Origin of the sequence: Micromonospora radicis (genome assembly GCF_003583405.1) — a bacterium.
GTDB classification, from domain to species: Bacteria; Actinomycetota; Actinomycetes; order Mycobacteriales; family Micromonosporaceae; genus Micromonospora; species Micromonospora radicis.
Genome location: NZ_QXEC01000004.1, coordinates 1 through 57671 on the forward strand (window position 1 = coordinate 1; position 57671 = coordinate 57671).

The 57671-nt window shown below is 72.2% G+C and carries 44 protein-coding genes (1 of these 44 running past the window's edge); 26 read left to right on the plus strand and 18 right to left on the minus strand.

Features of this window, described 5'->3' with window-relative positions; translation table 11 throughout:
* Positions 1–551 precede the first annotated feature (551 nt).
* Positions 552–2225 (plus strand): right-handed parallel beta-helix repeat-containing protein, encoded by a 1674-nt coding sequence (locus D2L64_RS06005; protein WP_119573708.1) that lies wholly within the window; start codon positions 552–554, stop codon positions 2223–2225.
* 1 nt (position 2226) lies between these two features.
* Here D2L64_RS06005 and D2L64_RS06010 read toward each other — a convergent pair whose 3' ends face one another.
* Complete coding sequence (locus tag D2L64_RS06010; RefSeq protein ID WP_119573709.1) at positions 2227–2412, minus strand: hypothetical protein; 186 nt, start codon at positions 2410–2412, stop codon at positions 2227–2229.
* A gap of 18 nt (positions 2413–2430) precedes the next feature.
* On the opposite strand from D2L64_RS06010, the gene D2L64_RS06015 reads away from it, so the two are divergent.
* From D2L64_RS06015 to pulA, 5 genes are all read left to right on the plus strand, one after another.
* Positions 2431–3090: a hypothetical protein gene (locus D2L64_RS06015; protein WP_119573710.1), complete on the plus strand. Its 660-nt coding sequence runs from the start codon at positions 2431–2433 to the stop codon at positions 3088–3090.
* Between the two features lie 37 nt (positions 3091–3127).
* A complete protein-coding gene (locus D2L64_RS06020) occupies positions 3128–3517 on the plus strand; it encodes a hypothetical protein (protein WP_119573711.1) in 390 nt (129 codons plus the stop codon).
* Between the two features lie 265 nt (positions 3518–3782).
* On the plus strand, positions 3783–4556 hold the full coding sequence (locus tag D2L64_RS06025; protein WP_147376196.1) for a cellulose binding domain-containing protein: 774 nt from the start codon (positions 3783–3785) through the stop codon (positions 4554–4556).
* Positions 4557–4647: 91 nt separating this feature from the next.
* On the plus strand, positions 4648–5382 hold the full coding sequence (locus tag D2L64_RS06035) for a cellulose-binding protein (RefSeq protein ID WP_158603462.1): 735 nt from the start codon (positions 4648–4650) through the stop codon (positions 5380–5382).
* 143 nt (positions 5383–5525) lie between these two features.
* Positions 5526–11021, plus strand: coding sequence for a pullulanase-type alpha-1,6-glucosidase (gene pulA, locus D2L64_RS06040; protein ID WP_119573715.1), 5496 nt, complete (start codon positions 5526–5528; stop codon positions 11019–11021).
* A gap of 67 nt (positions 11022–11088) precedes the next feature.
* Here pulA and D2L64_RS06045 read toward each other — a convergent pair whose 3' ends face one another.
* The 4 genes from D2L64_RS06045 to D2L64_RS06060 form a co-directional block, all read right to left on the minus strand.
* Positions 11089–14385 carry a glycosyl hydrolase family 95 catalytic domain-containing protein gene (locus tag D2L64_RS06045; RefSeq protein WP_233558797.1) on the minus strand — a complete coding sequence of 1099 codons (3297 nt, stop codon included), beginning with the start codon at positions 14383–14385 and terminating at the stop codon, positions 11089–11091.
* Positions 14386–14818: 433 nt separating this feature from the next.
* The gene (locus D2L64_RS06050; RefSeq protein ID WP_119573716.1) at positions 14819–16432 is read right to left on the minus strand and encodes a hypothetical protein; all 1614 of its coding nucleotides are present in this window, start codon (positions 16430–16432) and stop codon (positions 14819–14821) included.
* A gap of 420 nt (positions 16433–16852) precedes the next feature.
* Positions 16853–18700, minus strand: coding sequence for a right-handed parallel beta-helix repeat-containing protein (locus tag D2L64_RS06055; protein ID WP_147376198.1), 1848 nt, complete (start codon positions 18698–18700; stop codon positions 16853–16855).
* 332 nt (positions 18701–19032) lie between these two features.
* Positions 19033–20514 (minus strand): aminopeptidase P family protein, encoded by a 1482-nt coding sequence (locus tag D2L64_RS06060; RefSeq protein WP_119573718.1) that lies wholly within the window; start codon positions 20512–20514, stop codon positions 19033–19035.
* A 178-nt stretch (positions 20515–20692) separates the two neighbouring features.
* Here D2L64_RS06060 and asnB point away from each other — a divergent pair, with 178 nt between their 5' ends.
* On the plus strand, positions 20693–22654 hold the full coding sequence (gene asnB / locus D2L64_RS06065; protein ID WP_119573890.1) for an asparagine synthase (glutamine-hydrolyzing): 1962 nt from the start codon (positions 20693–20695) through the stop codon (positions 22652–22654).
* 110 nt (positions 22655–22764) lie between these two features.
* Here asnB and D2L64_RS06070 read toward each other — a convergent pair whose 3' ends face one another.
* Positions 22765–23835 carry a lytic polysaccharide monooxygenase auxiliary activity family 9 protein gene (locus tag D2L64_RS06070; RefSeq protein ID WP_119573719.1) on the minus strand — a complete coding sequence of 357 codons (1071 nt, stop codon included), beginning with the start codon at positions 23833–23835 and terminating at the stop codon, positions 22765–22767.
* 420 nt (positions 23836–24255) lie between these two features.
* Here D2L64_RS06070 and D2L64_RS06075 point away from each other — a divergent pair, with 420 nt between their 5' ends.
* A complete protein-coding gene (locus D2L64_RS06075) occupies positions 24256–25191 on the plus strand; it encodes a PfkB family carbohydrate kinase (protein ID WP_119573720.1) in 936 nt (311 codons plus the stop codon).
* A 13-nt stretch (positions 25192–25204) separates the two neighbouring features.
* On the opposite strand, the gene D2L64_RS06080 is transcribed toward D2L64_RS06075, so the two are convergent.
* Positions 25205–26035 (minus strand): MBL fold metallo-hydrolase, encoded by an 831-nt coding sequence (locus tag D2L64_RS06080; RefSeq protein ID WP_119573721.1) that lies wholly within the window; start codon positions 26033–26035, stop codon positions 25205–25207.
* Positions 26032–26436 (minus strand): thioesterase family protein, encoded by a 405-nt coding sequence (locus D2L64_RS06085; RefSeq protein ID WP_119573891.1) that lies wholly within the window; start codon positions 26434–26436, stop codon positions 26032–26034. Before D2L64_RS06085 ends, D2L64_RS06080 begins: the two co-directional genes overlap by 4 nt.
* 158 nt (positions 26437–26594) lie before the next feature.
* Between D2L64_RS06085 and D2L64_RS06090 the strand changes: the two genes are divergently transcribed.
* Entirely contained in the window at positions 26595–27620 is a 1026-nt protein-coding gene (locus D2L64_RS06090; RefSeq protein ID WP_119573722.1) for a phosphatase PAP2 family protein, read from the plus strand.
* Between the two features lie 993 nt (positions 27621–28613).
* On the opposite strand, the gene D2L64_RS06095 is transcribed toward D2L64_RS06090, so the two are convergent.
* The 3 genes from D2L64_RS06095 to D2L64_RS06105 form a co-directional block, all read right to left on the minus strand.
* Positions 28614–29954 (minus strand): PH domain-containing protein, encoded by a 1341-nt coding sequence (locus D2L64_RS06095; RefSeq protein WP_233558816.1) that lies wholly within the window; start codon positions 29952–29954, stop codon positions 28614–28616.
* Positions 29955–30223: 269 nt separating this feature from the next.
* Positions 30224–30763: a PH domain-containing protein gene (locus D2L64_RS06100; RefSeq protein ID WP_119573892.1), complete on the minus strand. Its 540-nt coding sequence runs from the start codon at positions 30761–30763 to the stop codon at positions 30224–30226.
* A complete protein-coding gene (locus tag D2L64_RS06105; RefSeq protein ID WP_119573724.1) occupies positions 30760–31002 on the minus strand; it encodes a hypothetical protein in 243 nt (80 codons plus the stop codon). The genes D2L64_RS06100 and D2L64_RS06105 overlap by 4 nt, the downstream gene beginning before the upstream one ends.
* Positions 31003–31240: 238 nt before the next feature.
* On the opposite strand from D2L64_RS06105, the gene D2L64_RS06110 reads away from it, so the two are divergent.
* From D2L64_RS06110 to D2L64_RS06120, 3 genes are read left to right on the plus strand one after another with little or no spacing between them, the layout of a single operon-like run.
* The gene (locus tag D2L64_RS06110) at positions 31241–32350 is read left to right on the plus strand and encodes an AAA family ATPase (protein ID WP_119573725.1); all 1110 of its coding nucleotides are present in this window, start codon (positions 31241–31243) and stop codon (positions 32348–32350) included.
* Positions 32329–33351: a DUF58 domain-containing protein gene (locus tag D2L64_RS06115; RefSeq protein ID WP_119573726.1), complete on the plus strand. Its 1023-nt coding sequence runs from the start codon at positions 32329–32331 to the stop codon at positions 33349–33351. Before D2L64_RS06110 ends, D2L64_RS06115 begins: the two co-directional genes overlap by 22 nt.
* Entirely contained in the window at positions 33348–34298 is a 951-nt protein-coding gene (locus D2L64_RS06120) for a VWA domain-containing protein (RefSeq protein WP_119573727.1), read from the plus strand. The genes D2L64_RS06115 and D2L64_RS06120 overlap by 4 nt, the downstream gene beginning before the upstream one ends.
* Positions 34299–34387: 89 nt before the next feature.
* On the opposite strand, the gene D2L64_RS27525 is transcribed toward D2L64_RS06120, so the two are convergent.
* Positions 34388–34546, minus strand: a complete 159-nt coding sequence (locus D2L64_RS27525) for a hypothetical protein (protein WP_199714438.1) — start codon at positions 34544–34546, stop codon at positions 34388–34390.
* Between the two features lie 420 nt (positions 34547–34966).
* Here D2L64_RS27525 and fabG point away from each other — a divergent pair, with 420 nt between their 5' ends.
* The 4 genes from fabG to D2L64_RS06140 all read left to right on the plus strand — a co-directional run bounded on the left by fabG (position 34967) and on the right by D2L64_RS06140 (position 38483).
* The gene (fabG, locus tag D2L64_RS06125; protein ID WP_119573728.1) at positions 34967–35671 is read left to right on the plus strand and encodes a 3-oxoacyl-ACP reductase FabG; all 705 of its coding nucleotides are present in this window, start codon (positions 34967–34969) and stop codon (positions 35669–35671) included.
* An 85-nt stretch (positions 35672–35756) separates the two neighbouring features.
* The gene (gene fabI, locus D2L64_RS06130; RefSeq protein WP_119573729.1) at positions 35757–36524 is read left to right on the plus strand and encodes an enoyl-ACP reductase FabI; all 768 of its coding nucleotides are present in this window, start codon (positions 35757–35759) and stop codon (positions 36522–36524) included.
* Positions 36525–36635: 111 nt separating this feature from the next.
* On the plus strand, positions 36636–37667 hold the full coding sequence (locus D2L64_RS06135) for a ferrochelatase (protein WP_119573730.1): 1032 nt from the start codon (positions 36636–36638) through the stop codon (positions 37665–37667).
* 36 nt (positions 37668–37703) lie between these two features.
* Positions 37704–38483: an HAD-IIA family hydrolase gene (locus D2L64_RS06140; protein WP_119573731.1), complete on the plus strand. Its 780-nt coding sequence runs from the start codon at positions 37704–37706 to the stop codon at positions 38481–38483.
* A 159-nt stretch (positions 38484–38642) separates the two neighbouring features.
* Here D2L64_RS06140 and D2L64_RS06145 read toward each other — a convergent pair whose 3' ends face one another.
* On the minus strand, positions 38643–39437 hold the full coding sequence (locus D2L64_RS06145) for a hypothetical protein (RefSeq protein WP_119573732.1): 795 nt from the start codon (positions 39435–39437) through the stop codon (positions 38643–38645).
* A 150-nt stretch (positions 39438–39587) separates the two neighbouring features.
* On the opposite strand from D2L64_RS06145, the gene D2L64_RS06150 reads away from it, so the two are divergent.
* A complete protein-coding gene (locus tag D2L64_RS06150; protein ID WP_119573733.1) occupies positions 39588–40400 on the plus strand; it encodes a DUF3097 domain-containing protein in 813 nt (270 codons plus the stop codon).
* A gap of 87 nt (positions 40401–40487) precedes the next feature.
* Positions 40488–41774 carry an AI-2E family transporter gene (locus D2L64_RS06155; RefSeq protein ID WP_199714439.1) on the plus strand — a complete coding sequence of 429 codons (1287 nt, stop codon included), beginning with the start codon at positions 40488–40490 and terminating at the stop codon, positions 41772–41774.
* 118 nt (positions 41775–41892) lie between these two features.
* Here D2L64_RS06155 and D2L64_RS06160 read toward each other — a convergent pair whose 3' ends face one another.
* A complete protein-coding gene (locus D2L64_RS06160) occupies positions 41893–43212 on the minus strand; it encodes a serine hydrolase domain-containing protein (protein ID WP_119573734.1) in 1320 nt (439 codons plus the stop codon).
* 84 nt (positions 43213–43296) lie between these two features.
* Here D2L64_RS06160 and D2L64_RS06165 point away from each other — a divergent pair, with 84 nt between their 5' ends.
* The 4 genes from D2L64_RS06165 (at position 43297) to D2L64_RS06180 (ending at position 48539) form a co-directional block, all read left to right on the plus strand.
* A complete protein-coding gene (locus tag D2L64_RS06165; protein WP_119573735.1) occupies positions 43297–43767 on the plus strand; it encodes an NfeD family protein in 471 nt (156 codons plus the stop codon).
* Positions 43768–43771: 4 nt separating this feature from the next.
* Positions 43772–44881, plus strand: coding sequence for an SPFH domain-containing protein (locus D2L64_RS06170; protein ID WP_119573736.1), 1110 nt, complete (start codon positions 43772–43774; stop codon positions 44879–44881).
* A gap of 266 nt (positions 44882–45147) precedes the next feature.
* Positions 45148–45975 carry a hypothetical protein gene (locus D2L64_RS06175; RefSeq protein WP_119573737.1) on the plus strand — a complete coding sequence of 276 codons (828 nt, stop codon included), beginning with the start codon at positions 45148–45150 and terminating at the stop codon, positions 45973–45975.
* Between the two features lie 383 nt (positions 45976–46358).
* Positions 46359–48539, plus strand: a complete 2181-nt coding sequence (locus D2L64_RS06180) for a transglycosylase domain-containing protein (protein ID WP_119573894.1) — start codon at positions 46359–46361, stop codon at positions 48537–48539.
* 145 nt (positions 48540–48684) lie between these two features.
* Here the strand turns inward: D2L64_RS06180 and D2L64_RS06185 are convergent, their stop codons facing one another.
* Positions 48685–50532, minus strand: coding sequence for a thiamine pyrophosphate-requiring protein (locus D2L64_RS06185; protein WP_119573738.1), 1848 nt, complete (start codon positions 50530–50532; stop codon positions 48685–48687).
* Between the two features lie 160 nt (positions 50533–50692).
* Here D2L64_RS06185 and D2L64_RS06190 point away from each other — a divergent pair, with 160 nt between their 5' ends.
* A complete protein-coding gene (locus D2L64_RS06190; RefSeq protein WP_119573739.1) occupies positions 50693–51193 on the plus strand; it encodes a hypothetical protein in 501 nt (166 codons plus the stop codon).
* A gap of 43 nt (positions 51194–51236) precedes the next feature.
* Here the strand turns inward: D2L64_RS06190 and D2L64_RS06195 are convergent, their stop codons facing one another.
* Together D2L64_RS06195 and D2L64_RS06200 are read right to left on the minus strand one after the other, a co-directional pair.
* The gene (locus tag D2L64_RS06195) at positions 51237–51989 is read right to left on the minus strand and encodes a helix-turn-helix transcriptional regulator (protein ID WP_119573740.1); all 753 of its coding nucleotides are present in this window, start codon (positions 51987–51989) and stop codon (positions 51237–51239) included.
* 47 nt (positions 51990–52036) lie between these two features.
* The gene (locus tag D2L64_RS06200) at positions 52037–52339 is read right to left on the minus strand and encodes a putative quinol monooxygenase (RefSeq protein WP_119573741.1); all 303 of its coding nucleotides are present in this window, start codon (positions 52337–52339) and stop codon (positions 52037–52039) included.
* A 452-nt stretch (positions 52340–52791) separates the two neighbouring features.
* Here D2L64_RS06200 and D2L64_RS06210 point away from each other — a divergent pair, with 452 nt between their 5' ends.
* From D2L64_RS06210 to D2L64_RS06220, 3 genes are all read left to right on the plus strand, one after another.
* A complete protein-coding gene (locus D2L64_RS06210) occupies positions 52792–54090 on the plus strand; it encodes a cellulose binding domain-containing protein (protein WP_199714440.1) in 1299 nt (432 codons plus the stop codon).
* A gap of 124 nt (positions 54091–54214) precedes the next feature.
* Positions 54215–55027, plus strand: coding sequence for a TrmH family RNA methyltransferase (locus D2L64_RS06215; protein WP_119573743.1), 813 nt, complete (start codon positions 54215–54217; stop codon positions 55025–55027).
* A 74-nt stretch (positions 55028–55101) separates the two neighbouring features.
* Complete coding sequence (locus tag D2L64_RS06220) at positions 55102–56877, plus strand: PucR family transcriptional regulator (protein ID WP_456080975.1); 1776 nt, start codon at positions 55102–55104, stop codon at positions 56875–56877.
* Positions 56878–56956: 79 nt separating this feature from the next.
* Here D2L64_RS06220 and D2L64_RS06225 read toward each other — a convergent pair whose 3' ends face one another.
* Positions 56957–57671: the 3' portion of a hypothetical protein gene (locus tag D2L64_RS06225; protein WP_119573745.1), read on the minus strand. 644 nt of this gene lie beyond the right edge of the window; the window shows 715 of its 1359 coding nt (coding positions 645–1359); its start codon lies beyond the right edge, outside the window; its stop codon occupies positions 56957–56959.

Below are 57671 nucleotides of genomic sequence, written 5' to 3' on the forward strand. Positions count from 1 at the left end.
GGCATGCTGACGCCGGAGGTCAGCCTGCCCCGGGTCGGTTTCCCTACACCGCACGGACCCCCTCGTCGACCCCTAGGAGGTAGCCGAGGCGCTCGCGGCGCTCCGGAATCAGGATGGCTTCGGAGGCGTCCGTCAGGGTTGCGGACACCTGACCGCCGTGCTGGACGCCGTCGACCGGTACACGCTCGGTACGGCGTGGCAGCCTGTTGCCGTAGCCAGTTGGCAGGGTGGCCCGTGTCGGTATGCGGCGTATCGTGCCAAGATCACGCTCGATCCGGGATCAAGTGGTATCCGGCGCATGGTGCGGCCACTGGATCCAGGATCGAGCGTGATCTTGGCGCGGCCCCCCGACACGTGACGGTTCCGGAGGCACGAACTGGGGCGTTTGACCGTGGTCTGCGAGAGGGTACGCAACGCCTCGACCATCCGGTCTCTGTCGTCGGCGTACGCGATGTGCCGTTCGGTCGGGTGGGTGGGCGGCGGGGGGCGTTTCCGGGCCGGGGCAGCGGGAAGTCGGCCGGGCAGACAGTCGACGTTGCAGGGGAGGCCTGGTGGCTCAGCAGGCTCGGTTCACCGTCGCCCGCGATTACCTGCCCCCGGTGGCCGGGGCGCCACTGTGGTGCGACGCGCGGGAGTTCGGACTCAGGGGTGACGGGGAGACCAACGACCAGCCCGCGCTGGCCGCCCTGGTGGACCGGCTCGGCGAGGGGTACGCCGCCGACGGCCGAGCCCGGGTCATCTACTGCCCGCCCGGGATCTACTCGATCCGGGACGCGGGCACCGTGTGGCGCAGTGGCGTGTCCCTGATCGGCGCGGGATCGGGGGCGACCCGGTTCCTGCTGAGCAACGAGGGTAACCGGGCCGAACCGACGCCCCTGGCGTACTGGACCACTGTGCAGCACGGCGCGGACCGTGACCGCCACATCGCCGACTGTACCTTCGCCGACTTCGAGATCGACGGCTCGGGCGTGGCCATGGCCCAGTACAGCTACCTCGCCAAGGGGTTGGGCTTGCAGTACGTCGTGCGGGGGGTGTTCCGCAACCTCTACATCCACCACACCGGGGCCACCGGGCTGGGCTGTGACTTCCTCCAGGACTGTCTGATCGACGGCGTGGTCGCGGTGGGCTGTGGCCGGCTGGACAACGGCGAACAGATGGGCGGTGCCGGCATCGGCGTCGGCATCGGCGGTTGGGGTGACATCGAACGGTGCACCATCACCAACTGCACCACCCTCGGCAACGGCACGAACGGGATCTTCCTGGAACTGCAGAAGTCGTACTGGAAGCCGCCGCGCGGGTACCGCATCATCGGCTGCCACAGCCAGGCCAACCGGTTCGGCATCTCCGACTGGGGCGCCGACGGGCTGATCGTGTCCGCGTGCACCCTCACCGGCAACCTGGAGGCCGGTTTCGACGTGTCCGCCAACGGCACCGCCGGTGTCGCCGGGCGCGGCGGCATCCTGACCGACTGCGTCGTCGACCGCAACGTCCGCGACGGCATCAGCATGGGCAACACCCCGGGCCCGTACACCATCCGGGGCAACCGGATCAGCGGCAACGGTGGGTACGGCTACCACCAGCACGACCTGGGCAACGGCTATCAGGGTGCCGCGTCCGACGTGGTCATCGACGGCAACGAGTTCTGGGAGAACGGGCTGGATGCGATCCGCGTCGACCGGCCGATGGTCGACGCGGTGCTGGTGGACAACCGGATCCGCAACAACGGCCGACAGTGTGCCCCCGCCGCCAGCGGCGCCGGGGAGTCGGTCCGTTACGCCCGCCGGGCCATGACGGACGGCAGCGCCCACTGGCGCACCGACGGCCATCGGGGCAAGGTGCTGCGGGTGGGTGGTCGGGTCGCCGTGGTGGTCGGCAACACCGACACCGCCCTGGACCTCGCCGACCTGCGGCCGGACGCGGCCAACGCGTGGAACGAGGACGTCCCGCCGCCGGGCATGGCGTACGAACTACCGGCACCGGAGCCGGTGCGGGCCGGCATCGCGGTGAACGCCCACCTCGAGTCGGCGACGGTGCGTGGCAACCGGATCTGGGACAACCGGGAGGATCCGACCCAGAGCTACGGCCTCTGGATCACCGAGCTGGGTTGCTGTGTCTCCTGCCGGGTCGAGGACAACGACCTCGCCGGCAACGCCGACGGGCCGCTGCGGTTGGACAGTCAACCGGTCGGCGGTCGTTGGGACCGCAACCACACCGAAGTGGACTGACTCAGCGCCGGTCGGCTTCCGCGGCCGCCGTCGCCTCGGCGTGCCGGTCGCGCAACCGGGCCCGGATCTCGTCCGGGCTGTACGCGCGCCGCCGCCGCTCGGCCCGGGCGATCACCACGCCCGAGGCCGCGACACCGGCCAGGCCGGCCAGACCGAGGACCTTCCACCACCGCACCCGTCGCGCCATCCGCTTAGGGTAATCCCTATGAGCATCAGCCTGGACGAGGCGGTGGAACTGACCCGGACCGGCGACGTGTGGGTGTTCCGTGGCCGCAGCGTGCCCGACCGAGCGATCCAGTGGACCACCAACAGCCCGGTCAACCACGTCGGCATGGCCGTGGTGCTGGACGACATGCCGCCCCTGATGTGGCACGCCGAGCTGGGCAGGTCGTTGCCGGACATGTGGACCGGCAGCCACCAGCGCGGTGTGCAGCTGCACGACCTGCGGGACGCGGTCTGCGTCTGGGCCAACCGGTACGGCCAGCGGGCCTGGCTACGCCAACTCGACCCACCGGTTGACGCGGAGATGGAGCGGGCGGTGCTGCAGACCATCGCCCGGCTGGACGGCACACCCTTCCCGTCCACCTCCCAGTTGGCCTGGCGGTGGCTGCGGGGGCGGGTGCCGACGCCACGGTTGCCGTTGCCGGCGGCCCGGCGACGCCCCACGGCGGTGCGCGAGGCGAATCTGGAGACCGCGTACTGCGCGGAGGTCGTCGCCGTCACCTACGAGGCGATGGGGCTGCTGCCGGCTGGCCGCCGGCCGAACTGGTACGACCCGGGCCGGTTCTGGAGCGGCGACGACCTCGGCCTGCACGGCGGGGCCGACCTCGGCAGCGAGATCGAGGTGCGGATCCCGTCCCGGTGAGGTTTGGCCAGGTGGCCGGGGGGCAATTGCTTGCGGCGTGAACACCTCCACCGACCTCGACACCCTGACGGAGTTCTTCGACCGGTACGGCGTGGCGCTGACCGTCGGCGACCTGCCCGCGATCGCCGGCTGCTACGCGCTGCCGGGGCTGGTGGTCGCCGACACCTACAGCTTCTCGTTCACCTCCCCGGCGGCGGTGGCGCTGTCCTTCGTGGGCGCCGCACCCGACTACGCCGAGCGGGAACTGGTCGCCGCGCACGCCGAACTCGAAGACGTGCAGCAGGTCTCCGCGCTGCTCACCATGGTGGCCGTCCGCTGGGAGTTCCTGGACAGCCAAGGCCGGCAGGTGCCCGGTGAGCGTTACCGCTACCTGCTGCGCGCGACCGAGGACGGACTGGTCATCTGCATGGTCGCCCGGACCGGCTGAGCCGCCGCCGGTACCAGCGCCGGTACCGCCGCCGTTCCCCTGCCGGTACCGCGGCCGTCCGCACGGTCACCCCGGCGAGCCCGGCCTTCCCCTGCCGGTACCGCGGCCGTTCCCCTGCGGTACCGGCGTCCAACCCCGCTGGCCAGGCGGAAGGCGCCGTTGGGGCGGTGTCGGGGGGCCGGTCGTCCGGTACCGCCCCGCCCGTTTCGCATCCCCTGCCGAGGTGACTAGGCTGGCGCGTCGGTGACGACGAGGGGGGACCTCAGTGTCAGTGGGGCCGACCGGCGCAGAGTCCGGCGCAGAGATCAGTGCGGAGACCAGCGCGGCGGCCGGCGACGAGCCGAACGGACGGGGTCTGCCCAGGGTGATCGCCTCGGCGCCGTGGGTGGTGGTCCTGGTCGGAGTCTCGGTGCTGGCGGTGCTGCTGGTGGCCGCCATGTTGTCGTTCCGGGAGCCGGAGCAGCCGGCGGCCTGGACGCCTGGGCCGCCGATGGTCCTGCCGACACCGGGGGAGGTGACGGCGACGCCGTCCACGCCCACCCCGACCACGGCGTCGTCCGCTGGACCCACGACGGTACCGCCGCCGCCGAGCGGGTCGTCGACGCAGCCGGCGGCGCCCTCGCGGACCTCGTCGGCCGCCGCGCGGGCAGACGCCGACCGCTCGCCGGAGGGCGCCGTACCGGGCGCGCCGGCCACCCCGGCCGAGCCCGTCGACACCGGCGTGCTCTCGGCCAGCTACCAGGTGGACAGCGCCGACCCGATCTCGTTCCGGGCGCGACTGGTGGTGCGCAACGGCACCGCCCGGTCGAGTGACTGGACTGTGGAGCTGCGGTTCACCGGCCAGGTCAGCGGCGTACGGGCGTCCAGCGGACCGGGGGTGTCGGTGACCATCAAGGGCGCCGGCTGGTATCTGCTCAGTGGCGCCGAGCCGCTCGACGCCGGCGCGGGACAGACCGTGGACCTGCGGTTCACCCGGGTCGGCACCGGCGAGTACCCGGCCCACTGCGCGGTCAACGGCGACGCGTGCTCGATGGGTTGACCGTACCGTTAGGAATCCTGGTGATTCGCCGGATGCTTCCCGGAATCGCTCTTGATCGTTAAGCTTGCCGGGTTGCCCGCTGAGGAGAGACATGTCCGGTATGCGTCGCGCTCCGCGTGAGATTCCGACCCACGCCTCCACCGCTGTTGTGTCCTCGCCCTGGATCCTGGTGTCGGTCGGGGTCGGCGCGATGGTGGTGTTGCTCGCCATCGCCGCCGGCGCGTACCGGGGCCCGGGATCGAACTACGATCCGCTGCCCCCGGTCGGTGCCGTACCGCTGCTGCCCGAGCGGGCCTCGTCGGCCGGACGTGAGGCGTCGGCGTTGCCGTCGCGGGCGGTGCCGGGGTTGTCGCCACGTCGGACCGATCCGCCGAGCCCGTCGCCCACCCGGACCACCGCCACCGCCACCGCCGCGGCCACGGCCACCGCTACGGCCCCGGCCGCGACGCCGAGTCGCCCGGCGGCCGTACCGCCGCCGGCCACCAGCCCGCCGGCCCCGGCGCCCCCGCCGCCGCCGATCGAGGCACGGTACCGGGTGGCGGACACCTTCCCGGGTGGCTTCATCGGCGAGCTGTCGATCCGTAACGCCTCCCGTGGCGACCTGGGCTGGGTGGCGCGGGTGGAGTACCCGGGCGGCCGGGTGGTCACCGCCTGGCTGGAGGGTGTGCCACAGGGGACGTTCCAGGACCGACGCGGCACCCTGGTCTATCGCAGCGGGCCCGACCTGGCGGCGGGCTCCGCCGTGGCGCTGCGCTTCCACGTCGAGTTCGCCTCGTCGCGGCCGGCGAGTTGCGTGGTTTCCGGTCGTCCCTGCGGCGGCCTCTGAGGATCGTCCGTCGGTCGCCGACGGCTCCTTTGCTGTTCTTGCGCAAGGTGTCGGCACCGTTGCCGGTTCGTTTGCAAGGTATTGCAGAATGTTTCGGCAAGAGCTAGCGTGCGGGCCATTCAGCGACCAGAGGAAGGCCGTCGATGAAACCCCCGCCGATACCGCGTAAGGCCGTGCTCGCTCTCGTCTTCCTGCTCACCCTCACCCTGGTCGGCGCGCCGGTCGCGGCGCACCCGAGCCGCGCCGAGGCAGCGGGTCCGGCCGCCGTCGGGCCGCTCAGTCCCACCGGCGCCGTCACCTGGCCCACCGGGCCCTCCGCCACGGCTCTGCTCGCCGCGGGCACCACCCATGCCCGGGCCGAGCAGTTCTACTTCGTCCTGCCCGACCGGTTCGCCAACGGCGACCCGCGCAACGATCGGGGTGGCCTGACCGGCGACCGCCTGCGCACCGGCTACGACCCCACTGACAAGGGGTTCTTCCAGGGCGGTGACCTCAAGGGACTGATCGACAAGCTGGACTACATCGAGGGGCTCGGCACCACCGCCATCTGGCTCGCCCCGGTCTTCACCAACCGCCCCGTACAGGGCAGGGGCGACGACGTGTCGGCCGGCTACCACGGCTACTGGATCACCGACTTCACCCAGGTCGACCCGCACTTCGGCAGCACCGCCGACCTGAAGAAGCTGGTCCAACTCGCGCACCGGCGCGGCATCAAGATCTACCTCGACGTCATCGTGAACCACACCGCCGACGTCATCGGGTACGCCGAGGACCGGGTCGGCTACGTGGACAAGGCGACCGCGCCGTACCGCGACGCACAGGGCCGGCCGTTCGAGGACCGCAACTACGCCGACGGCAGCCGGGCCTTCCCGGCGGTGAACACGCGGTCCTTCCCGTACACCCCGACCTTCGAGACGCCGGCCGACGCGAAGGTCAAGGTACCCGGGTGGCTGAACGACCCGACCATGTACCACAACCGCGGCGACTCCACCTTTGTCGGGGAGAACAGCGAGTACGGCGACTTCTTCGGCCTCGACGACCTGTGGACCGAACGCCCCGAGGTGGTCCGTGGGATGACGAAGATCTACGCCGACTGGGTACGGGACACCGGGGTCGACGGCTTCCGGCTGGACACCGTCAAGCACGTCAACATGGACTTCTGGCCGCAGTTCAGCCAGGGCGTCAACCAGGCCGCCGCGCGCGCCGGCAAGAAGGACTTCTTCATGTTCGGCGAGGTCTACAGCGCCGACCCGGAGATCACCTCCGACTACGTACGCCAGGGTGCCCTGCCCGCCACCCTGGACTTCGCGTTCCAGGAGGCGGTCCGGGGCTACACCGCCAACGACGGTTCCGCCCGGGCACTGGCCGACGTGTACGCCCGCGACGACCTGTACGCCGCCCGGGACACCCACGCCGGTCGCCTGCCTACCTTCCTGGGCAACCACGACATGGGCCGGATCGGCTCCTTCATCGCCGCCGGCCCCACCGACCCGGCCAGCCACCTGCGCCGCGACCAGCTCGCCCACGAGCTGATGTTCCTCACCCGGGGCCAGCCGGTGATCTACTCCGGTGACGAGCAGGGCTTCACCGGCGCGGGCGGCGACAAGGACGCCCGGCAGCCGATGTTCGCCACGCGGATCGCGGACTACCTCGACGACGATCTGCTCGGCACCGACCGCACCCACGCCCAGGACCAGTTCGACCGCACGCACCCGCTGTACCGGACCATCGCCGGGCTGGGTGCGCTGCGCCAGGCGCACCCGGCGCTGCGCGACGGAGTGCAGCTGACCCGGTACGCGGCCGACGGCGCGGGTGTCTTCGCCTTCTCCCGGTTCGACCCGGACGACCGCACCGAGTACCTGGTGGCGGTCAACAACGCGACGACGGCGCAGACTGTCACCGTGGACACCTGGTCGGCCGGCACCACCTTCACCGGCATCTACGGCACCGCCGGTCGGCCGGTGGCCGCCGGCAACGGCAAGCTGACCGTCACGGTGCCGCCGCTGTCGGCCGTGGTGCACCGGGCCGGCAAGCCGGTCGCCCTGCCCACCGCCAAGCCGGGCCTCACCCTCACCGTCGCCGACCCGGCGCCGGCCCCCCGTGCCGAGGTGACCGCCCAGGTCACCGAGGATCCGCTGGCCACGGTCACGATGGCGGCCCGGGTCGCAGGCGGTCGGTGGACCCTGCTCGGCACCGCCCACCGGGCCCCGTACACCGTGCACCACGACCTGACCGGCCTGCCCGCCGGCACGAAGGTCGAGTACCAGGCCGTGGTCCGCGACGGTCGGGGGCGCACCGCGACCGCCCGGACCGCCGCCACCGTCGGCACCCCCGCGCAGACCGGTTCGGCGCGGGACTGGCTGGTGGTGCACCACCAGCGACCCGACGGTGACTACGCCGACTGGCGCCTCTACACCTGGGGCGACATCGACCCGGCGTACGCGACCGAGTGGCCGCAGGGCCAGCCCTTCGCCGGCACCGACACCTACGGGCGGTTCGCCTGGGTGAAGCTCAAGTCCGGCGCGCGATCCGTGGGCTTCGTGGTCGTCGACGCCGACGGGAACAAGGACGTCGAGGACGACCGGACGGTGGACGTGACCCGGACCGGCGAGGTCTGGGTCAAGCAGGGCGACCCGGCCACCTACCCGAGCCGGGAGGAGGCCGCGGGCGAGCCCGCGCCGCCGGTCGAGCAGGGCACGGCGGTGCTCCACTACCGGCGTGCCGACGGCAACTACGACGGCTGGGGCCTGCACCTGTGGGACGGGGCCGCCAACCCCACCGACTGGGCCCGCCCGATGCCGCCGACCCGGATCGACTCGTTCGGCGCCGAGTTCCGGGTGCCGCTGGCCGAGGGCGCGACCGGGCTCAGCTACATCGTCCATCGCGGCGACGAGAAGGACCTGCCGCAGGACCAGCGCCTGGACTTCGCCGAGGCCGGCCGCGAGGTGTGGTTGCTCGCCGCGACGCCCGGCCGGCTGCTGCCCGCGACGGCCACCGGCAGCGGTACGGACACCGACATCGGCCGGTCGCGGGCGCACTGGATCGACCGGTCCACCGTGGCCTGGCGCACCGGACCCACCGACGGCAGGGCGTACGCCCTGGTGAGCGCCGAGGCGGGCGGGGTACGCGTGGTCGACGGCGAGCTGACCGGCAGGTACACCTCGTTGCCGTTGACCGCGCAGCGCAACGGGCTCACCGAGGCCCAGCGCGCGGCGTTCCCGCACCTGTGGGACCACCGGGCCTTCACTCTGGACCGGCGGGATCTGGCCAGGGTGCCGGCCGCGTTGCGCGGGCAGCTGCTGGTCACCGAGCGGGCCGCCGACGGCACCCTGCTCGGCGCCACCGGCGTGCAGATTCCCGGCGTGCTCGACGACGTGTACGCCCCGGCCACCGCCGCCTCGTTGGGGGCGAGCTTCAGCGGCGGCGTACCGACCCTGGCGGTCTGGGCGCCGACGGCCCGGACCGTGTCGCTGGAGCTGTTCGACTCGCCGACCGCGACCCCGCGGACGGTGACCATGCGCCGCGACGACCGCACCGGCGTCTGGTCGGTGCGCGGCGCGCGGGACTGGACCGGCAAGTACTACCGCTACCGGGTGCGGGCCTGGCAGCCGGCCACGCAGGAGATGGTCACCGCCTCGGTGACCGACCCGTACTCGGTGGCCCTGGCGGCGAACTCCACGCACACCCAGATCGCCGACCTGACCGATCCGAAGCTGGCCCCGCCCGGCTGGTCGACGCTGCGCAAGCCGGCGGCGGTACCGGACGCCAAGGTGCAGATCACCGAGCTGTCGGTGCGGGACTTCTCGATCGCCGACAGCACCGTGCCGGCGCAGCGGCGGGGCACCTTCCTCGCCTTCACCGACCCGGCCAGCGCCGGGATGAGACATCTGAGGGCGATCAGCGAGGCTGGGGTGAACCACCTGCACCTGTTGCCCGCGTTCGACTTCGCCACCATCCCCGAGCGGCGGGCCGACCAGCGGCAGCCGGACTGCGACCTGGCGGCCCTGCCGCCGGACTCGCCGCGGCAGCAGGAGTGCGTCGACGCGGTCCGCGACACCGACGGCTACAACTGGGGGTACGACCCGCTGCACTACACCGTCCCGGAGGGCGGGTACGCCGTCGACCCGGACGGCACCGCGCGGACCACCGAGTTCCGGCAGCTGGTCGCCGGGGTCAACGGGGCGGGCCTGCGGGTGGTCATGGACGTGGTCTACAACCACACCTCGGCCGCCGGCGCCGACCCCAGGTCGGTACTCGACCAGATCGTCCCCGGCTACTACCACCGGCTGCTCGACGACGGCACGGTGGCCACCTCCACCTGCTGCGCCAACACCGCCCCGGAACACGCGATGATGGGCAAGCTGGTGGTCGACTCGCTGGTCACCTGGGCCACCGCGTACAAGGTGGACGGATTCCGCTTCGACCTGATGGGACACCACCCGAAGGCGAACATCCTGGCCGTACGCAAGGCGCTGGACCGGCTGACGGTGGCCCGCGACGGCGTGGACGGCAAGAAGATCCTGCTCTACGGCGAGGGCTGGAACTTCGGCGAGGTGGCCGACGATGCCCGGTTCGTCCAGGCCACCCAGGCCAACATGGCCGGCACCGGGATCGGCACCTTCAACGACCGGCTGCGGGACGCGGTCCGCGGCGGCGGCCCGTTCGACGACAACCCACGGCAGCAGGGCTTCGCCTCCGGGCTGTTCACCGACCCGAACGGTGACCCGGTCAACGGGTCGGCCGCCGAGCAGCGGGCCCGGCTGCTGCACCAGCACGACCTGATCAAGGTGGGGTTGGCCGGCAACCTGCGTGGCTACCGGTTCACCGACTCGGCGGGCCGGACGGTCACCGGCGCCCAGGTCGACTACAACGGCTCACCGGCCGGCTACACCGAGGCGCCCGGCGAGGCGATCACCTACGTCGACGCGCACGACAACGAGATCCTCTACGACGCCCTCGCCTACAAGCTGCCGCAGGCCACCTCGGCCACCGACCGGGCGCGGATGCAGGTGCTCGCGCTGAGCACGGTGGTGATGGGCCAGGGCGCCGGGTTCGTCACCACCGGCACCGAACGGCTGCGGTCGAAGTCGCTGGACCGCAACTCGTACAACTCGGGGGACTGGTTCAACCAGATCCGCTGGGACTGCGCCCAGGGCAACGGGTTCGGCATCGGTCTGCCGCCCGCCGAGGACAACCGGGACAAGTGGCCGTACGCCCGGCCGCTGCTGGCCGACCCGTCGCTGGTGCCGGAGTGCGGTGCGATCGAGCTGACCGACGCCCGCTACGCCGAGCTGCTGCGGATCCGGGCCTCGTCGCCGGTGTTCGGACTGCCCACCGCGCAGCAGGTGCAGCAGCGGGTCGGCTTCCCGCTGTCGGGTCCGGGCGAGACGCCGGGGGTGCTGACCATGACCCTCGACGCCCGTGGCCTGGGCGGGCAGTGGAAGTCGGTGACGGTGGTCTTCAACAGCACCCCGAAGTCGGCGACGCAGCGGGTGACCGGGCTGCGCGGGGCGGACGTGGCGCTGCATCCGGTGCTGCGGTCCTCGGCCGATCCGGTGCTGCGAACCGCGACGTTCGACCGGGCCAGCGGCACGTTCACCGTGCCGGCCCGCAGCGTGGCCGTCTTCGTACAGCGGTAACCAAACCCACGGAGGGGGCCGGCCCGTGCGGGCCGGCCCCCTCTCGGGTTTGCGGGACGTCGGGCGGTCAGCCGCCGATCGCCACCGCGAAGATGTGCATCGTGGCGACGCCGACGGCCGCCCGGGCGCTGATGTTCGGCAGGTCGACCCGGACCACCTCCTTGTCCTCCAGCGGGAGCCCGACGACGTAGACCGTCGCCTGGGTGTTGGCGCGTCCGTTGTTCGGGCGGTTCTGGTACGGGGCGACGATCGCCCCGACGCCACCGGGCCGGGGCGGGCCGGCCCAGTCCGGGCAACCGAGGGTGTGGGTCTTGCGGCTGCCGTCGGCGTAGACGACGGTGGCCGGTCCGGAGACCGCGCCGTACGTGCCGGTCAGCAGGAACCCGAGCGTGCTACCCCTGCCGGTCACCTTGATGGACTGTCCGGAGGCGATGATGTTGTCGGGGCTGCCGACGGCGCCGGGCCAGGTGAAGTCCACTCCGGCGGCGGTGACGGTGGCGCCGGGGGTGACGCCGACCTGGGCCAGCGCCTGGGCGGAGATGGTGCCGCCGTTGCCGTCGAAGTTGCCGACGTTGGTGTTGTTGTCGTCGGTGACGCCGATGTTGGTGAAGCTCTCCTCGACCGGCGCCTCCCGGCCGTCCCAGACCCGGACCCGGGTGGCGGCGGACGCGGTCCAGTCCCGGCCGCTGACCTCGGCCACCAGGTCCGCGGTGCCGGACTGCGCGGCCTCGGCGGCGGTGACCGTGAACTCGACGGTGCGCTCCGAGTCCGGGGGCAACGGCCGCAGGTCGCGATGCTGCGGCGTGACGCTCCACCCCGACGGGACGGCCAGCGACACCCGCGCCGAGGGGGCGATCGGCATGTCCACCGCCCGCACGGTGACGGCGACCGTCGCCGCCGCGCCCGCACCGATCTCGTACGGCGCGGTCACGCTGATCTTCTGCAGCGCGTACGCCCGGTAGGTGTGCCCGGCCTTGGCGGCGAGCTCCACCAGGTCGGTCTCGACCTTCTTGGGCTTGACCACGCCGTTGCCGCGGGTGATGTCGCGAATCGTGTAGCGCCCGGCGAACAACTGGCCGCGCAGCCGCACGGTGCCGTTGCGGTCGGCCTTGATCCTGACCTCGTCGGCCTGACCGCCGCTCCACGTCGCGTCCACGGTGTAGCCGCCGCGACCACGCAGCCCCTTGACCTTGCCGTCCGGCCAGGCCGCCGGCAGTGCGGGTAGCAGGTGCAGTTCGCCGGCGTGGCTCTGCAGCAGCATCTCGGCGACGCCGGCGGTGGCGCCGAAGTTGCCGTCGATCTGGAACGGGGGGTGCAGGTCGAACATGTTGGGGGCGAGGCGGGCGGGGGTGGCCAGGAAACGGATCAGGTCGTGCGCCCGGTTGCCCTCTTCGAGTCGCGCCCAGAAGTTGATCTTCCAGGCGAGGGACCAGCCGGTGCCGTCGTCGCCGCGGATCTCCAGGGTCCGGCGGGCCGCCTCGAACAGCTCGGGGGTGCCGCGCCTGGTGATCTGGTTGCTCGGCGACAGGCCGTACAGGTGCGAGACGTGCCGGTGGGTACGCTCGGTCTCGACCCAGTCGTAGAGCCACTCCTGGATGTTGCCGCGCGAGCCGATCTGCATCGGGGCGAGCCGGTCGCGGGCGGCCAGCACCTGGGCGCGGAAGTCGGCGTCGGTCTTGAGCAGCTTGCTGGCCTGGGCGCAGCCGTTGAACAGGTCGACCAGGATCTGGTTGTCCATGGTCGGCCCGGCGCAGATGCTGGCGTCGGGGTGGTGGCCGATCTCCGGCGAGTTCGACGGGTTGGTGACCAGGTAGCCGAGGTTCGGCTCCTCCACCAGGGTGTCGAGGAAGAACTGTGCCGAGCCCTTCATCGCGGGATAGTTGGCGCGCAGGAAGTCCAGGTCGCCGGTGAACAGGTAGTGGTCCCAGATCATGGTGGCCAGCCAGGCGCCACCGGTCTGCCACATGCCCCAGAACGCGCCGTCCACGACCGACGAGCCACGCCAGGCGTCGGTGTTGTGGTGGGTGACCCAGCCGCCGGCGTTGTACTGCACCTGGGCGGTACGCGCCCCGCTGATGGTCAGATCCTTGATCATGCCGAACACCGGCTCGTAGCACTCCGACAGGTTGGTGGTGTCGGCCGGCCAGTAGTTCATCGGCAGGTTGGCGTTGATGGTGTACTTCGAGTCCCAGGCCGGGGTCAGCGAGTCGTTCCAGATGCCCTGGAGGTTGGCCGGTTGGGTGCCGGGTCGGGACGAGGAGATCAGCAGGTACCGGCCGAACTGGAACAGCAGCGCGGAGAACTGCGGGTCGTCGACGCTGTTGTGCTGGGCGATCCGTACGTCGGTCGGCTGGTCGGCCGCCGCGGTGCGGCCCAGGTCGAGTTCCGTACGCCCGAACAGCTTCTGGTAGTCGGCCACGTGCCGCCGGCGCAGCACGTCGTAGGCGGTGCCCTCGGCGGCGGTCAGGTGCCGTCGCGCGATGCCCTGGTAGTCGCCGCTGACGTCCTGGAAGTTCACGTAGCTGGAGCCGATCGAGACCAGCAGCGTCACGCTGTCCGCGCCGGTCACCGACAGGGTGCCGCCGGAGCTGCTGACGGTGCCGCCCTCGGCGACGGCCCGGGCCAGTGCCAGGAACCGGACCTGGCCGGCCACACCCTCCTGGTTGCCGGAGAGTCCGTCGAGCGCGACGGTGGTGCCGTCCGGGCTGGACAGCGTCGAGCGCTGCGGGCTGTCGAACCGGGCGGTGAAGGTGATCGAGCCCGGCTGGTCGGCGGTGAGCCGCATCGCGATCACCTGGTCCGGCGCGCTCGCGATCGTCTCGCGCCGGTACCGGACGCCGTCGCGGACGAACGACACGGACGTGGTGGCCGTGGTCAGGTCCAGCTGGCGGTGGTACTCCGAGACGGCGCTGGGCCCGGGGAAGGTGAACCGCAGGTTGCCGACGGTCTGGTACGCGAGCTGTCCCGGCGGGTTGCCCATCATGGTCTGGTTGACCATGCTCTGGGCCTGGCTCCACTGGTTGGCGAAGACCAGTCGCTGGATCTCCGGAAGCGCGGCCGCGCCCCGCGGATTGCTCGAGTCGTACGGTCCGCCGGCCCAGACGGTGTCCTCGTTGAGCTGTAGGCGTTCGTCGATGTTGCCGAAGACCATGGCGCCGAGGCGCCCGTTGCCGATCGGCAACGCCCGCAGCCAGTCGGTGCCGGCGGCCTGGTCGTACCAGAGCGCCAGGTCGTTGGCGGCGCGTACCTCTGCGGGTGCGGTGGACGACGCGCGGGCGACCGCCGTCCAGGGCCAGGGGAGCAGTGCGGCTCCGGCGCCGACGGCGCCGGCTTGGAGTAGCTGCCTTCGGGTCAGGTCTGACATGTGGGTCCTCCACAGGAGACGGGTTTTCCTTGCCGGAGGTCGGCCTTGTTCCGAGGTGGTGACGCGGGCTCGACGACGATGGGCGGCGGCGGGGGTCCGGTGCGGGGCGATGGCACTGATGAGGCTCTCTGCAAGGTGACGGCAAGGCTACAAACATGTGATGTATCTAGTCAACGCCTGTAACGAAAGTGTTGACGATGGCGCTCAAGCAGTGGCGACGTGCCGCTCAATGCGACACGTCGCCTTTGCCCGTTCGTGTTGACACTCGGTAATCATCAGACCTTTGTGGGTGTGAAGGGCTCATGACCGCGCGTACTCGGGCGGTCGGTCGTGACGCCCGCGGTGTACGACGTGGACCGGCCCCCTTCCGCTGGCGCGGAAGGGGGCCGGTCGGTTGACCCGCAGGTGCGGCCGGTGGCCGCCCGTCAGGCGATCAGCCGAAGCAGCGGGGGACCGGCGTGAACGACCCCTCGCAGTTGGTCGGCTTGTTGGCCGTGATGGCCGACTTGTCGTCCACGTTGACCTCGCCCAGGAAGTTGAACACACCACCCGGACGCAGCGTCGCGAAGTTGTGCGCGACCTTCGTCTTGTCCAGGTCGGTCCGGGCGATGACGTTGAAGATGCCGCCGCCGACGCCCAGCGGGCCGACGGCCCGGTTGCCGCTGATCTCGCTGTTACGGAAGGTGGCCTCGCTGAAGACGGTGAACACGCCACCGCCGAAGAAGCCGGCCTTGTTGGAGACGACCTTGCTGTCGTCGACGTTGGCGATCGCGCCGAACGCCAGGGCGATACCGCCGCCCACGCCGACCGTGCTGTTGCTGGCGACCTCGACGTGCTTCAGCTCGATGCTGCTGTCGCCCGCCGCGGTCACCCCGCCACCGGCCAGGACGGCCGTGTTGTCGGTGATCTTCGCGGCCTTGATGGTGCTGTTGCCCTCGATGTCGAGGTAGCCACCACCGAAGCCGAGCACCTCGTTGCTGGTGATCTCGGTCTTCTCGATCAGGGTGGTCCCGCCGTCGATGTCCTGGCGGAAGATGAACGCCGCGCCGTTGGAGATGCCACCGCCGCCGATGATGGCGTCGTTGTTGGTCACCCGCGACTCGCGGACCTGCAGCACGCCGGCGTTGAAGATGCCGCCGCCGTAGAAGAAGGCCGTGTTGTCGGCGACCGTGGTGTGGTAGAGGCTGGCCTTACCGAAGTTGGCCAGACCGCCACCGACCCCACCGGCCTGGTTCGCCACGATGTGGGTCTCCTCGAACTGCGCGGTGCCACCCGGCTGGACCAGCACGCCCGCACCGTCGTTCGGCTCCGGCTGGGCCAGCACCGAGACCTCGCCCGGGGCCTGGGCGGCCTTGAGCGCGGCGCCCTTGGGCTTGGCCTGCAGCACCGGCATGTAGTCCTTCCCGGCCTGGGCGACCTTAGTCGCCTCGACCGAGTTGGAGAACCGTGACCAGACCGCCTCCGGAGTGTCCCCGGCGGCCGCCAGTTCGCGGGTCTGACCACCCTTGATGGTCAGGCCCTTGGCGGTCAGGTTGCCGCCACGGCCCACGTTGAGGATCCGGAAGTTGTCCGCGGTGGCCGCCCGGACGATCTTGGTGTCGTGCCCCTTGAGCACGAGGTTCTCCTCGATCACCGGCAGGCCGTTGCCGAACTCGTCGGACCGGGTCAGCGTGTAGGTGCAGCCCTTGGCCAGTTCCAGCACGCCGCCGTGGTTCTCGTTGGCGAAGATGATGGCCTGGATCAGCTTGTCCGAGTCGCAGGGCACCTCCTTCCCGCGGTCCTTGTCGCCGCGACCGCGGTCGTCCTTCTTGCCCTTGTGCCCCTCGCGGCCCTCCTCCGCAGCCTGGTCGCCGTCCTTGTTGACCTGCTGGGCGGTGGACCAACGGGGGCTTTCGGTGCCGACTGCGCCGGCGCCGGTGGCGACACCGACGGCGGCGATGCTGACCACGCCGGTGAGCCCGGCGACGCCGGCGAGCCAGAGCTTGCGGCGCCGCTTGGGCGCCACCTCCGACTCGGCGGCGTTGTTCTTAGCTAGGTAGTTGGACATCGGAGCTCTCTGCCCTCTCGTCGTACCAGACAGGGTCGTCGCACACCGGCGAGCGTCCCCTGCTACAAATCGGTTGTAGCTCCCACATGCACCGTATGAGAAGGTTCTTCGCCTCGGGCTCATATCCGAAACAACCCCGCATTCGGGGCGCTGTGGGTGCGGGTGGTTCGGACCGTCATGGACGCCCCTGACCGGGGCATCCGGGGCGCCGCACCCCGAGCGGGGCGGCAACGGCCCTCCGTGACGCGTACCGGACTTCGGGGCCCTCGGCGGGGCCGGGCGACGCGGCGGGGTGCCGGCCCGGCCGGCTGGGAGCGGTGCGGCCGGTTCCCCCGCAAGGGAAGGGGCTCCCCCGCGGGTGGCGGGGGAGCCCCAGCTATGTGGTCGTGCTCTCGAAGGGCGTTTCCAGGTTTGTCGTGGTCAGCCGAAGCAGCGGGTCGGTACCACGGTGCTGCCGACGCAGTTGGTCGGCCGGTTGCCGGTGACCGCCGAGTCGCGGCTGATCTGCACCCCGTCGTTGGTGGTGAAGATGCCGCCGGGAGCCAGGTTGGCGAAGTTGTGCGCCACCTTCGACCGCTCCAGGCGGACCTCGCCGCCGAGGTTGGCGATGCCGCCGGCCACCGACGACTGCGCGACCGCCCGGTTGGCGACGATCTCGGTGTTCCGCAGGACGACGGTGCCGCCGAAGTCGGACAGCCCGCCGCCGTACAGTTCGGCGACGTTCTCCTTGACGTTGCTGTGCTCGATCACCGCGGTGGCGCCCGCGGCGACCGACAGTCCGCCGGAGGTCTGGCCGGCGGTGTTGCCGGCCACGACCACCCGCTCCAACGACAACTGGCTGTCACCGAAGATCGCCAGGCCGCCACCGTCGGTGCCGGCGTCGTTGTCGACGACCTCGCTGTTCGACAGCGTCGTGGTGCCCTCGTAGTCGAAGACGCCACCGGCGGCTCCCAGCGCCCGGTTCCGGCTGATCGTGCTCTGCCACACCCAGACCGTGCCGCCGGAGGCCGGCCGCAGCATGGTGGGCGCGCCGTTGCCGATGCCGCCACCGTTGTCGGCGCTGTTGGATGTGATCTTCGAGTTCTCCACCCGCAGCACCCCGGCGTTGAAGACACCGCCGCCGATCCCGGCGGCGCTGCTGGTCTCGACCCGGCTCTGCGCGATCCGGGTGGTCCCGTAGTTGGCGATCGCGCCGCCGTGCCCGCCGGAGCTGTTCAGCACCAGCTGGCTGTGTTCGACGTCGGCCCGACCACCGCGCTGGACCAGCAGCCCGGCGCCGTCGCTCGGACCAGCGTCGGCCAGCGTCGACACCGCATCCGCCGCCGCGGCCGGCTTGGCGGCCTTCGCGGCCTTGGTCGCCGCTGGCTTCGCCGCGGCCGCCGGCTTGGCGCTGGCCGCCGGCTTCGCGGCCGCCGTCGGTTGTGCGGTGGCGGCCGGCTTGGCCGTGGTGCCGGCGTTGGCCGGCGGTTTGGCCGTGGCGGCGGGCTTGGCCGGTGGCTTGGCCGTGGTGCCGGCGTTGGCCGGCGGTTTGGCCGTGGCGGCGGGCTTGGCCGGTGGTTTGGCCGTGGTGCCGGCGTTGGCCGGCGGTTTGGCCGCGGTGGCGGCCTTGGGGGCGGGCTTGGCCGCCGACCCGACCGCACCGGCGGGCTTGCCCGACGGTACGACCGGCGCCTCGGCGCCGACCAGGTCGGCGGCGGTCTGCCCGCCCTTGATCGTCACGTTCTTGAGGGTGAGATGACCGTCGCGTCCGACGTTGAGGATCCGGAAGGGAGCCGCGTTCGCCGCACGGGTGATCTTCGTGTCGTCGCCCCGCAACGAGATCGACTGCCGGATCACCGGAAGTCCGTTGCCGTCGTCGGAGCGGGTGAGTTCGTAGGTGCAGCCCTTCGCCAGGTCCAGCGCGCCGCCGTGGTTGGCGTTGGCGTACGCGATGGCCTGGATGAGCTTGTCGCTGTCGCAGGGCACCGGCCGGGCCGGCTCCTTGCCGCCCCGCTCCTGCGCGCCCTTGTCGCCGGCCCAGGCGCCGGCGGGCTCGGCGCTGTCCCCGCCCTTGTCTGCCGGGCCGCCGGCGTCCTGTTTCGGCGCGGCCGCGGGTTGCGTGTCGGCGGTGCGTTCCTGGCCGCCGGACTTCTGGTCACGGGCAGCGACGCCGCCCAGCGCGGCCAGGCCGACGACACCGGTCAGCCCGGCCACGCCGGCGGCCACCCAGAGCTTGCGTCGTCGTCTACCCGGTGGGGCCGGAGGTGGCCCACCGTAGGAAATGGTCACGTCATCGGACATAAGAGCCTTCCGCCCTTTCCTGCTACCAGAGTGGCCCGCATGGCCGAAGTCGGTGCGAGCCGCTACAAATAGGGTTGTAGCCTCTGATGACCACCGTATGAGAACCTTCCTCACGAGGCGGACGTATCCGAGAAAAGCCCATATTCGGCTCGGATCGGGCGTCGGTACGCCTACTCGGCGGTGCCGGTCAGACCGGCTATGAACCGGGCAAACACCGAACGACCTGCGGTGGCAGGTGGGCGGCACAGACGACGGGCGGGCCCCACCGGGTGACAGTCGTCGTACCCGGTGCGGGCCCGCCCGTTTCGTGCGTACTCCGGTCAGCCCGGCAGGCGGGGACCCGCCTCACGCTGGGCCGCCAGCCAGCTCTCCACCTCGTCGGCCTGGCGCGGCAGGCCCGCCGACAGGTTCACCGCGCCGGAGTTGGTCACCAGGACGTCGTCCTCGATCCGGATCCCGACGCCGCGCAGCTCCTCGGGGACCAGGTCGTCCTCCGGCTGGAAGTAGAGCCCCGGCTCGACGGTGAGCACGTACCCCTCGCCGAGAGCGCCGTCGCGGTAGGTCTCCTTGCGCGCGTTCGAGCAGTCGTGCACGTCGATGCCGAGCATGTGCCCGAACCCGTGCAGCGTCCAGCGGCGGTAGACGGTGGACTTCTCGTCCATCGCCTCGTCCACGCTCACCGGCAGCAGCCCCAGGTCGGCCAGCCCTTCGGCGAGCACCCGCATGCAGGTCAGGTGGACGTCCTTGAACTTCACTCCGGGCCGGATCGCGTCGATCCCGGCCTGCTGCGAGGCGTACACGATGTCGTAGACCTGCCGCTGCAGGGCGGTGAACCGGCCGTTGACCGGCAGCACCCGGGTCACGTCGGCGGTGTAGAGGTTGGCGCCCTCCACGCCCATGTCCATCAGCAGCAGCTCACCCGGCCGGGTGACGCCGTGGTTGTGCACCCAGTGCAGGATCGTGGCGTGCTCGCCGGCACCGACGATCGAGCCGTAGCCGACGTCGTTGCCGTCGTGCCGGGCCCGCAGCGCGAAGATCCCCTCCAGCAGTCGCTCGGAGACGCCACGGTCGGCCGGCAGCACCCGCGCCACGTCCTCGAAGCCGCGTACGGTGGCGTCGATCGCGTCCTGCAGCTGGGCGATCTCCCACTCGTCCTTGACCAGCTTCTGCTCGGAGATGGCGATGGCCAGTTCCCGGTCGCGGGCCGGCTGGCCCTCCGCCCGGGGGCCGTCGTACGGGCGCACCGCGGCATCCACCCGGGTGTCGAAGCCGCGCAGCACCCGGGTCCGCCCCGGCGCCAGCTCGGCCAGCGCCGCGTCCAGCTCGGTCAGGTCGGCGGTGGGCAGCCCCAGTTCGGTCGACTTCTCGGTAAGCGTGTGCCGTCGGCCCACCCACAGCTCGCCGTGCCGGCTGCGGAAGAACTCGTCGTTCTCCCGCGAACTGCGCGGTCGCATGTACAGGATGGCGTCGTGACCCGAGCCGTTGGGCCGCAGCACCAGCACGCTGTCCGGATCGTGGTCACCGGTCAGGTACGCGAAGTCGCTGCCCGGGCGGAACCGGTACTCGGTGTCGTTGGCGCGTACCTTCTCGCCGCCGGTGGGGATCACCAGCGTCTCGCCCGGGAACGCGGCGGAGAGGGCGGAGCGGCGCTTGGCGTAGTTCGGCACCTCCGGGCGGGGGCCGACCGGCAGCGTGGTGTCCCGCCACCCCTGCCGCATGAACGACAGGAACGCCGGTGGGAAGTCCGGGTCGTGCGACTCGGTGCCGTCGTCCGGCTTGCCGTCGGTGCGCTCCTCGGTCATGCCCCGCTCCTCTCGTGTCACTGCTGGCCCCGACGGTACCGCGAAACCGGTTCGCCCCGACTCCGGCGGTCCCGCCCGACGCCGTCGAGCAGGCGCTTCCCGCCGCCGTGACCGACCGGTCGGGGCGAGCCCGCCCGTGCCGCGACGCCCGATCCGTACGCGTGGAAGGATGACCACCATGTGCGGACTCCTGGCTTTTTTCAGTGCGCGCGGCGACGCCGCCGCCCACCGCGACAGCATCGCCGGAGCGTTGGAGTGCCTGCACCACCGCGGCCCGGACGAGACCGGTGTCGAGGTGGTCGGGGACGCCACCGGCCAGTACGCGGACGGAGTGTTCGCCCACAAGCGGCTGGCGATCATCGACGTCGCGCTCAGCCACGAGCCGCTGCCGTACGCCGACGGGCGCTACCTGCTCACCTTCAACGGCGAGATCTACAACTACATCGAGCTGCGTGAGGAGCTGATCCGCGAGCACGGGGCGCGGTTCGCCACCAACGGCGACGGCGAGGTGATCGTCGCCGGCTACCACTACTGGGGCGAGCAGGTGCTCACCCGGCTGCGCGGCATGTTCGCCTTCGTCATCTGGGACCGGCAGACGCGCCGGGCGTTCGGCGCCCGCGACTACTACGGCATCAAGCCGCTGCACTACCTGGAGACGGCCGACGGGCTCTACCTCGCCTCGGAGAAGAAGGCCCTGCTGCCCTTCGCGCAGTCCGCGCACGTCGGTGACGCCGGGGTGGACACGGCGAACCTCAGCCACTACCTGACCCTGCAGTACGTGCCCGAGCCGGGCACGCTGCACCAGCAGATCAGCCGGATCGGGTCGGGCGAGTACCTGACCTGGACGCCCGGCGGGCGCATCGACGTACGCCGCTGGTATCGCCCGGTGTTCCGGCCCGCCCCGGTCTCCGACGAGCAGAAGCTGTACCACGAGATCCGGGAGACGCTGCGCGAGAGCGTACGCATGCACATGCGCTCGGACGTACCGGTCGGTTCGTTCCTGTCCAGCGGGATCGACTCCACCGCTGTGGTGGCGCTGGCGCGCGAGTTCAACCCGAACATCCTCACCTTCACCGTCGGCTACGACGTGCCGGGCTACTCGGAGATCGACGTGGCCCAGGAGTCGGCCCGGCATCTCGACGTGACCACGATCCCGACCAAGATCGGGCCGCAGGACATGATCGACGCGCTGCCGAAGATCGTCTGGCACCTGGACGACCCGGTGGCCGACCCGGCGCTGGTGCCGCTCTACTTCGTCGCGAAGAAGGCCGCCGAGCACGTCACCGTGGTGCTCTCCGGTGAGGGCGCCGACGAGTTCTTCGGTGGGTACACCATCTACCGTGAGCCGCTCTCCCTCAGCGGCGTCAACGGGCTGCCGGGCGGGGTGCAGAAGGGCCTGCGGGCGGTCTCCAAGGCGATCCCGCAGGGCGTCAAGGGCAAGAGCTTCCTGGAGCGCGGCACCACCCCGATCGAGGAGCGCTACTACGGCAACGCCCGGATGTTCACCGAGGAGGAGAAGCAGCACCTGTTGCGCCGCTACGACCCCTCGGTGCGCTACACCGACGTCACCGCGCCGATCTACGCCGAGTGCACCGAGCTGGACGACGTCACCAAGATGCAGTACGTCGACCTGTACACCTGGCTGCGCGGGGACATCCTGGTCAAGGCCGACCGCATCTCCATGGCGCACTCGCTGGAGGTCCGGGTGCCGTTCCTCGACCGCGAGGTCTTCGAGGTGGCGGCGAAGATCCCGGTCGACCTGAAGTTGCCGCCGCGCTCGGACGCCACCAAGTACGCCATGCGCCAGGCGTTGCAGGGCGTGGTGCCGCCGGCCATCGTCAACCGCAAGAAGCTGGGCTTCCCGACCCCCACCCGGGTCTGGCTGCGCGGCGAGATGTACGAGTGGGCCCGGCACGTGCTGACCACCTCCGGCGCCGGTGAACTGCTCGACCTGTCGTACGCGCTGCGGCTGCTGGAGGAGCACAAGCGGGAGGAGTTCGACCACTCCCGCAAGGTGTGGACGGTGCTGATCTTCTGCATCTGGCACGCCATCTTCGTGGCCAAGACCCTCGACCCGGGCATCCAGCGCAACCAGTCCGCCCTGCTCACCAAGCCCGTCGTCGGCTCCATGGTGCGCTGAGCCGGACGGTGCGCCGAGCCGGAAGCTGGTGCGCCGAGCCGGAAGCGGATGGGCGCGAACGGACAAGCGGAAGGGGGCCCCGGTCGGGGCCCCCTTCGTGGTGCTGGTGATCAGCTGGCGGCGCAGGCGATCGTGGGCGACGAGTTGGTGCCGCTGGCAAGGAAGCCGAAGCTCGTGCTGCCGTTGACACCGAGGTTCCCGTTGTAGGACACGTTGCGGGCCGTCACCGACGATCCGGACGTGGTGTGCGTCGCGTTCCAGACCTGGCTGATCTGCTGGCCACCGGCCAGGGTCCAGGTCGCGGCCCAGCCGTTCAACGGCGCGGTACCGGTGTTCCGGATCTCCACCTCACCCTGGAACCCACCGGACCAGCTGTTGGTCACCCGGAGAGTGGCCGAGCAGCCGCTGTTGCCGGCGGGCGGCGGGGTGGTCGGCGGCGCGGTGGTCGGCGGCGGCGTGGTGGGCGGCGGCGTGGTGGGCGGCGGGTTGGTGCCGCCACCGATGCCGGTCACCTCACCGTTGCCACCGTCGAACACCACGTCGGAGCAGCCGAAGAAGTTCTCCTGGCTGTCCGAGCGGACCCACCGGGAGTAGATGATGTGCTGGCCGCTCTTGTTCGCCGGCAGGGTGCCGGTGAAGTAGTAGTGGCCGTCGTTGGTGCCGACCGCGCCGCGCTGCGGCGGGTTGGTCACCGTGAGGAACGGCTGCTCCTCCAGGTCACTCCAGGCCAGCGGACGGTTCGGGCTCCAGCTGTTCTTGGTCACGTAGAAGTAGAACGTGCCCGGGTGGTGCGCCCAGTTGCTGTACCGGAACTCGATGGACCGACCCGCGGTCAGGTGGGTCAGCGGCCAGTCGTTACGGGCCAGGTCGTAGCCGCGGAAGCCGGTGGCGCCGCCGCTGCACAGCTGGCCGTCGGGGATGAAACCGGTGGTGCGGCCGTTGGCGTCGGAACGCAGCACGCTGAACCAGTTGTAGAGCGAGTTGGCGCCGCTCTGGGCGACCGCGGCCGCGCAGGCCGGGTTCTGCGGACGGATCTCGCCGGTGGGGGAGAGGCCGTCGCGCCAACAGAGGTAGGTACGGGCGCCCGGCGTCATCGCCGCGCCGTGCGCGGCGGCCGGTTCGGGGCTGGCGGTCACGGCGACGACCGCGCTCGCGGCGAGGGTGACGGCCGCGAAGAACATCGCGGCCAGACGAGGTCGGTGCACAGGGTTCTCCTGACTCGCGGGGCACACCGGTCGGTGGCCCCGGCGGAACGAGCAGGGTGGCGAGGTATGGCCGCCCTGCTCTGCGGGCGGATGCGATCGATGCGGCTACCTGCGCCCAGGGCGGATAGCCCGACGGGCGGGTGCCGTCAGTAGTCGGTCGACGCGTGAATGCCCTCGCGTGCGGTGAACCCGGCGCCGGTGACGTGCAGCCCCACGCCACCCGGCACCCCTATCCCAACACGACCGGCGCGCCCGACGCAATAGCCATCTCTCGATACCCGGCCGCGCTGGTGGCGCGCGTGGTCGACCGGCCGCCAATACCGTGGCTTGCCCGCCCGGTCGGTGCGCGCTGTGCCAGCCTGGGCATCACGGACGGGCGACGGAGGGAAGCTGACGATGGGATACGCGGTGGTGCTCGGCGAGGCACTCGTCGACCTGCTCGACAGCGAGTGTGCCGGCGTGCCGGTCTACCGGCAGGCCATCGGTGGTGGCCCACTGAACGTCGCCGTCGGCATCGCCCGGCTCGGCGGCGCGGTGCAGTTCGTCGGCTCCCTCGGTGACGACGCGCTGGCCAAGCGGATCCGCACCTTCCTCACCACCGCCGGGGTCGGTCTGGCCGGGGCGGTCACCGCCGCCGCACCGACCACGCTGGCCGTGGCCACCTTCTCCGGTACGGAACCGGACTTCCGGTTCTACGGCGAGCCGCCGTCGTACGCCCTGCTCACCCCGGAAGACCTCGACCCCGCGCTGGTCGAGGGGGCCGACGTGCTCTACTGCGGTTCGATCGTGCTGCTCGCGCCGACCACCCTCGCGGCGGCCCGGCGGGCCTGGTCGCTGACGCCCCGCCTGCGGGTGTTCGACCCCAACGTCCGGCCCCGGCTGCTGTCCGGCCCGGCGGCGCTGGCCGGGCTGCGCCGGGTGGTCGCCGAGTTCGCCGCCAGCGCACACCTGGTCAAGCTCAGCGCCGCCGACGCCGCGCTGCTCTATCCCGGTGAGCCGGTCGAGTCGGTGGCGGCCTACCTGCGCGAGTTGGGCGCCGGCACGGTCGTGGTAACCCTGGGTGCCGCCGGTGCGGTGGTGGCCGCCGCCGGCGCCGATCCGGTACGCGTACCCGCGCCGAAGGTGGCCGCGGTCGACGCCACCGGTGCCGGGGACTCGGTGCTGGCCGCGCTCGTCGCCGACCTGCTCGTCGAGGGTGAGCCGACCGAACCGGCCGGCTGGGACGAGCGGGTCGCCTTCGCCCTGCGGGTCGCCGGGCTGGTCTGCGAGCGGCCCGGGGGCGCCATCGCCATGCCCACCCGGGCCGAGGTGGCCGAGCGGTTCACCAGCTGAGCGCGGCGCCCGCTCAGGCGGTGCCGTCCAGCTCCGCGTAACCCCGGCGGGCGGCGATCAGCGCCGGACGGGCCGGGAACGGTGCCTCGGCGGCGACCCGCTCCGGCGGCGCCGAGCCGGTGTGGCCGGCCCGGATCAGCCAGGCCAACTCGATCAGCTGGGCGTGCTGCGCCCGGACGAACTCGACGTCCACCGGGTCGCCGTGGCCCGGCACCACCACCGTGTCGGGGGTGGTCGAGCGCAACAACTCGGCCACCGCGTCCGGCCACTGCAACGGGTACGAGTCCTCGAAGGCGGGCGGGCCGGCCTGCTCGACCAGGTCACCGGCGACCAGCACGTCCGCGTCGGGCACCCGCACGACGAGGTCGCCGGCGGTGTGACCACGCCCCGGGTGACGCAGCAGCACCGGACGACCGCCGACGTCGAGGGCGGCCTCGGTGTGCACGGTGTGGGTGGGCGCCAGCAGGATGACCTCGGCCAGCTCGGCGGCCAGCTGCGGATGCTCGTCGCGCAGTTCCGCGTACGCCTCGCGGCGCAGCCGGTCCGGGTCGTCGCGCAACGCCGCCGCGGCGAGTTCGTGGGCCCACACCGGGCGCGGCGGGTCGACGGCCAAGGTGGCGTTGCCGAAACAGTGGTCGAAGTGGTGGTGGGTGTTGACCAGGGTCAGCGGCGCGTCGGTGACCGCGCGTACCGCGGTGGCCAGCTCGGTGGCCTGCCCGGCGGTGGAGAGGGTGTCGACCAGCAGCGCCTCGCCGTCACCCAGCACCAGCGTGACGTTGACCGCCAGCAGTGGCTCGCGCAGGACCAGCACCCGGTCGGCGACCTCGACGAAACCGCCGGTCACGACGCCGCCCCCGCCCGCTGCACGAACCGGTGCCGGTCGACCACGACCCGTTCCACCCGGCCCTCGGCCACGGTCTGCCCGTCCTCGGTGACGGTCACCTCGAACACCAGCCGCCGCCGGTCGACCGTGGTCAGCCGGGCCTGCGCCGCCACCGTCCGGCCCACCGGCGTCGGCGCCCGGTGGTCCAACTCGACCCGGATGCCCACCGTGGTCGACCCGGCGGAGAGGTGCCGGGCGGTCGCGGCCACGGTCGCCGCCTCGGCCAGCGCCAGCACCCGGGGAGTACCCAGCACCGGCACGTCGCCGGAGCCGACGGCCTGGGCGGTGTCGGCGTCGGTGACGGTCAACTCGACCCGGGCGGTCAGACCCGGCGTCAGGGCATGATCCGGCTGCTCCTGCATGGCCACAGCGTAGGCGGTCGGACCGGGCCGGGACGCACGGCGGCCACGATCACGCACGATCCGGCAGCGGCGGTGCGGGTGCGACACCTGTCACTGCCTCGGCGGGGCAGGTGGTCCTGCGTGGGGTGACCGGTGCGGCGCCGTTAACCTTGTCCGCGATGTCTGCCGTGACCGACCCCCAGCCCGCCGCCCCGGCCGAGCCGCCCACCTCACCCGACGGCGGTCGCCGCCGCGTGCTCGCGATGTCGGTGTGGAGCGTCGCCTTCGTGGCGGGTTGGCTCGTCATCGGCCTGCCCACCGATCCGGTGTACGCCTTCTTCTGGATCTGGGCCGGCACGATCGCCTGGCACTCCGCCCGCCCGTGGCGCAGTCACCTGCGCTTCGCCCGCGACTGGGTGCCGGTGGTGCTGCTGCTGGTCCTCTACAACCTGTCCCGTGGGTTCGCCTACCACGACGGGACGGTCCCGCACTCCTACGAGCTGATCCTCGCGGACAAGCTGATGTTCGGCTGGGCGATGGACGGCCAGGTGCCGACGGTCTGGCTGCAACAGCACCTCTACCAGCCCGAGGTCCGCTGGTGGGACGTGTTGGTCAGCTGGGTGTACTTCTCCCACTTCGTCGCCGCGCTGGCCGCCGCCGCCGTGCTCTGGATGCGGGAACGCCGCCGGTGGGCCGCCTTCATGCGCCGGTGGTTCTTCCTCTGCGCGGCCGGTCTGGTCACCTACTTCCTCTACCCGGCCGCACCGCCCTGGTGGGCGGCGCAGAACGGGCTGCTGGAGGAGGTCGCCCGGATCTCCACCCGGGGTTGGAAGGCGTTCGGTATGCACGGTGCCGGCAACCTGCTCAACGCCGGGCAGCTGGCCTCCAACCCGGTGGCCGCGATGCCGTCGCTACACACCGCGTTCGCCCTGTTCGTGGTGCTCTTCTTCCTGCGCGGCGTGCGCCGCCGCTGGTGGCCGCTGCTGCTGGCGTACCCGTTGGCGATGACCTTCACGCTGGTCTACAGCGGCGAGCACTACGTGATCGACGTGCTGGTCGGCTGGGCCTACGTCGGGCTGACCTTCCTGGTGGTCGGCTGGGCCGAACGCTGGTGGGCCCGCCGCAAGACCCGCCGGGCACCGGTCGACCCACCGCCGGATCAGGCGACCCCCACCGAGCCTTCGGTGGTCCCCGCCACCCGCTGACCCGGCCCTCCGCGTGCTGCCGCTCCCTTCCGCGTGCTGCCGCCTTCCTGGACGGTTGCCGCTTCCTCGACGGGCTGCCGCTTTCCTGGACGGCTGCCGCTGCGGTTGCCGCCGATGCCCCCCGGGGGAGCCACCCCTGCCGGTCTGGCGTTCATCCTGCCCACGGCGGCGAGCCCGGGGAACTGTCTCTCCTGTCGCCCCTGTCGAGCTGAACCGTCTGTGCTATCAAGCCCCGCGTCGCTCGCCGTCCCCTGGCAGGCGCCCGTTGGCGCCGGCACCGATGGCGGCCGGTCCGAAGGCTCCCGGCTGGCCGCGCGATCTGCCCGCATGGCGACCTGCCCGTGTGGCGACCTGCCCGTGTGGCGACCTGCCCGTGTGGCGACCTGACCGTGCGGTGATCGGGTTACGCGGTGATCGGCCCGTGCGGTGTTTGGCCCGTGCGGTGATCGGGTTACGCGGTGATCGGCCCGTGCGGTGTTTGGCCCGTGCGGTGATCGGGTTACGCGGTGATCGGCCCGTGCGGTGTTTGGCCCGTGCGGTGATCGGGTTACGCGGTGATTGGCCCGTACTTGATCGGGTTACGCGGTGATTGGCTCGTGCGGTGATCGGGGCCGTGCGGTCATCGGGTCACGCAGTGATCGACCCACGCGGCGATTGGCCCCACGGGACGATCCGTTCGTGCTATCAGCTCGACAGGGCCCGCACCCAGCCACGCAGTCGCGGCCACCGCAACGGGCCATCGCATCCGAGCCGGGCCGACCCCGGCAGCCTGCGCGCGTCGGCCACCACCGGGGCGGGCCGACGCGGGTCGTCGCACCGGCCCACGGCCGGCGAAGACCCGCGACCGTGATCAGCTGGCCGCGTCGGTCAGCCGCGCCGGACAGCCCGCGCCGGACAGCCCGCGCCGGGTCAGCCCGCGCCGGGTCAGCCCGCGTCGGTCAGCCCGCGCCGGGTCAGCCCGCGCCGGTCAGCCGTGCCGGAAGGTCGGGACGGTCAGCCGGGACGGCGGGCGGCGTGACCGCGGGCGGAAAGCTCGGCGGCCAGGGCCCAGGCCTCCGTGACATCCCGGTCCACCGCGGCGGCGCCGGCCCCACCGGCCGTGTCCACGTGCACGGTGGCCAACCGCAGCAACCGCTGCAGCGGACCCCGGACCACCCGGATACTCTGCAGCCGGGCGTACGGCACCACGGTCAACTGTCGGGTGAGTAGCCCGGAGCGTACGGCGAAGACCTGCTCGGTCAGGCCGGCGCCGAGTACCTGGCGGCTCAGCGGGTTGAGCCACCGGGCTCGGCTCGGCGGTGGGCTCAGCGGCAGTGCCGACAGGACGACCCCGGGCAGCACCTCAGCCACGATGGCCTCCCCGGTGGGCAGGTCACCGACGGGTAGCAGTCGGTCCGGACGGTTGCGTTGGTCGGGCTCACCGGCGGCGTAGCCGGCCACCTCCAGGCGTAGCCGCAGCCAGCCCTTGAACCGCCAGAGCAACGGCCAGGTCACGCCGACGGTCTGCACCCGGTGCAACGGAACGGTCTGCACCCGGGTCTCCAGCAGCCCGTTGTGGATGCGTAGCCGGTCGTCGTCGCGGGCCAGCCGGAACTGCCAGTCGTCGAGCACCCGGCGTACCGGTTGCAGCAGGATGCCCGCCATCGCGGTGAGCGTGCTCGCCACCGCGATGAACGACCACGAGTCCTCCGACAGGAACTGCACGGCGACGAAGGCCACGCCGAACGGCAGCAGCAACGCCTGCGGGGTCAGCAGCTGGCTGACCAGCAGATCCTTGTTGCGTACCAGGTGTAGCTGCCGGCCGGCGGGTGGCTCGGCGGGCGGCGCCACCTGTCCCGGCTGCGCCACCTGCCCGGGGTGCCCTTCGGTATCCGGCGTCGCGGCGCCGGGCGCGGCGGTGGTCGGCGTGGCGGCGGCCGGGCGGCCCGCCAGGGCCAGCAGGCGGTGCCGCAGTGCGGCGGCCTCGGCGACGCTGAGAAACGCCAGCGGCGCCTCCGTCTTGCCGCCGCCGACCACCTCCAGCCGCAGTTCGGCCAGGCCGGTGAGCTGGGCGAGCAGGGGTCGGACCACCTCGACGGCCTGGAGCCGCTCCAGCGGGATGGCTCGGGTCCGGCGCCACAGCAGCCCCTCGTGGATCCGCAGCTCCCGGCCGACGACCTGGTAGCCGGTGTTGTACCAGCTGATCACGGACAGCACCGTGGCGCCCAGGACGATCACGATCACCATCGACACGAACCAGCCGAATCCGACCCGGGACAGCGTCGACCAGGACAACCCGGCGATGACCACGACCAGCGACCGTGCGCTGTGCAGCACGGGACTCAGTGGATGCAGCCGTTGGCGGGCCGGCGGCCCGGCCGGCTGCCCCGCCCATCCGGCGGGCGGGTATCCCGGCGGCGGCCCGACCGGATACCCGGGTGGTGGGTACCCGGGTGGCGGGTACCCGGGCGGTGGATACCCGGGCGGTGGATACCCGGGCGGTGCGCCGGGGGCCGGGTGGCCCGGCGGTGGCGAGTGGGGTGGTGGGGGCGGTGCCGGCGGGGAGTCGGTGGGGCCGTCGTCGGTGGCGCGCGGCGCCGCGGGATCCCCGCCGGCCGGGCCGCTCACAGCCCTTCCGCCCGGTCCTCGCCGAGCGCGGTCAGCCGGTCGCGTAACCGGGACGCCTCCGCGGGCCGAAGACCCGGCACCCGGGCGTCGCTGGCCGCCGCCGCGGTGTGCAGTTGCACGGTGGCCAGGTCGAACGCCCGCTCCAGCGGCCCGGCGCTGACGTCGACGAACTGCATCCGGGAGTACGGCACGATGGACAGCCGGCGGACCAGCAGACCGTGCCGTACCAGCAGGTCGTCCTCCCGTTCGGCGTAGCCCCAGGCGCGTACCGCCCGGACGATGGTCACCGCCCGCCACACCGCGAACAGCAGGACGGCGGCGAGCGCCACGCCGATCGGCCAGGCGCCGGTGACCGCCCAGGTGATCCCGAGCGCGATCGAGATGACGGCCACCACGGCGGCCAGTCGCAGCAGTTCCACCCAGATCAGATCGGTCGAGATCGACTGCCAGCGGACGGTCTCCGGCCACGGCTCGAGCGGGCCCGGCTGTACGGACTCCGGCGTCGGCCGTGGGCCGTCCGGTTGGTCACCGCTCACGTACGCGTCCACCCTTCGAGGGTAGGCGATTCGGTCAGCGGGGCGACCTCACGGAGGAAGCCGCGCGCGGCGAGGAAATCGCCGAGGGAACCGCGATGCTCGTCGCAGGCCAGCCAGGTCTTGCGTCGCTCGGGTGGATGCAGGCGCGGATTGTTCCAGCGCAGTGACCATCCGGCGGAGGCTCGACACCCACGGGCCGAACAGACCAGGACCTCGGTGGAGATGTCGGATGCGCTCATTCCAGCCAGTCTAGAGCGGCCGGAGAGATTGAGCGCCGGGCGGCCACGGGGGAAGCCGCCCGGCGACGGATGCATGGTACACACGCCGGGGCGGCATCTGTCCACTGGTGATCGGCGATTCGATGCCGGTGGCACGGCGTGGCGGAAATCGGTCGCTCCCGGCGTCCGTATTCAGCCAGGCATGCGAGGCTTGGTAACGCACACCCCGCGACGAGACGATTCATGCTGTGGAGGACCGGTGGCCCAGCCGACCACGCCCGACGCCCCGACGCCGAACGGGACGCAGCCGCAGGCGCCCGCCGCGCCGACCACCCCGGCGCAGGACGCCGGGCTGCTGGAGCGGGCGCTCTTCGAGATCAAGCGGGTCATCGTCGGGCAGGACCGGATGGTGGAGCGGATGTTCGTGGCCCTGCTCGCCCGCGGCCACTGCCTGCTGGAGGGGGTACCGGGGGTGGCGAAGACGCTCGCGGTGGAGACCCTCGCCAAGGTCGTCGGCGGGTCGTTCGCCCGGGTGCAGTTCACCCCCGACCTGGTGCCGGCCGACATCATGGGTACCCGGATCTACCGGCAGTCCAGCGAGAAGTTCGACGTCGAACTCGGGCCGGTGTTCGTCAACTTCCTGCTCGCCGACGAGATCAACCGGGCGCCGGCCAAGGTGCAGTCGGCGCTGCTGGAGGTGATGAGCGAGCGGCAGGTCTCCATCGGCGGGGAGACCCACCGGGTGCCGAATCCGTTCCTGGTGATGGCGACACAGAACCCGATCGAGCAGGAGGGCGTCTACCCGCTGCCGGAGGCGCAGCGGGACCGCTTCCTCATGAAGATCGTCGTGGGCTACCCGACGGACGCCGAGGAACGCGAGATCGTCTACCGGATGGGGGTGGCGGCACCCGAGCCCACCGCCGTCTTCGACACCGCCGACCTGATCGCGCTGCAACACAAGGCCGACCAGGTGTTCGTACACAACGCGCTGGTCGACTACGCGGTCCGGCTGGTGCTGGCCACCCGTACCCCCGCCGAGCACGGCATGCCCGACGTGGCGCAACTGATCCAGTACGGGGCCAGCCCGCGGGCCTCGCTCGGCCTGGTCCGGGCGACCCGGGCACTGGCGTTGCTGCGCGGACGCGACTACGCCCTGCCGCAGGACGTGCAGGACATCGCGCCGGACATCCTGCGGCACCGGCTGGTGCTCAGCTACGACGCGCTCGCCGACGACGTACCGGCCGACCACGTGGTGCACCGGGTGATGTCGACCATCCCGTTGCCGTCGGTGGCGCCACGGCAGCAGGCGACCCCGCCGCCACCGGGTGCCGTCGCGCCGACCTCGGGGTGGCCCGGACCGCGGCCGTGACCTCGACCACCCCTCGACCCGAAGCCGACGGTCCGCCGGACGCGGCCACCAACCGCTCCGGCGCCGTGCTCTCCCGGCTGCAGTTGCTGGTCACCCGCAAGCTCGACGGGCTGCTGCAGGGCGACTACGCCGGTCTGTTGCCCGGGCCGGGCAGCGAGGCGGGCGAGTCGCGGGAGTACCGCCCCGGCGACGACGTACGCCGGATGGACTGGCCGGTCACCGCCCGCACCACGATGCCGCACGTCCGGCGTACGGTGGCCGACCGTGAGCTGGAGACCTGGCTGGCGGTGGACCTGTCGGCGAGCCTGGACTTCGGCACCGGCCGGTGGCTCAAGCGGGACGTGGTGATCGCGGCGGCGGCGGCCATCACGCACCTGACCGTCCGTGGCGGCAACCGGATCGGGGCGGTGGTGGGCAGCGGCGGTGACCTGCCCGCCCCCCGCCGGCGCCGGCGGGGTGCCCCCCCGGCGCCCGCCGGACCGGGGCGGCTGGTGCGGCTACCGGCCCGCTCCGGCCGCAAGGAGGCGCAGGGCATGCTGCGGGCCATCGCCGGTACCGAGATCCGGCCCGGCCGCGGCGACCTCGGCGCGCTTGTCGACATGCTGAACCGCCCGCCCCGGCGGCGCGGCGTCGCGGTGGTCATCTCCGACTTCCTCGCCCCGCCGGCCCAGTGGGCACGGCCGCTGCGCAAGCTTCGGGTCCGCCACGACGTACTGGCCGTCGAGGTGGTCGACCCGCGTGAACTGGAACTGCCCGACGTGGGAGTGCTGCCGGTCGTCGACCCGGAGACCGGTGAGCTGCACGAGGTGCAGACCGCCGACCCGAGCCTGCGGCACCGGTACGCGGCCGCCTCCGCCGCCCAGCGCGCGGAGATCTCCGCCGCGCTGCGCTCCGCCGGGGCCGCGCACCTGCGACTGCGTACGGACCGAGACTGGCTGCTGGACATGGTGCGCTTCGTGGCCGCGCAGCGGCACGCCCGCACCCGGGGGACGACACGATGATTCGACTGCTGCAACCGTGGTGGCTGCTGGCCGTGCTGCCGGTGCTCGGCCTCGCCGCGCTGTACGTCTGGCGGCAACTGCGCCGCCGGGAGTACGCGCTGCGGTTCACCAACGTGGACCTGCTGCGTACCGTGGCGCCGAAGGGGCTGGGCTGGCGGCGGCACGTGCCGGCGACCGCGTTCCTGCTCGCCCTGCTGGTGCTGGCCGGCGCGCTGGCCCGGCCGGCGGTCGACACCCGCGAGCCGTTGGAACGGGCCACCATCATGCTGGCCATCGACGTGTCGTTGTCGATGCAGGCCGACGACGTGCCGCCGAACCGGCTGGAGGCGGCCCAGGAGGCGGCCAAGCAGTTCGTGGCGGAGCTGCCCGAGACGTACAACGTGGGCCTGGTGTCGTTCGCCAAGTCGGCAAACGTGCTGGTCCCGCCGACCAAGGACCGGGCGGCGGTGACCAGCGGCATCGACGGGCTGGTGCTGGCCGAGGCGACGGCGACCGGTGAGGCGGTCTTCACCTGCCTGGAGGCGATCCGGTCGGTGCCGGCCGACGGTGCGGCGGGGATCCCGCCGGCCCGGATCGTGCTGTTGTCCGACGGGTTCCGCACCGCCGGACGGTCGGTGGAGGAGGCTGCCGCCGCGGCGCAGGCGGCGAACGTGCCGGTCTCCACGATCGCCTTCGGCACCGACGGCGGTCACGTCGACATCGGCGGGCAGTTGCAGCGGGTACCGGTGGACCGGCTGGCGCTCGCCGCGCTGGCGGAGACCACCGAGGGGTACTTCTACGAGGCGGCCTCGGTCAGCGAGCTGAAGCAGGTGTACCAGGACATGGGCAGCTCGATCGGGTTCCGTACCGAACCCCGCGAGATCACCCAGTGGTACGCCGGCATCGCCCTGCTGCTGGCGCTCTGCGCGGGTGTCACCAGTCTGCTCTGGTCCTCGCGCATGCTCTGACTCTGGCTTCGTGTCCACCGTGGCGATGGGCATGGCGGTGGCCCACTGCCACGGCCGCCCGCGCCGGTCGGGCGGCGGCGGCGCGCGGGTCAGTGGCTGCCGCTGGCCAGGACGAAGAGGACGGCTACCCAGACGGCGGCGAGGGTGAAGCCGAGCGGGGCGACGTAGCGGCTCATGACAGGCTCCGGGGTGGGCGGCTCGCCGGCCGGGGCATGGTGGACCGGCGAGGGGAGGATCAGGACGCACACACACGAAGTCGTGACCGGACGGCTTCCGGTTGGCACCCGCGGGCTCTGCCACCCCGGCGAGGGGCCGGGTGGCGTGGCGGGTGCGCGGGCAGCGGTGCCAGCTCAGGCGGAGCGGGGCTCAGCGTGGCTGGCGGACGGCCCGGCCACGACTGGGAGGATCGCTATCTGGCACAGCGATCACCTCCTGGGGTCGGGGCCGGGGCGATACGGGCCGCCGAGCGGTCCGCAAACGTCGATCAGCGTACACCCGGGGTAGGGGAGGGGCGTACTCGGCCGACCGGGTGAGGCGGCTCGGCCGGACCGGTCGCGCTCGCGCAGCGACCCACGCGGGGTACCCCCGTGCCGCGTGGGTCGGGTTAGTGATTACCGTGCGGTAGCGCCTAGTCTCCAACCCGCAGCGATCTTTGGAGGGTACGCACCGTGTCTCGAACTGTGCTGGTTACCGGCGGCAACCGCGGCATCGGTCTGGCCATCGCCCAGGCCTTCGCCAAGCAGGGTGACCGGGTGGCGATCACCCACCGGGGCAGCGGAGCACCCGACGGACTGTTCGGCGTGCAGTGCGACATCACCGACAGCGCGTCCGTCGACGCGGCCTTCGCGGCGGTGGAGGCCGAACTCGGCCCGGTGCAGGTGCTGGTCGCCAACGCCGGCATCACCGACGACACGCTGCTGCTGCGGATGTCGGAGGAACAGTTCACCCGGGTGCTGGACACCAACCTCACCGGCGCGTACCGCTGCGCGAAGCGGGCGTCGGCGAAGATGCTGCGGGCCAAGTGGGGCCGCATGATCTTCGTCTCCTCGGTGGTCGGCCTCTCCGGGGGTGCCGGTCAGGTCAACTACGCGGCCAGCAAGGCCGGCCTGGTCGGGGTGGCCCGCTCGATCACCCGGGAGCTGGGTACCCGCAACATCACCGCCAACGTCGTCGCGCCCGGCTTCATCGAGACCGACATGACCGCCGTACTCTCCGACGAGCGCAAGGCGGAGATCCTCAAGTCGATCCCGGCGGGCCGGATGGCCAGCCCCGACGAGGTCGCCGCGGTCGTCACCTGGCTGGCCGGCGACGGCGCCGGCTACGTCAGCGGCGCGGTCGTCCCGGTCGACGGCGGCCTCGGCATGGGCCACTGAACCGGGCGACCCAGACGACCACTGGACCTGACCGGGCACCGAAACCGAGCGGGTCACCGAACCTGAGCATGGAGGAATGAGCGTAATGTCCGGACTGCTGGCCGGTAAGCGGCTGCTCGTCACCGGCGTCATCACCGACGCCTCCATCGCCTTCTCGGTGGCCAAGCTCGCCCAGGAGAACGGCGCCCAGGTCGTGCTGACCGGGTACGGCCGGCTCTCCCTGGTGGAGCGGATCGCCAAGCGGCTGCCCGAGCCGGCGCCGGTGATCGAGCTGGACGTGACCAACCCCGAGCAACTGGCCGGGCTGGGCGACAGGGTCCGCGAGCACGTCGACGGCCTCGACGGGGTGGTGCACTCGATCGGCTTCGCCCCGCAGAGCTGCCTGGGCGGCGGGTTCCTCGACGCCTCCTGGGAGGACGTGGCGACCGCGCTGCACGTCTCCACGTACTCCTACAAGTCCCTGGCCGTCGCGGCGCTGCCGCTGATGTCGCCGGGCGGCGCGGTGGTCGGGCTGACCTTCGACGCCACCCAGGCGTGGCCGGTCTACGACTGGATGGGCGTGGCCAAGGCCGGCCTGGAGTCCGCCTCCCGCTACCTCGCCCTGCACCTCGGCAAGCAGGGCATCCGCAGCAACCTGGTCTCCGCCGGACCGCTGCGCACGATGGCCGCCAAGTCCATCCCCGGCTTCGAGCAGTTCGAGGACGCCTGGTCCGAGCGGGCCCCGCTGGGCTGGAACCTGACCGACCAGGAGCCGGCCGCCCGGGCCTGCCTGGCGCTGCTGTCGGACTGGTTCCCGGCCACCACCGGCGAGATCGTGCACGTGGACGGCGGCTACCACGCGATCGGCGCCTAGGTGAACGGAAGGGCACCCGCTTAACACCTGCGGTACCGCGGGGCCCCCTGTTAACGGCCGGGACCCGGGGGCGTTGCCGGGCCGCCGCGCGCCACCGGCAAGAATGGAGCCATGGCGTACGACGCGGTGGTGCTGCTCTCCTTCGGTGGCCCGGAGGGGCCGGACGACGTGCTGCCGTTCCTGCAGAACGTGACCCGGGGGCGCGGCATCCCGCCGCAGCGGCTGGCCGAGGTCGCCGAGCACTACCAGCACTTCGGCGGGGTGTCCCCGATCAACCAGCAGTGCCGGGACCTGCTCGCCGCGATCCGCGTCGACTTCGCCGCCCACGGGCTCGACCTGCCGGTCTACTGGGGCAACCGGAACTGGCACCCGATGCTCGCCGACACCGTGGCGCAGTTGCGTGACGACGGCGTACGGCGGGCGCTGGCCTTCGTCACCAGCGCCTTCGGCGGGTACTCCTCCTGCCGGCAGTACCAGGAGGACATCACCGCCGCCCGCGCCGCCGTCGGCCCGGACGCACCGGTGATCGAGAAGCTGCGCCAGTTCTGGGACCATCCCGGCTTCGTCGAGCCACACGCCGACGCGGTACGCACCGCCCTGGCCCAGCTCGACCCGGCGCGGCGGGACAGCACCCGGCTGGTCTTCACCGCACACTCCGTACCGACCTCGATGGCCGACACCGCCGGACCGCACGGCGGCCGGTACACCGCCCAGCTCGCCGAGACCGCGCGACTGGTGCACGCGGCGGCCGCCCCGGACCTGCCGTACGACCTGGTCTGGCAGAGCCGCTCCGGCCCGCCGCACGTGCCGTGGCTGGAGCCGGACGTCAACGACCACCTGACCGCCCTCGCCGAGCAGGGCGTGACCGGGGTGGTGGTCAGCCCGATCGGGTTCGTCTCCGACCACCTGGAGGTGATCTGGGACCTGGACACCGAGGCGCGGGACACCGCCAAGCAACTCGGCCTGGACTTCGTCCGCGCCGCCACCCCCGGCGTCGACCCGCGCTTCGTGACCATGGTCCGGGAGCTGGTGCAGGAGCGGATCGACCCGGCCGGGGCGGACCTGCGTCGCCGCCTCGGCGAACTGCCGATGTGGGACACCTGCCCGTCGGTCTGCTGTGTCCCGCCGCGCCGCCCGTCCTGACCACTCCGGCGATCCCGACACCCCTGGGAGACGAGCATGCACGACCGTAAACCCGTCGAGAGTTGGCTCACCGACATGGACGGTGTGCTGGTGCACGAAGGCCAACCGGTGCCCGGCGCACCGGAGTTCATCAAGCGGTTGCGGGCCTCCGGGAAGCCGTTCCTGGTGCTCACCAACAACTCCATCTACACGCCGCGCGACCTCCAGGCCCGGCTCGCCCGGATGGGCCTGGACGTACCCGAGGCGGCGATCTGGTCCTCCGCGCTGGCCACCGCACAGTTCCTGGCCGACCAGCGGCCGGGCGGCACCGCGTACGTGATCGGGGAGGCCGGGCTGACCACGGCGCTGCACGCGGTGGGCTACGTACTCAGCGACTTCGCACCGGACTACGTGGTGCTGGGGGAGACCCGCACCTACAGCTTCGAGGCGATCACCAAGGCGATCCGGCTGATCAACGACGGGGCCCGCTTCATCTGCACCAACCCCGACGCCACCGGCCCGTCGGTGGAGGGTGCCCTACCGGCCGCCGGTTCGGTGGCCGCGATGATCTCGAAGGCGACCGGCGTGGAGCCGTACTTCGTCGGCAAGCCGAACCCGATGATGATGCGGTCGGCGCTGAACACGATCGACGCGCACTCGGAGAGCACCGCGATGATCGGCGACCGGATGGACACCGACATCCTCTGCGGCCTGGAGGCCGGCCTGGAGACCATCCTGGTGCTCACCGGCATCAGCACCCGCGCCGAGGCCGAACGCTACCCGTACCGCCCGTCCCGCATCGTCAACTCCGTAGCCGACCTGACCGACGAGATCTAACCCTCCTCGCCCCGCGCTGCGTCCCGCGCTGCGTCCCGCGCTGCGTCCCGCGCTGCGGTCGATCTTGCACTTCTTGTCTGGGCGAAGGCGGCATATGCCGCATCTCGGCGACTGAAAGTGCAAGCCCGACGTGGGCGGGGAGGCGCGGGGGCGGGGTGGTTAGGGGCGGAGGGGGGCGTTGCAGGCGGCTACCAGGGCTTGCCGGCAGGCGGCGGTGAGGGGGCGTAGGGCCGCGTCGCGCTGCTGGGCCTCGTAGTTGTTGATCGAGCCGCCGGGCGTGGCGTGCCCGGCCAGGGCGAGCACCCGGTCGAGTACGGCGGCGCGGGCGAACAGCCGGCGGGCCCGCGGATCGAAGCCGGGCGGCAGGTCGGTGGTGCCGTCCGGGCGGCGCAGTGCCTCCAGGGCGCCGGCCAGCTCGGGGCGCCACTGGGCCACGTCGAGTCGGGTCAGTGCCGCGGTCGTGTCGGCCAGCGCGGCGGCCAGTTCGGCTTCCGCCTCGGCGGCACCGGGCAGGGTGAGCGCCGCCGCCGGTGCGTCCGCCGGCAGCGGATGGCACCGCCAGAGCACCGTCTCGAAGGTGTCACCGGAGCCCGAGGTGTGCACCCGTACCTCGGGTATCAGGCCCAGCGCGCCGGCGATGACCGCCTCACCGGCGAGCAGTGCGGCGCCGGCGAAGTCACCCGGGCCGGGTAGCCCACGCGGGTCGCCCGGTGCGGGCAGCACCAGCCGGATCTCGTCCGGCGACAGCTTGGCCAGAGTGGGCAGGGCCTCCCGCAGCGGCACGTCCATCCAGGTGCCGGGCGCGTCGGCGACCAGGTGCTCCTCGTCGCCGGCAACCGCATCGGCAACCTCGTCGAAGGGCACCAGCCCGGCGCGCCACGCGCGCACCCAGGCAACGAACCGGCTCGACCGGCGCGGCGCGAGGACGGCCGCACCCGCAGCGGGGGTGGACATGCCGAAAGAGTACGTGCTGACGCCCGCCCCTGTCTCGGCTGCCGCGCCCCCGGCCACCGCGCCCGTCGTGGTTCTCGTCGGCGGTGGCGGTGCTCCGGCGGGCGGCGGGTCGGGGTGTGGGTGGGGGAGGGGACGACTAGCGTGCCTGGGATGGGACGGCGGTATGGCGAGGACGTGATGGCGGGGGACTGGCGGCGACGCAAGGTGATCCCGGAGGTCGACGCCGAGCCGGAGCTGGTGGTCGAGGATGCCGACTCGGGGTTCTGTGGCGCGGTGGTCGGGTTCGAGTCCGGGGCGGTCGTGCTGGCGGACCGGCACGGTAGGCGGCGCAACTTTCCGCTGCTCCCGGCGGCGTTCCTGCTCGACGGTCGGCCGGTGACGCTGCGTCGGCCGACCCGGGCGCCGGTGCCGGTGGCACGTCGCCGTACCGCGTCCGGGTCGATCGCGGTCGACGGGGTGCGCGCCCGGGTCGCCCGGGCGAGCCGGATCTGGGTGGAGGGCGTACACGATGCCGCCCTGGTGGAGCGGATCTGGGGCGACGACCTGCGCGTCGAGGGCGTGGTGGTGGAGCCGTTGGCGGGTATCGACGCCCTCGACGCCGAGGTACGCGCGTTCGACCCCGGACCCGACCGGCGTCTCGGGGTGCTGGTCGACCATCTCGTGCCCGGCTCCAAGGAGAGTCGCATCGTGGCCCGGGTGAACTCGCCGTACGTGCTCGTCACCGGCCATCCGTACGTCGACGTGTGGCAGGCGGTGAAGCCGGCGGCGCTGGGCATCCGGGCGTGGCCGGTGGTGCCACCGGGACGGCCGTGGAAGGAGGGTGTCTGCGCGGCGCTCGGGGTTTCCGAACCGGCCGACATGTGGCGGCACATCCTGTCCCGGGTGAACAGCTACGCGGAGGTGGAGACACCCTTGATCAACGCGATGGAACGGCTGATCGACTTCGTCACCGAGCCGGTGTGATCCGGCCACCCGCCCGCGGGCCCGCCGAGCGATGATCGGGGACGCTACCGTGAACGACCTCGACCCCTACCACCCCGGGAGTGTCGCTTGAGCCGGTTCCAGCAGTCGCGGCGGCGGTTGCGCCAGGCGTACGAGGCGGGCCGCGAGTCGGTGCGCGCGGCCCGGGAACGGCAGCGTACCCGGTCGCCGGACCGGGCGCAGGAGGCCGAGGTGCGGTTCCCCGCGCCCGCGCAGTGGCGCCCCGAGCCGCCGGGCGACGCTGGCTCGACGGCCAGCCGGGACGACTCCGACGTGCCGAAGGCGCTACGGATCGCGGCGGCCTGGTCGTGGCGACTGATCGCCATCGGGATCGTCGGCTGGGCGCTGTTGCGTTTCCTGGGTGCCGTCCGCATCGTCATCGTGCCGTTGGTGGTGGCCCTGCTGCTCGCCGCCCTGTTGGCCCCGGCGGTCGGCTGGCTGCTGCGGGCCCGGTTCCCGCGTACGCTGGCCACCGCCCTGGTGTTGATCACCGGGCTCGTCGCGGTGGTCGGCACGCTGACGCTGGTGGTCAACCAGTTCATCGCCGGCCTGCCCGACCTGAGTGTGCGCGCCGCGGCCGGCATCGGGCAGATCCAGGACTGGCTGCGCGACGGCCCGCTCGGCCTCTCCGACGGTCAGCTCAACGGGTACGTCGAGGCCGGGCAGAACTGGATCAACGAGAACAGCCAGTCGTTGACCAGCGGCGCGTTGAGTACCGCCGGCACCGTCGTCGAGGTGCTCACCGGCACCCTGCTGGTGTTGTTCGCGACGTTCTTCTTCCTGCGTGACGGTGACCGGATCTGGCGGTTCCTGGTCGGGATGCTGCCGGTCGCCGCCCGGTGGCGGGCCGACGACGCCGGGCGGGCCTCGTGGTTGACCCTGGTGGCGTACGTGCGGGCGACCGTGCTGGTGGCGTTCATCGACGCGGTGGGTATCGGCATCGCGCTGGTGCTGTTCGACGTGCCGTTCGCCTTCCCGCTGGCGGCGCTGGTGTTCCTCGGCGCGTTCATCCCGATCGTCGGTGCCACCCTCTCCGGCGCGGTCGCGGTGCTGGTCGCCCTGGTCGACAGCGGCTGGGTGACGGCGCTGGCCATCCTCGGCGCGGTGATCGTGGTCCAGCAGGTCGAGGGCAACGTCCTACAGCCGTGGATCATGGGTCGGGCGGTGGCTCTGCACCCGCTGCCGGTGGTGCTGGCGGTGACCGCCGGCGTGGTGCTCGACGGCATCGTCGGCGCGCTGGTGGCCGTACCGTTGATCGCCGTACTCAACACCGCCGTGCGCCGGCTGGCCCGGCGCCTGCCCGAGCAGCCGGCGCCGGTACCGGAGGCGGTGGTGGTCCGATCCACCCCGCCGTGAGCCCGGCCCGAGGGTGCGTCCGGCCCGAGGGTGCGTCCGCCTGAGCCGTGGCGGCCGGGACCGGTCCGGCCCCACTGGCGCGTCGGCGCGGATCGGACCGGCGGTGACGACGGCCGGGTCAGGGTTCGTCGTCGGGGGTGCGGGTGAAGACGAAGGTGGCGATGTCCAGCGCGACCGGACGGCCGGCGTCGTCACGTAGCACGGTGAGCACCTCGCCGTGCTCCTCGCCGCTGACACCCCGCCAACGGTCCGGGCCCTCCGGGGCGTACCGGCTGACCACGGTGTCGCGCAGCACCCCGACCAGTTCGCCGGTGTGCTCGTCCCAGCCGACGTCGAGCGGCGTGCCCATCCACCACCAGCGCCCGGTCAGCGGGGCCGGTTCGGCCGGTGGCGGCCGGTCGGCCGGGCGCCACGGGCGGGCCGCGACGGGCTCGGTGTCCAGCACGTGGGCCAGGATCCGGTGGCCGAGTCCGCGGATGCTGCCGGTGCGGAAGCCGTACGAGTTGGCGTAGCTGACCACGCCGGTGCGGCTGGGCCGGTGCGTCGCCAGCCCGGCGACGTAACCGGGCATCGAACCGCCGTGCCCGACGTAGATCCGGTCCCCGTCCCGGTTGAGTTGGATGCCGAGGCCGCATCCACCCTGCCAGGTCTCGGGATCGGTGATGATCACGGGGGCGCACATCTCGGCGAGGGTGTCCGGGGCGAGCACGGCCGGGTCGGGGTCGGCGAGGAACGCCGCCCAGCGGGCCAGGTCCGTGACGGTGGACCAGAGCTGCCCGGCCGGGGCCATCGCCCGGGTGTCGGTACGCGGCTCCTCCCGCAACGTGCCGTGCCACGGGTGCACCACGTAGCCCGGGGCGTACGGTTCGGTGGCCGCGTACGTGGTGCGGTGCAGGTCCAGCGGCGCCAGGATCCGCTCGTGCAGCAGCTGCGGCCACGGCGTCCCGGTGATCCGTTCCAGTACGCCGCCGAGCAGCCCGTACGCCAGGTTCGAGTAGTGGAACGCGCGGTGCGGCGGGTACGCGATCTTCGCGGTGGAGAAGCCGCGCAGCAGGGTGGGCAGGTCGACGCCCTCGCTGCGCTCCCACCACGGTCCGTCGGGTTCGCGTTGCAGGCCACCGGCGTGGCCGAGGAGCTGCCGCAGGGTGACCGGGCCGGCCGCGTCCGCCTCGGGCAGGTGCCGCCGCAGCGGGTCGTCCAGCGCCAGCCGGCCGGCGTCGCGTTGCTGCATGACCAGTACCGCGGTCATGGTCTTGGTGATCGAACCGAGCCGGTACTGCAGGTCGGCGTGCGGCCGTGGGTCGGTGCCGGCGGTGGCGAGGTGGGCCAGCTCGCCGTCGCGGACCACGCCCACGGCGAGTGACGGGACGTGGCCGGCGGACTGGACGTCGGCGACCATGGCGTCGATCTGCCGGGTGGTTTCGGGACGTAGGGACACGATCCTCCCTGGGGTAGGGTCTTGCCGAGAGCCTACGATCATGACAGTTCGATGACGCGTGCATTCCCATGTCACGATCGTGATATGGATGCCGTGTTGTGGATCGTGCTGGGCGTGGTGCTGGCGGTCGCTGAGATCTTCACGGCGACGCTCTTTCTGATCATGTTCGCGGTGGGTGCGTTCGCCGCTGCCGGTGCCGCCGCGCTCGGTGCCCCGGTGGCGGTGCAGGCGGTGGTCTTCGCCGCCGTGTCGGCGCTGACCGTGCTCGCCGCGCGACCGGTCATCCAGCGGCACAAGCAGACGGCCATGGAGAGCGGCGACACCGCCTTCGGCATCGAGGCGATCGAGGGCTCGACGGCACTGGTGCTCGAGCGGGTCGACTCCGACCAGGGCATGGTGAAGATCGACGGCGAGGTGTGGAGTGCTCGCGCCTACGACGCCACCCAGGTTTTGGCACCCGGCGAACGGGTGCAGGTAATCCAGGTCAAGGGAGCGGTGGCTCTGGTCTGGCGGGATGTCGCGACGCCGGGCGAGCTACCCGAATCGGAAAGGTGAACGGATGGAATTCGTGTTCCCCGTCCTGTTGATAGGTGTTGCCCTGATCGCGGTGATCACCCTGGCCAAGGCGTTGCGGATCGTGCCGCAGCAGCGGCAGGACGTGGTGGAGCGACTCGGCCGGTACAAGCGCACGCTGAACCCGGGCCTGAACCTGCTCGTACCGTTCATCGACTCGGTACGCACCAAGGTCGACATGCGTGAGCAGGTGGTCAGCTTCCCGCCGCAGCCGGTGATCACCTCGGACAACCTGGTCGTGTCGATCGACACCGTCCTCTACTTCAAGGTGGTGGACTCGGTCCGCGCCACCTACGAGATCTCCAACTTCCTCCAGGCGATCGAGCAGCTCACCGTCACCACGCTGCGGAACGTGATCGGCTCGCTGGACCTGGAGCGCGCGCTGACCAGCCGCGAGGAGATCAACCGGCACCTGTCCGGCGTGCTGGACGAGACCACCGGCCGGTGGGGCATCAAGGTGACCCGGGTCGAGATCAAGGCCATCGAGCCGCCGCCGAGCATCCGCGACTCGATGGAGAAGCAGATGCGCGCCGAGCGTGACCGCCGGGCCGCGATCCTGAACGCCGAGGGCCACAAGCAGTCGCAGATCCTCTCCGCCGAGGGTGAGAAGCAGGCCGCGGTGCTGCGCGCCGACGGTGACCGGCAGGCCCGCATCCTGCAGGCCGAGGGCCAGGCGAAGGCGATCCGGACCGTCTTCGACGCCATCCACCAGGCCAACCCGAGCCAGAAGGTGCTCGCCTACCAGTACCTTCAGGCGCTGCCGCAGATCGCCAACGGCACCGCCAACAAGGTGTGGATCGTGCCGGCGGAGCTGACCAAGGCCCTGGAGGGCATGGGCGGCGCGTTGGGCGGGCTGAGCCAGATGGTCGGCGACGTGCCGAGCAAGGCGGCCTCCGACGACGCCAGCGCGGTCGAGCGCGAGGCCGCCGAGGCGGCACAGGCCGCCGCCGCGGCGGCGCAGGAGATCCACGACGAGGTACGCGTCGCCGAGGCGCAGGCCACGGGCGGGAAGGGCCCGCAGGGTCTGCCGGCGCCGGAGCCGGTCTCCCCGGCCAGCCTGCTCGCCGACCCGGCCGACCAGCGCGAGCGGGGCTGACCCACCAGCCGGCCGGGCTCCACCCGGCGCCCGGCCGGCGCCCGTGGTCTTCCGCGGTGGAGTCCGCCATTGCGACGTAACGGCGCTGTCCGGCCGGGCTCGATCCCGTCGTTTCGGCGGAACGGGATCCGGTTCGGGTAAATGCGAGAATCGCTCATGAGGCGCCCCGGTGCCTGCCACGATCGGTCCTAGGGCCGGTCTGGCCAGGCATCGGGGCGCTTTCGCGCGTCCTGGGGCGTTGTCCGTGGACGAGCGAGGGGTGACCGATGGAACCGCTGCGGCGCTTGTGGTCCACGCCGGAGATGCGGGGGGCACACGACCCCGCCGGGCCGCTGGGCACCCGTCGTACCGGCGGCGGGTTCGGCGTGCTGCCCTTCGTCGACGAGCCCACACCACCCGGGCCCGCCACCAACGCCAGCTGGGCCTGGTCGCTGCGGCGGCTGGCCCGCGCCGCGGTCTGGCTGCTGCCGGCGTACGCGATCCTCTACGGCGCGGTGGCGATGGCCAGCGACGGCGGCGTCGGCAACGACCCGTATCCGGCCGACGGGCGGGCGCTGTACCTCATCGGTTGGGTGGCCGCGGTCTGGCTCGGCCTGCTGGCCCTGCTCGGTCTGACCGGCCTGCTCGCCGCCACCCGCAGCCGGCACCCGGCCGTCGCCGGGCTGCTGGTCAGCATCGCCGGCACGGTACTGATGCTGCCGTTCGCCGGGCTGGCCGAGCAGACCCCGGTCTTCGGCACCACCGCCCGTACGCTGGTGCTGGTCGGCGCCGCCTGCTACAGCGTGGGTTGGCTGCTCACCGGGTGGGCGGTGGCCCGTTCGGGCATGTTCAGCATCGGGGACGGCGCGATGCTGATGATCGCCAGTCCGCTGCTCGGGTTGGGCGGGGCGCTGATCGGCTCCCTGCAGACCTTCGGGGCGATCTTCGTACTGATCGCCGGCATCGGCATCTCCTACCGGTCCGGCCGGCTGATGCCCCGGGAGATCCTGCGCGACGCCACCAGCGCCAGCGTCGCCACCGCCGGTCCGCTCGGCCCGGCGGGACCGACCGGCCCGGTCGGCCCACCCGGTGCCGGCCCGCTCGGCGCCGCCTGAACGAGACGGCGCCGCCTGAACGAGACGGCGCCGCCTGAACGAGACGGCGCCGCCTGAACCAGACCTGCCGCCCCGAGCCGGCCCCGGCCTCGCCGACCCCTCGCCGCTCGTCGTCCGAGCAGCGGCGCGGCTCACCGCTGGCATGGCCCCACCGAGCGCGGCCCGTCCACCCTGCGGGCCGCTTTCGGTGTGCCGACGGGCAACCCTGGTCGGAACCGGGCGGCCGCACCGGGACTGAACAGCCGCCACCGGGCGGTTTCCGACCAAGGTTCGCTTTGGTGGGGCTGAGCAGCGGAAAGAGCGCTGGCAACTTGCCGTGAGTTGGCTGACAACCCGCCGGTGAGGGTGGTCGGAAGGTGGCTTTCGCGGCAATCCTGGTGACCATGGCCACCCCTACGCCGCTGTCGCGGCTGCTAACCGTGCTGCTGACCGGCGTACTCGCCGGGTTGGTACTGGCGGTCGCCGCGCTGCCGGGCAATCTGCTGCTCGGCTTCGCCGCCCAGGCAGCGCTCGGCAACTACGCGGCGTTGCCGGACGCGCTGCGTACGCCGGCCACCCCGCAGCGCTCGTACCTCTACGCCAACGACGGCAAGACGTTGATCACCACGTTCTACGACGTGAACCGGACCGACGTGGAGCTGGCGGAGATCGCGCCGGTGATGCGGCAGGCGATCGTGGCCGCCGAGGACCGGCGCTTCTACGACCATGGCGGGGTGGACCTGCGCGGCATGCTGCGGGCGCTGGTCACCAACGTCAGCGAGGGCGGCACCGAGCAGGGTGGCTCCACGCTGACCATGCAGTACGTGCGCAACGTGCTCAAGACCGACCCGAATCGCACCGCCGAGGAGCGGGACGCGGCCACCGCGCAGACCGTCGGGCGCAAGGTTCAGGAGATCCGGTACGCCAACGCACTGGAACAGCAGCTCAGCAAGGACGAGATCCTCAACCGCTACCTGAACATCGCGTACTTCGGGTCCGGGGCGTACGGCATCGCCGCCGCCAGTCAACGCTACTTCTCCAAGGCGCCGGCCGCGCTGACCCTCGCCGAGGCGGCGTTGCTCGCCGGTCTGGTGCAGGCGCCGGAGGCGTACAGCCCGATCGACGGTGACGCCGACGCGGCGCTGGCCCGGCGGGCGTACGTGTTGGATTCGATGGTCGCCACCGGGGCGGTCACCGCGGAGCAGGCGGCCCAGGCCAACGCCGAGAAGTTGGCGCTGCGCCCCAGCGAGCAGGCCAACGGCTGCGCCGCCACGGCCAGCGGCCGCGACGGGTGGGGCTTCTTCTGCGACTACCTGCGCCGGTGGTGGGTCGACCAGCCGGCGTTCGGCGACACCGTGGCCGAGCGCGAGCAGGCGCTGCGCCGGGGCGGCTACACCGTGGTCACCACCCTCGACCCGAAGCTGCAGAAGACCGCGCAGCAGCAGGCCACCGGCGTGTACGGCTACGACAACCCGCGGGCGCTGCCGATCGCCGCGGTCGAACCCGGCACCGGCCGGGTGCTCGCGATGGCGGTGAACCGGCACTACAGCCTCGACGCCAACCCCGACGGCCAGGGCAACTATCCGAACACCGTGAACCCGTTGATCTCCGGTGGCGGCAGCGTCGCCGGCTACCAGGCGGGCTCGACGTTCAAGCTGTTCACCATGCTCGCCGCGCTGGAGTCCGGCCGTACGCTGTCCACCGGCTTCGACGCGCCGAGCCGGCTGCCCACCCGGTACGCGGCCGGTAGCGACGACAGCGCCTGCAACGGGCAGTGGTGTCCGGCCAACGCCAACCCGCAGTGGATGGACGGCTACCGGATGATGTGGGACGGCTTCGGTCGCTCGGTCAACACGTACTTCGTCTGGCTCGCCGAGCAGGTCGGCCAGGACAAGGTGGTCGAGATGGCCCAGCGGCTGGGCATCACCTTCCGGGCCGAGGCGGACGCGAACTTCGCCGAGAACAACGCCGCCAACTGGGGTGCCTTCACCCTCGGCGTGGCTGCCACCACGCCGCTGGACCTGGCCAACGCGTACGCGACCGTGGCGGCGGAGGGCACGTACTGCGCGCCGTTGCCGGTGGTGTCGGTGACCGCGCCCGACGGGCAGCGGTTGCCGGTCGGCGACCCGTCCTGCCGGCAGGTGCTGGACCCCGACGTGGCCCGCGCCGCCACCGACGCGGCCCGCTGCCCGGTGGGTCAGCAGTCCGCGTTCGGGCAGTGCAACGGTGGTACCGCCACGGCGGTGAACCGGATCCTCGACGGCCGCCCGGCGGCCGGCAAGACCGGTAGCTCCGAGAATGCCGCCACCGAGACCTTCGTCGGCTTCACCCCGCAGGTCGCGGTCGCCGGCATCGCCGCCAACCCGGACGACCCGACCGACCTGGTCGGCAGCGCCGTGCAGGCCCGGGTGATCGACGCGGTCGCCCGGATCATCGCCACTGCCGTCGACGGCCAGCCGGAGCAGGCGTTCACCGCGCCCAGCCGGGAGTTGGTGGGTACCCCCCGCCGCCCGGTCGAACGCGACCCCCGCACCACCGACAGCCCCCTGTCCGACCTCCGCCGCTGGTTCCAGAACCGCGGCTGACCCCGCCGCCTTCGCCCCGTTGATCATGAGGTTAGCGGCACTGGCGGCGATCATCTTCGCCGCCAACCTCATGATCAACGGTGCGGAGGTGGGCGGAGGCGGGGTGGGGGTGGGTGGAGGTGGGCGGAGGCGGGGTGGGGGTGGGTTAGCGGCGGGGGCGGTAGGTGGCTACTGCGGAGGGGAGACCGCGGCGGATGATGCCGGCCCAGTCGGTGTCGCCGCGCAGGACCGCGGCGGCGGTCTTGCGGGCCTGCTCGGCGGTGAAGTGCGGCGGCATCATCAGCTCGGCGGGATCGACCAGGGCGTTGATCACCGTGGGGCGGTCGGCCCGGAGGGCGCGGTCCCAGGCGTCGGCCACCTGATCCGGGTGGTCCACCAGTTCACCGCGCAGCCCGAGTACGTCGGCCCACCGCTCGTAGGCGATGTCGGGTAGCTGCTGGCTGTCGGGGAACATCGGGGTGCCCTCGGTGGAACGCTGTTCCCAGCTGACGAACGCCAGATCCCGGTTGTTGAGCACCAGCACCACGAACCGGGGATCGGCCCAGCCCCGCCAGTACTTCGCCACCGTGATCAACTCGTTGACCCCGTTCATCTGCATCGCCCCGTCGCCGATCAGCGCGACCAGCGGGCGGTCGGGGTGCGCGAACTTGGCCGCCAGCGCGTACGGCATGGCTCCGCCCATGGACAGCAGGGTGCCCGACAGGCTGGCCAGCATCCCCGGACGGACCTTGATGTGCCGGGCGTACCAGGCGGTGGTGGTGCCGCAGTCCACGGCGAGCATCGCGTCGTCGGGCAGCCGCTCGCTGAGGCTGGCGAAGAGCAGCTGCGGGTTGACCGGGTCGGCGTCCTGTTCGGCCAGCTCGCGTTGCGACTGCCGCCACGCGGCGGTGGCACCGGCGATGGTCTGCCGCCAACGGGTCGGGCCCGGCCCGGGCCCCAGCTCGCGCAGCAGCGCCCGCAGGGTCGGCGCGGCGTCGCCGGTCAGGTTCACCTCGGTCGGGTACCGCAGGCCCAGTTGGGTGCCGTCGTGGTCGATCTGCACCGCCCGAGCCTGGCCGGGCGGCGGGTAGAACTCCGAGTACGGCATGTTGCTGCCCACGATCAGCAGCCGGTCGCACTGGTTCATCAGCTGCCAACTGGGTCGGGTACCGAGCAGCCCGATGGCGCCGGTCACCCACGGCTCCCGGTGGTCGACCACGGTGAACCCGAGCAGCGCCGTGGCCACGCCCGCGCCGAGCCGGTGGGCCACCTCGCGTACCTCGTTCTCGGCGCCGATCGCGCCCTGGCCGACCAGCATGGCGACCCGCTCGCCGCCGCGCAGTACCTCGGCGGCCTGGCGTACGTCGGCCTCCGGCGGCACGGTCGGACCGCTGCTCGGCACGCTGCTGGTGTGGTAGTAGCCGTGCGCGTGCGGCGGGTTCGGCATCGCGGCCAGGTCCTGCACGTCCAGGGGGAGGACCAGGGCGGTCACGGTACGCCGGGCCAACGCCGTCCGGCACGCCCGGTCGACCAGGTGCCGCACCTGGGACGGGTGGTCCAGCTGGGCGAGGAACGCCGCCGCCACGTCCTTGTAGAGGGCGAGCAGATCCACCTCCTGGTAGTAGCCACCCCCCTCGGCGGTCAACGCGGTGTGCCCGACCAGGGCCACCACCGGCTGGTGGTCGAGCTTGGCGTCGTAGAGGCCGTTGAGCACGTGGATGGCACCCGGCCCGCTGGTGACCAGTACCGCGCCGAGCGGCCCGCCGCCGTACTTGACGTGCGCCGACGCGGCGAAGCCGGCGGTCTCCTCGTGGCGTACCTGGACGAACTGCGCCTGCTCGTGGGTGCGTTGCAGGGCGGAGGTCATCCCGTTGATGCCGTCGCCCGGGTAGCCGAAGTAGCGGCGGACACCCCAGCAGGCCAGCCGTTGCACGACGTGGTCCGCGACCGTGGCGTCGCGGGGCAGGGGCCACGGGTCGGCCGGTACGAAACTGCCGGGCTGGTCTGCGCTCACCTGGATCGCCTTTCCGGGTCGGGCCGCCGAACGGTCGGGCCGCCGAACGAGCGTGGCCCGACTTCCCGTTCCCACCCGGACAAAACCCCGGTACGCGGGACGTCAGTCGAGTCGCGGTGCGGCTGGTCAGGCTGGCCGGGACGATGACTAGAGTTGCCGCATGGGGTGGGCCGGGGACGGGCAGTCGGAGCATTCGCGACGTCGGCAGCTGGTCCACCGTTATGTCGACCGGAAGGTGATCTGGCGGGTACGGATCTACGCCGCGGTGTTCGCCGCGACGCTGGTCGTCACGGTCGTCGACGTGCTGCTCGCCGGTGGCTGGACCTGGCTCCGGGCGCTGGTGGGGATCGTGGCCGGGGTGGTCGTCGGAGTCGCGGCGAGCCGGATGACGCGGCTGCGGTGGAACGAGTTCGAGCAGCGAGTTGTCGGCAGGATCGATGCGATCGGCCTGGTCGTGCTGGTCTGCTACCTCACGTTCAGCATTCTCCGCGCCCGCATCGTCGGGCTGTGGGTACCGGCCGCGCAGGTGGCCGCGACGAGCATGGGCCTGCTGAGCGGTGCGATGCTCGGGCAGATCCTGGGCATCCGTCGAGGGCTGCGCCTGCTGGCCCGACGGCTGCTGGCCTGGCCCGTCGAGCCGACGACGCCCGCTGGGCGGTAGCCGACGACGCCCGCCGGGCGGTAGCCCGTGAACACCGGTCGGGTCAGGGGCGGAAGCTGGCGCGGTACTCGGTGGGCGTACGGCCGGTCAGTTCCTGGAAGGCGGCGTTGAACGCCGACAGGGAGGTGTATCCGACCCGGTGGGCGATCGTGGTCACCGGGGTGTCGGCGGCGGACAACTCCTCGATGGCGCGCAGTACCCGCATCCGGCGCAGGGTCGCCCGCCAGGTCATCCCGGTCTCCGTGGCGAAGCGCCGGGCCAGTGACCGGGGCGCGAGGCCCACCTCGGCGGCCACCTCCTCGAACCGGATCTCACCCCCGAGTCGTTCCCCGGTGAACCGGAGGGCGTGGCGCAGCAGCGGTGAGCGTCCCGCCGGCAGCACCACGGGACTCGGCTGCTCGGCCAGCCGCCAGGTCACCGCCGCGAGCGCGGCGAACAGCGTCTCGGCATATGCGGTGAGCGGCTCCTCGCTCGCACCCCACTGGCCGCACTCGGCGAGCAGCGCCCGCGCCAGGGGACTGAGGTCGAACACGGTCAGCGGTGCCGGCGGCGGCGTGGTGAAGGCGGTGTCGAACAGTACCGACGCCGTGGTGGCCGGCTGCGGGAGGTCGACCCGGACCGGGTGCCCCGCCTCGATCAGCGCGGCCCGGGCCGGCGGCAACAACCACACCCGGTCCGCCGCCGCCAACCGCAGCGCGCCGGTGGAGGCACAGAGCAGGTAGTGCCGGTCGACGCAGAGGTCGCGCGCCGGCTGCGCGGAGAAACCGCGGACGAAACTGTACGCCTTGCGGCTCATCGGTCACCTCGCCTCGGGCAGGTCGTCGCATCGTCGGCCGGGACCGGTCAGGCGACGGTCTCGCACAGCTCGGCGCGGAACCGGCGGCTCACCGGAGCACCGGCCATCATCGGCCGCAGGGCCGCGCCCGACCGGGCGAAGGGTGCCGAGGTCAGATAGCTCTGGAAGGACGCCTCGTCCGTCCACTCGTGCACGATGCTGACCCGGGTGTCGTCCTGCCGGCAGGCGTACACCCGGAAGGCCAGGTTGCCGGGCATCGCCCGGACCTGGTCGCGCTCGGCGTCGAGGCGGGCCAGGGCGACCGGGCGGTCGGTGGCGGCGACACTGAAGTCGACCATGGCGATGATCACGGGGTACCTCCGGGGGTGGGCGGCGGCTGCCGCGAACGGACGCCTCCGATCCTCGCCCCGCCGGCCGCCGCCGCGCCGCCGCCAGTCGGACACGTTCCCGCTCCCACCGGCCGCTGGCCGTCCGGCAGCCGGGAACTCAGTGCCGCTTGGTGTGTTCGAGGAAGGAGCGCCAAGCGGGCGGCGCGAAGATGAGTGCCGGGCCGTCCGGGGCCTTGTGCCGGGGCCACCCCACGCCTTCCCCCGCGCCGGGCGGCCCCGGGTCCAACACTCGCGGCGAGGCAAGGCATCAGCATGCCTTGATATGTTATCGCTCACACGATACGTTCCGATGTGGGAGTCAGGGCACGCTCGACCCGCCCTCGCCGGTCCGGGATCCCGGTGAGTGGCCGACCGCTACGTCGACTCAGCCCGCACCTCCCGCGCGTCCGTGCGACGCGGAACGGAGCAACATGATGGTGAGAACCAGATCCCTCTTCGGGCCCGCCGCCCTCGCGGCGCTGCTCGTCCTGGCCTCGGGAGCCGTGGCCCTGGGCGCCGGCCCCGGCGCCAGCGCGTCGGCCAACGACGTCGGCACCCTGGCGGCCACCGCCGGCTGCGGCCGGGCACCCGGACTCAACAGCGGAACGCACACCATCCAGAGCAACGGCAAGAGCCGCAGCTACATCCTGCGGATCCCGGCCAACTACAACAACAACAACCCGTACCGGCTGGTCATCGGCCTGCACTGGCGCGGCGGTACGGCGGTGGACGTGGACACCGGGCAGACCGTGCAGCGCGACACCTGGTCGTACTACGGGCTGCGGCAACTGGCCAACAACAGCACCATCTTCGTGGCACCGCAGGGGCTCAACAACGGCTGGGCCAACTCCGGCGGCGAGGACGTGACCTTCATCGACGACCTGCTGCGGCAGGTCGAGGCGAACCTCTGCGTGGAGACCACCCAGCGCTTCGCGCTCGGCTTCAGCTGGGGCGGCGGGATGAGCTACGCGCTGGCCTGCGCCCGGCCCAACGTGTTCCGCGCCGTCGCGGTGTACGCCGGTGGGCAGATCAGCGGTTGCAGCGGCGGCACCGGCCGGATCGCCTACTTCGGGGCCCACGGCATCCGGGACGGTGTGCTCGGCATCTCCGGCGGGCGTTCGCTGCGCGACCGGTTCGTCAACAACAACGGCTGCACCCCGCAGAACCCGCCGGAGCCGACGCAGGGCAGCCTGACCCACCGCACCACCACGTACTCCGGTTGCGCGGCGGGCTACCCGGTGGTGTGGGCCGCGTTCGACGAGGGTCACATCGCCGCGCCGCAGGACGGCGCGCCCGGTGACAGCGGCTCGCGGACCTGGCTCCCGGCCGAGACCTGGCGGTTCTTCACCCAGTTCGGCGGCAGCACCCCGCCGCCGACCAGCCCGCCGCCGACCACCCCGCCGCCGACCGGCACCGGCGCCTGCCGGGTCGCCGTCACGGTCAACGCCTGGAACAACGGCCTGACCGAGGACATCACCATCACCAACACCGGCAGCAGCACCGTCAACGGCTGGTCGCTGGTCTTCACCCTGCCCGGCGGGCAGACCATCACCGGCGGCTGGAACGCCAGCTACTCGCCCACCTCGGGGCAGGTCACCGCGCGCAACGTGTCGTACAACGGCAGCATCGCGCCCGGTGCCTCGGTCGGGATCGGCTTCCAGGCCACCCACACCGGCAACTCCGCCAGACCGTCGTCGTTCACGCTCAACGGCGCCACCTGCACCATCGCCTGACCGGCGGCGCCGAGCCGACGGCCCGGGTCGCGGAACACGACGCGGCTCGGGCCGTCGCCCGTCCCCGAGCAGGGGCCCCGCTCCGCCCCGGACGTCGAGCGGTGCCCTTCCTTACACTCGGCGGGTGCCTGTGGAGCTGATCACCGAGCCGGACGACGAGCGGATCGCCGACTACCGTGCGTTGACCGACGTGGAACTACGGACCCGCTGGGAACCGCCGCACGGGCTGTTCATCGCCGAGGGGGAACTGGTGCTGCGCCGGGCACTGCGGGCCGGCTACCCGGCCCGGTCGTACCTGGTCGACGCCAAGCGGGTCGACCAACTCGCCGACCTGGACACCGGCGACGCCCCGGTGTACGCCGCCACCCCCGAGGTGTTGCGCGAGGCCACCGGCTTCCATGTGCACCGGGGGGTGCTCGCCTCGTTCCGGCGTACCCCACTACCGCCCGCCGCGCAGGTGCTGGCCACGGCCCGCCGCGTGGTCATCCTCGAAGACGTGAACAACCACACCAACCTGGGCGCGATCTTCCGGGCGGTCGCCGCGCTCGGGGTGGACGCCGTGCTGCTCTCGCCGTCCTGCGCCGACCCGCTCTACCGGCGCAGCGTACGGGTCAGCATGGGCGAGGTGTTCGCGGTGCCGTACGCGAAGCTGGAGCCGTGGCCGACGGCGCTGACCGACGTACGCGACGCCGGTTTCACCGTACTGGCGATGACCCCCGCCCCCGACGCGGTGCCGATCCAGCGACTGACCCCGGCCCAGCGGAGCCGGGCCGCGCTGCTGCTCGGCGCCGAGGGCGCCGGGCTGACCGCCACGGCGATGGCGGCCAGTGACGTACGGGTGGTGATCCCGATGCGTCGCGGCGTCGACTCGCTCAACGTCGCCGCCGCGACCGCCGTCGCCTGTTGGGAGCTGAGCCGCGACGACGACCCCGCCTGAGCTGGCGCCCGACCGTATCGGCCGGTCGGCCGGCGGTTACCGGAACCGGAGTAACGGACGGTAGCGTGTCGCGGGTGTTCCCTACCGTCCGTGAGGTCCTCGCGTTGGACCCGGTCCGCCACGGTGCGCCGCGGCTGGTCGCCGGGGAGGCCGGGCTGGACCGGCCGGTGCGCTGGGTGCACGTGACCGAGGTGCCGGACATCGCCACCCTGCTCGGCGGTGGCGAACTGGTCCTCACCACCGGCATCGGACTGCCCGCCGACGACGCCGGCCTGCGGGCCTTCATCGGTGACCTGGCCGGCGTCGGTGTCTCCGGGCTGGTGGTCGAGCTGGGCCGCCGCTACCTCAGCGGGGTACCGAGGGTGATGGCCGCCGCCGCCGGACGGCACGGGCTGCCGCTGGTCGAGCTGCGCCGGGCCACCCCGTTCGTCCGGATCACCGAGGCGGTACACGCCCTGATCGTGGACGCCCAGCTCACCGAGTTGCGCGCCACCGAGGAGATCCACCAGCGGTTCACCGAGCTGTCGGTGGAGGGCGCCGACCCGGACGAGGTGGTCCGGCAGGCCGCCGAGCTGTCCGGTTGCCCGGTGGTGCTGGAGAACCTGTCCCGCCAGGTGCTCGCGTACGACCCGGCGGGGGAGAGCGCCGAACTGCTGCTCGACGGCTGGGAGCAGCACTCCCGGCGGATCCGGCCGACCGGGCGCACCGCGTACGACCCGGACAGTGGCTGGCTGGTGACCATGGTCGGCGCCCGGGGCGAGGACTGGGGGCGGCTGCTGCTGCGCTGGCCCGGCAGTGGTGGCCTCGGTGTGGGCGGCGACGACCTGAGCGGGGTGGACGGCACGGGAACGCCGCCGACGCGGCTGACGATCCTGGTCGAGCGGGCTGCCTCGACGCTCGCGTTGGGGCGGCTGATCCGGCGCGATGCCGAGGGCCTGGAGCGGCAGATCCACCGTACCCTGCTCACCGCGCTGCTGGACCGGTCCCGGCCGGTGGACGAGGTGGCCCTGCGCGCCCGGGCGCTGGGTCTGGTGCTGGACCGCCGACACCTGGTCGGCGTGGTGGTCCGGCACCGGGCCGACAGCCCCACCGGCGATCCCGGCGCCGGCGGGGAGTGGGGACTGGCCGATGTCGACCCCGGTCCGGCCCGACTGCGCGACCTCGCCGAGGCGGTGGGACAGGCGATGCGGGATGCGAACCTGACCGCGTTGACCAGCGCGGTGGACGATCACGCGGTCGGTGCGCTGCTCGCGCTACCCGATGCGGCCGGGGAGGATCGGGCCCTGGCTGCCTTTGCCGCCGCATTGCGGCGGGGCCGCCCCGACAGCCGGTCGGTCGACGCAGCGGCTCGGACCGGCGGCCCGGCCTACCCGGGTCGTCCCGGTGGCGATGCGGCTGACGCCGGGCTGATCGTCGCCGCCGGGTCCGGGGTGGCCAGTCTGCGGGAGGCGGGCCGGTCGCTGATCGAGGCCCGCCAGGTCGCCGAGGCGGCTCGGCGGGACCGGCGGGACCTGGCGATCTTCCGGTTGCCGCACGTCGGGCTCGCCGGCCTGCTGCATCTGTTGCGCGACGAGCCGCGCCTGCAAACGTTCGTCGAACGAGAGCTGGGTGCCCTGCTGGCGTACGACGCCCGCCACCCGCGCGAACAACTGCTCGGCACCCTGCGCGCGTACCTGGAACAGGGTCGGAACAAGTCGGCGGCGGCTGCCGCGGCCCACCTGTCCCGCCCGGCCTTCTATGAACGGCTGGCCCGCGTCGCCCGAGTCCTGGAGGCGGACCTCGACTCCGTCGAGACCTGCCTCTCCCTCCACGTAGCCCTCCTCGCCCTAGACACCATCCGCACCCCCTAACCTCCCACCCCACCCCAGACGTTGTTGATCATGAAGTTGTTGTCATTCGGCCCGGCGTGTCTTGACAACAACTTCATGATCAACCCGCGGAGAGGGAGGGGAGGGCCTTGGTGTAGGCGGGTGGGATATAGGAGGGGCCGCCGCCGGGGGTGAAGACGTCGGAGGTGGCGGCGGTGGCCCAGGCGCTGTCGGGGACGGCGGCGACCAGGGCGGTCACCACCGGGGTGTCCCGCCACTCGGGTTGCTGGGCCAGCAGGCTGAGCGCCACCACCGACTCCTCGACCTCGCCGACGCACTCGAACGGTTTGTGCCCGTCCACGCCGAGCAGTTCCCGGTAACCGGGGATCTGCGTGGCGTCGGCCAGCAGGTCACCACCGAAGATGTGGGTGATCCGCGCGCGGGGCATGAACGGCGCCAGGGCCAGGAAGACGAACCGGCACTTGGGGCAGTCGCGGCACCAGCGTTCGCTGGCGTCGTGCAGCTTGAACGCGGCGTTGCAGCTGGTCACCACGTCGTCGTAGCGGTCGACGGTGGCGAACAGCCGGGCGATGTGCAGCTCCGACAGCGGCCGCAACAGGGAGAAGTACGGCTCGGCCAGCCCGGCGTGCTCGGCCAGCGCCACCCGCAACAGCCCCTCGGCCTCGACGCCCTTGGACCACTGGTGGTTGATCTCGTGACCGTTCCAGATCAGGTTCGGGTCCGACGCCGAGCGTTCGTTGGACATCACCACCGGACCCAGCCCGTGCAGCACCGCCGTGGCGACGGCGATCAGCGAGTTGATCGCGGTCACCGGG

Bases quoted from the DNA above. Each gene is read 5' to 3' on its own strand.
- D2L64_RS06150 (WP_119573733.1), top strand. From the start codon at position 39,588: ATGGGACGGCGGTATGGCGAGGACGTGATGGCGGGGGACTGGCGGCGA.
- D2L64_RS06180 (WP_119573894.1), top strand. From the start codon at position 46,359: ATGGCCACCCCTACGCCGCTGTCGCGGCTGCTAACCGTGCTGCTGACC.
- D2L64_RS06045 (WP_233558797.1), bottom strand. From the start codon at position 14,385: ATGTCAGACCTGACCCGAAGGCAGCTACTCCAAGCCGGCGCCGTCGGC.
- D2L64_RS06075 (WP_119573720.1), top strand. From the start codon at position 24,256: ATGGGATACGCGGTGGTGCTCGGCGAGGCACTCGTCGACCTGCTCGAC.
- D2L64_RS06170 (WP_119573736.1), top strand. From the start codon at position 43,772: ATGGAATTCGTGTTCCCCGTCCTGTTGATAGGTGTTGCCCTGATCGCG.
- D2L64_RS06010 (WP_119573709.1), bottom strand. From the start codon at position 2,412: ATGGCGCGACGGGTGCGGTGGTGGAAGGTCCTCGGTCTGGCCGGCCTG.
- D2L64_RS06015 (WP_119573710.1), top strand. From the start codon at position 2,431: ATGAGCATCAGCCTGGACGAGGCGGTGGAACTGACCCGGACCGGCGAC.
- D2L64_RS06190 (WP_119573739.1), top strand. From the start codon at position 50,693: ATGGGGTGGGCCGGGGACGGGCAGTCGGAGCATTCGCGACGTCGGCAG.
- D2L64_RS06165 (WP_119573735.1), top strand. From the start codon at position 43,297: ATGGATGCCGTGTTGTGGATCGTGCTGGGCGTGGTGCTGGCGGTCGCT.
- fabI (WP_119573729.1), top strand. From the start codon at position 35,757: ATGTCCGGACTGCTGGCCGGTAAGCGGCTGCTCGTCACCGGCGTCATC.
- D2L64_RS06140 (WP_119573731.1), top strand. From the start codon at position 37,704: ATGCACGACCGTAAACCCGTCGAGAGTTGGCTCACCGACATGGACGGT.
- D2L64_RS06070 (WP_119573719.1), bottom strand. From the start codon at position 23,835: ATGTTCTTCGCGGCCGTCACCCTCGCCGCGAGCGCGGTCGTCGCCGTG.
- pulA (WP_119573715.1), top strand. From the start codon at position 5,526: ATGAAACCCCCGCCGATACCGCGTAAGGCCGTGCTCGCTCTCGTCTTC.
- D2L64_RS06035 (WP_158603462.1), top strand. From the start codon at position 4,648: ATGTCCGGTATGCGTCGCGCTCCGCGTGAGATTCCGACCCACGCCTCC.
- D2L64_RS06135 (WP_119573730.1), top strand. From the start codon at position 36,636: ATGGCGTACGACGCGGTGGTGCTGCTCTCCTTCGGTGGCCCGGAGGGG.
- D2L64_RS06105 (WP_119573724.1), bottom strand. From the start codon at position 31,002: ATGAGCGCATCCGACATCTCCACCGAGGTCCTGGTCTGTTCGGCCCGT.
- asnB (WP_119573890.1), top strand. From the start codon at position 20,693: ATGTGCGGACTCCTGGCTTTTTTCAGTGCGCGCGGCGACGCCGCCGCC.
- D2L64_RS06090 (WP_119573722.1), top strand. From the start codon at position 26,595: ATGTCTGCCGTGACCGACCCCCAGCCCGCCGCCCCGGCCGAGCCGCCC.
- D2L64_RS06085 (WP_119573891.1), bottom strand. From the start codon at position 26,436: ATGCAGGAGCAGCCGGATCATGCCCTGACGCCGGGTCTGACCGCCCGG.
- D2L64_RS06050 (WP_119573716.1), bottom strand. From the start codon at position 16,432: ATGTCCAACTACCTAGCTAAGAACAACGCCGCCGAGTCGGAGGTGGCG.
- D2L64_RS06060 (WP_119573718.1), bottom strand. From the start codon at position 20,514: ATGACCGAGGAGCGCACCGACGGCAAGCCGGACGACGGCACCGAGTCG.
- D2L64_RS06120 (WP_119573727.1), top strand. From the start codon at position 33,348: ATGATTCGACTGCTGCAACCGTGGTGGCTGCTGGCCGTGCTGCCGGTG.
- D2L64_RS06210 (WP_199714440.1), top strand. From the start codon at position 52,792: ATGGTGAGAACCAGATCCCTCTTCGGGCCCGCCGCCCTCGCGGCGCTG.
- D2L64_RS06195 (WP_119573740.1), bottom strand. From the start codon at position 51,989: ATGAGCCGCAAGGCGTACAGTTTCGTCCGCGGTTTCTCCGCGCAGCCG.
- D2L64_RS06145 (WP_119573732.1), bottom strand. From the start codon at position 39,437: ATGTCCACCCCCGCTGCGGGTGCGGCCGTCCTCGCGCCGCGCCGGTCG.
- D2L64_RS06175 (WP_119573737.1), top strand. From the start codon at position 45,148: ATGGAACCGCTGCGGCGCTTGTGGTCCACGCCGGAGATGCGGGGGGCA.